Genomic DNA, 57,671 nt, shown 5'->3' with positions numbered 1-57,671 from the left:
ATGACTAGAAAAGAGCTGTATGAAAACAAACTACAGATGGATTATTTTTCAGATAGTTATATCCGCTTTGAAGAGGATTTCCAAAAATACTCTGCCATGAATGTTCCCTTGACTTTTTTGATCGATGATATCCTACGAACCATGGCAATGAATCAGAAGAACTACTTCGTCTTAAACAAGGAAAATGCCAAGGATGGGCGAGAGCATCGCTTTTATTTTAGGGTGGTGACGGAAAAAGAGTCTCCTAGAAATCGAACCTATGCCTATATGGGACTGCAAGCATAGAGCCTGTCCAAGTCTCTGAAAAATGTCTAAATATGCTATAATAAAGTAAATTTCAAAAGGATTTAATGGACTCTATTTTCATAAGAGTAGAGAATATTGCAGGAGGTAAATCATGCTAGGAGCGGTTATTGGAGATATTGTTGGTTCTCGATTCGAGGCGGATAATCATAAAAGCAAAGAGTTTGATTTGTTCACCCAGAATTCTTGTCCGACCGATGATAGTATTATGACTTTGGCGGTAGCTAAAGCCTTATTGGCCAGTAAGGAAGACTGGAGTCAACTGTCAAAAAATGCTGTCAAGTATATGCAGAAAGTCGGCCGTCATTATCCCGATTGTGGTTATGGAGGTCACTTTTTCCATTGGATTTTTTCTGAGGATCCTCAATCCTATGGTAGTTATGGTAATGGCGCCGCTATGCGCATCAGCGCTGTCGGTTTTGCGGCAGAAAGTATAGAGCAAGCCAAGTCTTTGTCACAAGCGGTGACAGTAGTGACTCATAATCATCCTGAGGGCATAAAGGGAGCTGAAGCGACGGCTGTAGCAATTTTCTTGGCACGAAATGGTGCTAGTATGGATGAAATCAGGGACCATATTGATAAGAATTACTATCCTATGGACTTTACTCTGGACGACATCAGAGAGGATTACACTTTTGATGTGACTTGTCAGGGCTCTGTTCCCCAGGCCTTAGAGGCCTTCTTGGAGTCTGAAAATTTCGAGGATGCTATCCGAAATGCGATTTCTATCGGAGGAGATAGCGATACTATCGCTGCTATCTGTGGAGGGATCGCTGAAGCTTACTATGGCATCCCTGAAGACATTAGACAAGAAGCTTTGCCTTTTTTAGATGACCGTTTGCTTGAAATCGTAGTTGACTTTGAAAATACCTATCCTCAATGATAACTTTATTTTAGAATTTTATACTAAAACATCCATATAAATTTATGGATGTTTTTTATTTTCTAGAGATAGAAAAAGAGAAGACCAGATGGTCTTCTCTACGGGGGAACTGAAATAATGGAAAAGAATCAATCAAAGATTTTTATTAGTCTTTGAAATTCTTTTGGAAGATAAGGAGAGACAAGATAGAAGTAATAGCTGCTAAGAAGAGGAAGGCATTCGCTTCTTGTTCCCCAGTTGCTGGGAGTTGTTTTTCCTTTTCTTGTTTGACTGTAGTTGCAACAGGAGCTTTTTCATCTTTTGCTGGTGAATTGTCTGTTACGACTGGAGCAGGTTTTTCGGTCTCTCTTGGGAAAACATACTCAGGAAGGGTCACAACAGGTGGCGCCTCTGTTCCTACTGAGCTTTGTTTAGTACCCACCTCAATCACTCGATCCTGAGCCGGAGTTGTTTCGGTTTGAACAACCTTGCGATTGTCACCGTCTACTTCAACATATTCGACTAGGCTACCGTCCTTACCTTCTGATAGAACTTGCTCTTTTCCTTTGTCTAATTGGGCATTTTCACGACGGATAGTCTTGAACGGTACTGGTTTATTGACAATTTCCAAACTTGGAAGTGTAAAGACAAGATCCTTGACTCCTTCTTCAGGACTTGAAGAAGTAATTGGTTTTTCTGGTTGAGCTGGTAGAGGGTGCTCAGGAAGGGTCACAACAGGAGGTACCTCTGTTCCTACTGAACTTTGTTTAGTGCCTACCTCAATCACTCGATCTTGAGCTGGAGTTGTTTCCGTTTGAACAACCTTGCGATTGTCACCGTCTACTTCAACATACTCGACTAGGATACCGTCCTTACCTTCTGATAGAATTTGCTCTTTTCCTTTGTCTAATTGGGCATTTTCACGACGGATAGTCTTGAACGGCACTGGTTTATTGACAATTTCCAAACTTGGAAGTGTAAAGACAAGGTTCTTAACTCCTTCCTCAGGAGATGAAGAAGTAATCGGTTTTTCCGGTTGAGCTGGTTGTTCAGGCTGAGCTGGAGTTTCCGGTTGCGCTGGTTTTTCCGGTTGAGCAGGAGTTTTCGGACGAGCAGGTTTTTCAGGCTGAGCTGCTTCGAGCTTGCTGATTTGTTCGAGAGCAGTTTCTAGTGCTTTGTTGACTGCTTCCTGAGTCTTAGCTTCTTGGATCGCAGCAATGGCTTGATCTGCAATTTCAACTAATTTCTTCTTAGCTTCGTTGTTAGAACCAAGCTCACCGACTTTTTTCTCGATAGCTTCAGTCAAGCTAGCCATGGCTTTATCATACTCAATTTCCGGTTGTTTTGGTTCAGCTGGTTGTTCAGGTTGTTCAGGTTGTTCAGGTTTAGAAGGTTCTTCAGGCTGCTCAGGTTGCTCTGGACTAGGTTCCTCTTGGCCTCTTTGATAGTTCTCGTCCTTGGATAGAATATCTTGTAAGGCGCTGACAGTCAACATGACTTCTTGAACATCCACAGCTTCGGTACTGAGTTGGTTTCTCAATTTTTCTAGATTTGCTTGGAAAGCTTGGCGTGCAGTAGCCGTATTTTTCAAACCTGCTGGATCAAAGTTTGACAGATCATCTTTCCATTTAGAGATAGACTGGATGATATCTGACTTGCTGTAGAGTTCACTACCTTCGCCACGAGTGATGAATTGGTCTACCTGGATACCGATATTTCGAGACAAATCGTTTCGATCAGGATCGAGTTGAAGGGTGACTGCGTGCAAGTTTTCGTCCAGACCTTTTAGGCTAACCAGAGTTTGATTGCCTTGGCGTTGGGCAGCGTGACCGCTAAAGTATTTCTTACCATCAATAGTTGAAGCATTTCCCATGCCCTCTTGGTAAGGAACTTCTTTGCCGTCGAGGAATACCTTGTAGATACCATGATTTGGATCAACATAGCCCTTGATATCAAGTCCAGTACCGTAGAAGTAAGCTGTTACGGTTGTCTTTTTCTTTTGTTCATCAGTTAAGCGACCAAAGGAAGCCCAAGACTCCGTCTTTTGGTATTTATCTGCGGAATTGGTTTCATGGTTCCAGCCAGGACTGTAATCCAACTGACTAGCTTGGTCATCATAGCTTGTTTGATCCTTGATCAGCAATTCGGCTTTCATCACTTGGATGGTTGCATCGGTAGCAAAACCGAGCAAGGCACCATCAGAAACAGAAGTGAGCTTGGCTTTAAAGTCAAAGATAGAGTCGGCTTGTTCTGTAAAGTCAATCGTTGGGATGGTCACAGTCTTTTCTGTTTCTCCATCTTCAAAAGTCACATCTTGAGTTGTATCTTGGTAAACTTTACCGTGAACCCCAGTTCCAGGTTCTGTGATGAAGCGAACAGTAGCAGCCCCCTTGCTTCCACCAACACGTTTAATCTTAACAGTGACTGGTTTTCCTTTTTCGACTTCGTAGTTGGTAGATTCGAGTTCAAACATTCCCTTGCTATCATTGTTTAGGGTGTAGATCCCTTCTGTAGCAATTGGTTCGCCTGTTTTATTTACAAGAGTAATAGTGTGTTGGCCTGGTGCTAAATCACCTGTCTCAAAGACTTTTTGGCTGCGTTTACGGCTAGCATTCTTAGTTTGCACATCCGCAACTTTTTGGCCATCAACGTAGACGGACATTTCTCCATGACCTGGGTCGACTGTAGAGACGACATAAGCCTTGGTTCCTGTGAAGGTATAGCTGACTTTGGCATCTTTTTGATTGGTCCACATAGAAGTGCCACGAACACCTTCAGATTCATTGTACCAAGTTGTACCGGCTGTATCTGCTGTTGTATTTGAGTGGTATTCAAGTCCAAGAGGGTAGCCGTCTGTCTTTTCGATACTACTTGGCGTTTTGTAGACAGAGAAGTTGTTCAAGATTGGTGTAGCTTGTGCTCCTGTGATGGTCACACGAATTTTTTGTGCCTCTACAGGTTTCCCTTGAATCAAGCGACGGTAACCAACAGTTGAACCTTCCCCGTAAGTCACCCAACGTCCGTTGATTTCAACTTCAATCTTGAAACCAGAGATACGTTGACCTTTGGCAATGTCTTCCTTAAGTTCGACAACGTCAAAGCGTCTCTTTTGTCCTAAATCGACTGTGAAACTACCAGTTGTGGCATCATTTGAGAGCGCCCAACTAGTATCATCTTTACCGTCAGTCAGGTGACTTTCCTTGTAGAGGTGGTTCTGACGAGTAGAACTTGCTGTTACAGTGGCACCTTTGGCAAAGTCAGTCGCATACATTTGGTCTAGGGTTGCCTTGAATTCCTTCAAGCGAGCTACATCCGCATCTGCGAATTTTCCTTCTTTGTTTGGTGGAATGTTGAGAAGGAGAGGGGTTCCACGACCAACAGACTTGAAGTAGATATCCATCAACTCTTTGAGTGATTTCGGCTGTTGATTGTCATGGTAGAACCAGCCAGAACGAATCGAAACATCGGCTTCCCCTACAGAGTACATATCACCGTCAGGGTCGCCGTGGTTGAGGTATTCATTTTTTACATCATCTGTGATCTTGGCTCTCTTGACTTTATGCCAGACAGGGTCACCAGCGATTCCCCGTTCATTTCCGATCCAGCGAACGCTTGTCGGTTGAGCAGAGAAGATGGCGATATCTCCTTCAGCTTCTTTGATATATTTGAACCACTCATCAAAAGTATAGGTTACTTTTTGGGCACCGCTACCACGCGCACCGTCCATCCAAACTTCGATGAATTTCCCTTTATTTCCGTATTTTGGGTTTCCAAGGATTTCTTTCAGCTGGTTGAGATAGTATTGGTTGTATTCCTTTTCGGTTGCGACATGGTATTTAGGATGGTTGGCATCCCATGGTGATAGGTAAACACCCATATTCATGTCGTACTTGCTAGCAGACTTGGAAACTTCTTCGAGAAGGTCACCCTTTCCATCTTTCCATGGGCTGGCAGCTACAGTATGATCCGTATACTTAGAAGGGTAAGCAACGAAACCGTCGTGGTGTTTAACAACCATAATGGTTCGTTTGAAGCCAGTTTCCTTCAGGGTGCGAATCCATTGGTCTGTATCCAAGTTGGTTGGATTGAAGTATCGAGGGTCTTCTTTCCCATTTCCCCATTCAGAATTGGTATAAGTGTTCATTCCGTAGTGGATGAAGGCCGCCAATTCTTCCTTGTGGTAGTCGAGTTGGGCCTTGCTTGGAAGAGGTCCGTGGTTGCCAATCTCAGTTTCCTTATCTTCTGGATGAGTGACTGGAGGAGTCGGTGCCGTTGGATTGGATGTGTCAGCGACTGGCTCGTATTCAAAGACGACTTCATTCACCCCTTTTTGCTGGATTCTTGCTTCCAAGCTAGCCTTAACCGGACGGTAGCCAGCAATGTCTTTTGCATGGAAGGTGTTGACAAAGGAAACCTCATACTCTTGGCCGTCATTGTTATCAACTGTCGCCTCAGCTAGTTCAGTACTTGTTCCTTTTTGACGGTAGTAAACTTTGAAAGAGCCTTTGTTGACTTTATAGACCACTTTGATGACACGGGTACCGGCAGGCGCTTTGCTGACAACATTGTGATCTTCAGCCCAAGTGTCTTTTAGTTGTTTATTGACCGCTACGCCATCAATGGATACAATTTCGTATTTATCTTTATTCTTCTGATAGAAGTCCGTTTTCTCGATTTCTTTTTTGAAATTATAGTCAAATGGAGAATCAACAGCTGTCTGTTCGATGAAGGTATCATTATCTTTGACAGGATTTCCTTCTTCGTCTTCGTGTTGGATAACCACACGACCGTATTCAACTCCCTTAGTCAAGGTAGCAATCCCATCTTGGTTGAAGGAATATTCGTTGCTTCCGATAACAGCTGTTTCGTTCCGAAGCATACGCCCCTCATCAGTAAAGTAGTAACGATTTCCGTTGTCTCCTTGGTACCAGCCTTTGACACCATATTTGGCAATCATGTCCTTAACCCATTTCAGTTGTTCAGGTGAAAGGACGAGTCCGCCACCAAAGCGATCCTTTTCAGGAACACCATTGTCAACGGTTCCGTGTTGGTGAACACCGAGAACTTTTCCTTGGCTATCGACAATCCCACCACCAGACAAACCAGATACAGAAGTGGTTTGGTAGGTGATACCGGTCGTTCCCTTATCATCATAGGACTCAACAGATCGAATAGTCCCATCTGCCTTGTAAAGTTGGCCAGCTAGGATAGGCTGTTTTAACTCTTTTGAGCTCGAGTCTGTTGGGTAGCCAATCGTACTAATGGCTTCTCCTGGCTGATGCGTCTTGTGATCCGCTAAAGGCGCAAAGGTTGCTGCTTTGTTTGGACTAGCAATCGGAAGAGGAATAGGAGCTTCTACAAGAGCAAGGTCGTTCTTATAGCCTTTTCCAAACTCTTTCTTGTTCCAGAAATGGATGTCCTTTTCTCTGAATAAAACCGTAGTTCCGGAAGATGGCAGTGAGTTTTTCTTTTCGCTGTTTGAACCAACGTTATAGTAGAACTGGGCAGATTTTCCACCACGAATGTGACCCTCGCCAGTTTCTTTATTGGCTTCTAGGAAGTTATGTGCAACGGTAAGAATCAAATTAGGTGCAACAAAGATACCAGATCCTGAAACGAGGTAGCGTTGCTCTCCTGCATTGTAAGTGCTGTAAACCATAGTTGCAGCAGTAGCAGGTTGTCCCTCGTAGTTGATGTGTTTGAGGTCTTGTCCACCGTTAATGATGGCACGGTTTCCGTTCTCAGCTTCTTTTGGAGCTTCTTCCTTGTTCTTTAGAATGCTCTTAGTTTCTACCTTTGGACTAGCTTTCTGGTCAACGATAGTAGTCGTATCGAGTTCTTTGACAGGTGTGTCGGGATAGGCGCGGTCCTGAATGTCTTCAGGGAGCAAGTCAGCACTGTTGGTATCGGCAGCAGGTCTTTCTTGTTTTTCAGCTTCTACACGGCCTTCTTCTTTGACTGGTTCAGCCTTGGTCTCTTCTATATCTGCTACTTGTTTCATTTGCTGATCTAAATTGGATGGCGTGGCAGGAGACGTTTCGTCTGCACGAACGGTTCCAGAAGCAAAAAATGCCAGTCCCACGATAACAGAGGCCACACCTACAGTCAACTTCCGAATGCTAAATGTTTGCCCTTTTTCAAAAAGGTATCGATTCATAATATACTCCTAGTTTTTAGAAAGGCAGTCAGCTACTGCCCAAGCCCAAGTCTGACTTGGTTACAACTTGATTTAATGAAAAACTCTCTGATAATTTGTAAGCCACCTTACCTCCTGTTTATAAAGCGCTTTCATTTTAAGATAAAAAAATTTAAAAGGTCATTTCTCCCTTAAAATGACTGAAAACTTTTAATATAACAAATATACTAAATTAATGAAAGAATTGCAATAGCAAAAAGCAAAAAAATAAATATAAATTAAAGAAAATCAGTTACTTTTTAAAGAAAAAATGCATCCTTTCATGGCTCAAACTAAATGAAAGGATACGTTTTAAAAAGAAATTAGAATATTTTTTGGAGAGAATCTTGGATGGTTTGGGGGTCTGTTTTGGAAGAGAAGCGCTCAAGGACTTGCCCATCTCGACCAATGAGAAACTTAGCAAAATTCCATTCGATTCGTTTTCCTAGCGGGCCAGCTTTCTGGTCTTTTAGCCAAACATAAAGAGGATCTGCCTCCTTGCCGTTGACCTTGACCTTGGCAAAACGAGGGAAAGTTGTCTGATAGTGTAGGTTGCAGAAGCTATTGATTTCTTCTGCGCTGCCAGGTGCTTGTCCCATGAACTGATTGCAAGGGAAATCTAAGATTTCAAAGCCCTGATCTTGATAGCGTTCATAGAGGTCTTGGAGCCCTTGGTACTGGGGCGTTAAACCACATCCAGTAGCAGTGTTGACAATCAAGAGAACTTTGCCACGATAGCTATCCAGGGGAGTTGCTTGATTATTTTGGTTCAAAACAGAAAAATCATATATACTGGTCATTTTTCTATATTCTCCTTATGCATTCCTGATTCAGAGTGTTTCATCTCGTGTTCCGATAAAAAGGCATAGGTCATGGTTCCAAAGATGGCACCAATTCCCAAACCTAAGACTAGTAAAGGGAGCGTTTTATCGAACTGGGAGAGATTGTCCCAAAATGTGTCGAGAGGAAGATGCTGAACAAAGAGTTTGTGAAAGGCTGATAAGATAAACAAGCCAATTGGAATACTGATGAATACACCCCAACTACGAAGGTTGATCTGGCTTTTGCTATAGCTTTTGTGATGGATTTCGGACGGGTCATCCTTGTCTAAATGTAAGTTGCGAACTGCTAGTCTCGCCCTAGATGCGAGGACGAAGATAAGTCCAAAATAGAGGTAGGGCATGGCATCTCGAACCAACTCTATGAAGCGTCCAAATAGGAGATAGAACAGGAAGAGTAGGAGAGAGGAGTAAACGATTTGGATCAAGGCACGGGCACCTGCCTTGTAGATTATCTCTTGGCGGCATTCATCAAAGGGGCCTTGTATGTGAAAGAATAATTTGAGTAAGCGAGTGGTGAAATCTTCTTTTTTCATGGGAGTAACCTCCTAAATGAGCGATTTTTGATTGACTTCTTTAAAGAGTTGATAGAGAGTATAGAAGTAAACCAAACTAAAAATGATACAGATTATTAGAAATACCAGGTATCTCCAATCCATAGGATTTGTTAAAAGTTGTGGAAAGGATACGAGGATAAAACAGAGAGATGCGTTTAGAAGACGTATTTTTTTTGATTGGATTTTCTGGAATCTCTGTCCCTTGTTCAATACAGGAAGAAATAAAAGAAAGATAATCAAGAAAGGATGCTCAATATGTCCAGAAAGTAGGAAAAAGGTAACAAAGATACTGATAAAAACATGACTGATCAGTAGTCTAGCTAGTGATTTCATAAGGCACCCCCTAGTCGTCTTCTTGGTCTTTCTTGGCTTTTTGAATGCGAAGAGAGACGATAATTTGTATGGTCAATCCGAAGAAGAAGGTAGCTAGGATAGTTGATACAAAATGTCCTACATTTAAAAGAGAACCAAGATAATCCTTGCTATCATCGGTTAGGACATTCAGAAGTGGTATTCCAAAGAACATGCCCATGCCATAGATCAGACCGGCTTTTAGACCAGGAAAACGTAGCTGTTTACTTTCTTTCTGACTCAGCATCTCGGGATCAATAGCTGTGATGCCTGTTTTCTTGGTTTGGGAGACCACATAGAGAGCAGAAATCATCGAAATGACGAATACCACGAGAGGATAGCCGATAGCGACAATTTTCGGATATTTATAAGCAAGGACAAAGGGAATGAGATTGCCAAATGTCATCAGATAAAAGAGAACGATAAAGACCTGATTCCCGATACGATCGGCTTCGCGCCGTTTGTGTTCGTCAAGGGGACCAGAAATACCGTATATGCGTTTGATAAGTTTGTCAGTGAGAGTTTCTTTTTTCATTTGTTTGCTCCTTTTTTAAAAATCGTCTTCCCAAAAGAGACTATTAAGGTCAGTTTGGAGGCTGCGGGCGAGATTGAGACAGAGTTCCAGGGTTGGATTGTACTTGTCGTTTTCAATCATGTTGATGGTCTGTCTCGAGACACCGATATCTTTGGCGAGATCGAGCTGAGAAATGCCCAGTTCCTTGCGGAATTCTTTTACACGATTCATAGGGTCTCCTTTTTGATATGTCGCATATATTTGACTATATTATATTCTTTTGGAGATGGAGTGTCAAGTATATATGACATATTTTTGAGAATTTTTTTCGAAGAAACTTAGTCTTGTCTGACAAGTGCAAGCTGGTCAGATTTGTGGTAAAATAGATAAGATATGACAAAAGAATTTCATCATGTAACGGTCTTGCTTCATGAAACGATTGATATGCTTGACGTAAAACCTGACGGTATCTACGTTGATGCGACTTTGGGTGGAGCAGGCCATAGCGAATATTTATTAAGTAAATTGAGCGAAAAAGGGCATCTCTATGCCTTTGACCAGGACCAAAATGCCATTGACAATGCGCAAAAACGGTTGGCACCCTATATCGAAAAGGGGATGGTAACCTTTATCAAGGATAACTTCCGTCATTTGCAGGCACGTTTGCTCGAAGCTGGTGTTCAGGAAATTGATGGAATTTGTTATGACTTGGGAGTGTCCAGTCCTCAGTTGGATCAGCGTGAGCGTGGTTTTTCTTATAAAAAAGATGCCCCACTGGACATGAGGATGAATCAGGATGCTAGTCTGACAGCCTATGAAGTGGTCAATCATTATGACTATCATGACTTGGTTCGGATCTTTTTCAAGTATGGTGAGGATAAATTCTCTAAACAGATTGCCCGCAAGATTGAGCAGGCGCGTGAGGTGAAACCAATTGAGACAACGACGGAGTTGGCAGAGATTATCAAGTCGGCCAAACCTGCCAAGGAACTCAAGAAAAAGGGGCACCCTGCCAAGCAGATTTTCCAGGCTATCCGAATCGAAGTCAATGACGAGCTTGGGGCGGCTGATGAGTCTATCCAGCAGGCCATGGATATGCTGGCTCTGGATGGTAGAATCTCAGTCATTACTTTCCATTCGCTGGAAGACCGCTTGACCAAACAGTTGTTTAAGGAAGCGTCAACAGTGGAAGTTCCGAAAGGCTTGCCCTTCATTCCAGACGATCTTAAGCCTAAGATGGAATTGGTATCCCGTAAGCCAATCTTGCCAAGTGCCGAAGAGCTAGAAGCCAACAACCGTTCGCATTCAGCCAAGTTGCGCGTGGCCAGAAAAATTCACAAGTAAGAGGAAAAACATGGCAGAAAGAATCGAAAAAACAAGCCAGTTATTGCAAACGAAGTTTAAAGGTTTTTCACGTGTGGAAAAGGCCTTCTATGTTTCGATTGCTGCAACAATGATTATCCTGGCAATTAGCGTTGTGTTTATGCAAACCAAGCTATTACAAGTTCAGAATGAATTGACCAAGGTCAATGCTCAAATCGAAGAAAAGAAAACCGAGCTCGACGATGCCAAGCAAGAGGTCAATGAATTGATTCGTTCAGAGCGTTTGAAAGAAATTGCAAACTCTAAGGATTTGCAGCTGAATAACGAAAATATCCGAGCGGCGGAGTAAGATATGAAACAGTGGAAAGAAAAAATCATCCGTTATGCCGTTCGTAATCGCAAATCTCCAGAAGAAAACCGCCGAAGAGTAGGAAAAAGCCTGAGTTTATTGGCTGTCGTACTCTTCGCTGTCTTTTTGGTCAACTTTGCGGTCATTATCGGAACGGGTAGTAAATTTGGTAAGGATTTGGTTCAAGAGGCCAAAAAGGTTCACCAAACAACCAAGACCATCCCAGCCAAACGGGGAACCATTTATGATCGAAATGGAACGCCTATTGCAGAGGATGCGACTTCTTATAATATCTATGCCGTTATTGACAAGAACTACAAGTCAGCAACTGGTAAAATCCTCTATGTAGAGGATTCTCAATTTAATAAGGTGGCTGAAATTTTCCATAAATACCTAGATATGGAGGAGTCTTATGTCAAAGAACAGCTTTCTCAACCAGATCTGAAACAGGTATCTTTTGGAGCCAAGGGAAATGGAATCACCTATGCCAATATGATGGCCATTAAAAATGACCTCAAAACAGCTGGGGTTGAGGGGGTTGACTTTACAACTAGCCCTAACCGCAGTTATCCCAATGGACAGTTTGCTTCTTCCTTTATCGGTTTAGCGCAACTCCATGAAAATGAGGATGGAACCAAGCGTTTGATTGGGTCATCTGGTTTGGAGAGTTCTTTAAATAGCATTCTTGCAGGTACAGATGGGATTATCACCTATGAGAAGGATCGTCTGGGAAATATTGTTCCGGGTACGGAGCAGGCTTCCCAACACATGGTAGACGGAAAGGATGTGTACACAACCCTTTCTAGTCCTTTGCAATCCTTTTTGGAAACCCAGATGGATGCCTTTCAGGAAAAGGTAAAAGGCAAGTATATGACGGCTACCTTGGTCAGCGCTAAAACAGGGGAAATCCTCGCTACGACCCAACGTCCGACCTTCAATGCCGATACCAAGGATGGTATTACGAAAGACTTTGTCTGGCGAGATATTCTTTATCAAAGTAACTACGAGCCAGGGTCCACCATGAAAGTGATGATGTTGGCTTCAGCCATTGATAACAATACCTTCCCTGGTGGTGAATACTTTAACAGTAGTGAATTGAAAATAGCAGATGCAACCATTCGAGACTGGGACGTCAATGAAGGGTTGACTAGTGGTGGCACCATGACCTTCTCTCAAGGGTTTGCCCACTCAAGTAATATTGGAATGACCTTGCTTGAGCAAAAGATGGGAGACGCAACCTGGCTGGACTACCTCAACCGTTTCAAGTTTGGGGTACCGACCCGTTTTGGTTTGACAGATGAGTACACAGGTCAATTACCTGCTGATAACATTGTCAATATTGCCATGAGCTCATTTGGTCAAGGGATATCTGTCACCCAGACCCAGATGCTTCGTGCCTTTACAGCCATCGCCAATGATGGGGTTATGTTGGAGCCTAAATTTATCAGCGCCCTCTATGACCCGAATGACCAGTCTGTTCGTAAGTCTCAAAAGGAAATCGTCGGAAATCCTGTATCAAAAGCGGCAGCTTCCTCTACTCGGGATCACATGGTCATGGTCGGAACAGATCCTGTCTATGGTACCATGTACAACCACAGTACAGGAAAGCCTAATGTCAATGTTCCGGGACAGAATGTTGCCCTGAAATCCGGGACTGCTCAGATTGCCGATGAGAAGAATGGGGGCTACCTGACAGGTGAAACCAACTATATCTTCTCTGTTGTGTCGATGCATCCTGCAGAAAATCCTGATTTTATCCTCTATGTGACGGTGCAACAGCCAGAGCATTATTCAGGCGTTCAGCTGGGAGAGTTTGCCAACCCAATCCTTGAGCGAGCTTCTGCTATGAAAGAATCCCTCAATCTTCAGTCAACTGCCAAGAACTTGGATCAGGTCAGCAAGACGACAAGCTATGCTATGCCTGTCACCAAGGACTTTACCCCAGGTGACCTCGCAGAAGAATTGCGCCGAAACCTGGTCCAACCAATTGTTATCGGAACAGGAACCAAGATTAAGGATCTCTCGGTTTCTGAAGGAGATAATTTGGAAGCCAATCAGCAGATCTTGATTTTGTCTGATAAGGTCGAAGAAATGCCTGATATGTATGGCTGGACAGATGAAAATGTGCAAACATTGGCCAAATGGCTGAATATAGAAGTCGAGTGGGAAGGTAGCGGTAAGACAGTCAAGAAACAAAGTGTCCGTGCCAATACAGCCCTCAAAGACCTTAAAAAAATGAAAGTAACATTAGGAGATTAAGATGATTAGTTCCATTAGTGCTGGAATTCTAGCCTTTCTATTGACCTTGATTGGCATTCCAGCCTTTATCCGATTTTATCGAAAAGCGCAGATTACAGGTCAGCAGATGCACGAGGATGTCAAGCAACACCAAGCTAAAGCTGGGACTCCAACCATGGGAGGTCTTGTTTTCCTTATCGTTGCAGTAGTCGTGAGCTTTCTGGTTGCTCTCTTTACCCAACAATTGACCAACAATGTCGGCATGATTTTGTTTATCTTGGTTTTGTATGGTTTGGTAGGTTTTCTGGATGACTTCCTCAAGGTCTTTCGTAAAATCAACGAAGGCTTAAATCCCAAGCAAAAACTTGCTCTCCAGCTGCTTGGAGGAGTGATTTTCTACCTCTTTTATGAGCGCGGTGGCGATATGCTTTCAGTTTTTGGCTACCAAGTTCATCTGGGAATTTTCTATATCTTCTTTGCCCTTTTCTGGCTAGTTGGCTTTTCAAATGCGGTGAATCTGACTGACGGGATCGACGGCTTAGCAAGTATTTCCGTAGTGATTAGCCTGTCTGCCTACGGTGTGATTGCTTATATGCAAAATCAACTGGATATTCTTCTTGTGATTCTTACCATGATTGGTGGTTTGCTAGGCTTCTTCGTCTTTAACCACAAACCTGCCAAGGTCTTTATGGGAGATGTGGGAAGTTTGGCTCTTGGTGGGATGCTGGCAGCTATTTCTATGGCTCTTCATCAAGAATGGACCCTTTTGCTGATTGGGATTATCTATGTCTTTGAGACAAGCTCTGTTATGATGCAGGTCACCTACTTCAAACTTAGTGGTGGGAAGCGTATTTTCCGTATGACGCCTGTCCATCACCATTTTGAACTTGGAGGATTCTCAGGCAAGGGCAATCCTTGGAGTGAGTGGAAGGTTGACTTCTTCTTTTGGGGAGTTGGGCTTCTAGCAAGTCTCTTGACCCTAGCTGTTTTATACCTGCTGTAAAACTAACTTTTGATTACAAAATAAAACAGGATGAAGGTGATCTTCATCCTGTTTTTGTGTGCTTAAAGGTTAGTTGGAGTCATCCTTTCTCCCTTTTAACATAAAAGTGGCTGTGAGGGCTAGGCTGAGGCCTGCTAAGAAGAGGAGTGGGTTAGATGCTTCTCCTGTTGCTGGAAGTTCTTCTTTAGGAGAACTTCCAGCTTTAGCAAGACTCGGACTAGCTGAAAGTTGTTCAGCCTCGTGTGCCAAGGTTTCTGCATTTGAAGCACTTGGTTTTTCATCTGTACTAGGGGTTGTTCCAGCAGCTTGATAGACGACAGCATAGGTACTGAAATGACTAGTGATGAATTCTGCCTTTCCTTCTCGAACATCGAAATCAAGGGCTTGTAACTCCTTGGTCGGAGTAATATAGTAGACCTTTTCTACGCTAGCTGAAATAGGCAAGCGAACCAATACAGAGCCTTTTGGCTGCAAGTTATGATCTGTTGGATTTTTAAGTTGTAGGTCGTAAGCATCATAGGTCTTGCCAAAGAGTTCCTGAGCTAGGACACGTCGGCTTGAGATGTGAGAAATTCCTTCTAGGTCACTGACTCCACCAATAATTTCCACTCCAGTTTCCTTGTCTTTCAAGACTCGAACTGGATAATCAGGAAGGGTAAGGGTTGGAGCAGCCTGATCCCCACTAGTTCCGATAGGGTCAGTGTATTCAGGAATTGTCACTGTAGGCGGTTCCTCTTGCCCTGCAGTCCCGATAGGGTTGGTGTATTCCGGAATTTCTACTGTTGGAGCTTCTTGTTCTCCCGGAGTTCCGATAGGATCAGTATATTCAGGCTTTTCAACTGTAGGTGGCTCTTCTTGTCCTGCAGTTCCGATAGGGTTAGTATATTCCGGAATGTCAACAGTAGGAGCTGGTTCGTCCCCCTTGCTTGTAGTTGGCTGGTTCTCGTCAATCTTTTTCTCATCTTTTTTAGTAAAGACAGCTACGACAGGACTACTTGTGGTAGTTCCTTGAATGGCATAAGCTTCGATCGCTTTTCCAGTTTGTCGATCAGTAGCCTCAGGGATTGGGATTTGAACTTGATTGTCTTGGATTGATAGCACGGTCTGATCCCCACTTGTAACCAGATGCGTTTCGTCCACTTTGCGCAATACTAGAGGATCTTTGACACCTGGGAAGGTTACAGCGATGGCTTCCCAGTCTCCAGACGGTAGGGTTAAGGAAATTTCTTTGTCGTTTTCCTTAAGAGGAGCGATACTTGGACTATCTATACCAATAGCAGGGGCTTTGATGATATCAAAGGAATCTAGAGAAATTTTCTTGCGACCTTCGGGTGAATCTGGATCAACACGTAATGTCAGGGTGTGCGGACCGTCAGTGAGATTTGTAAATTCGCCAATAAAGGCTCTCTTTTCAGTTGCGCCTGACGTATAGAAATCCAAAGCAGGCATTTCTTTGCCATCTAATGTAACACGTGCTCGTCCAAGGGCAAGGCTCTTCAAACCATAGATACGAATACCTGTTCCTGTAAAGGAAATGGTTGCCTGAGCTTCTGAAGCTGCACTAGAGTCGCTGTTGTTGATATCAGCGTATTTTTCCGTACCTCCGTAGAGTTCCGGGTCAGACCAGTCCTTAAACTGGGAATCATACTGGATGCGCGAATCACGGTCATCCATTTTTTCAATCGTACTTCCTTTTCCAGATAGGACCTTAAAGTAGTCTAAGGAAATTTTCGAGCGTTCACTTCCACGTCCCTTGTGCTCACGTTTAACGCTAAGAGTCAATGTATGAGGTCCTTCTGACAATCCTGTAAAGCGACCAATGAGGCTACCTTTTTCAGTTGCCCCAGCAGTGTGGAAATCAAGTTCGCCGACCTCTTTGCCATCAATTTTAGCAGTAGCAAGACCTAGTTCAGACGATTTTAGTCCATAGATTTCGATACCAACACCATTGAAAGGAATGGTTGCAGTGATATCTTCGTCTGAATAGTCATAGTATGAAAGATCCGCATACTTCTCAGTTCCTCCAAATAATTCTGAGTCTGCCCAGTTTCCAAAGGCAGCTCCGTACTGGATACGACTATCCCGATCGTCCATCAACTCACTAGGAGTTTCTACAGTAGCCTGTTCAGATACTTGGGTAGGAACTTCTCCCAGCATGGCCTTGACGGTATAGGTATAGGCGAGTTGAGGATTTAGTGAGCGGTCGATAAAGTGGGTTTGATTGGTTACAAATTCTCTAGTTGCAGAGGTTTGTCCAGATTCATCTTTTACTTGTCTTTGGATGACATAGTGGGTAGCGCCTTCTACTTGGTTGAAGGTGATTTCGGCAGTGACTCCATTTTGTCGAACTGCTGTCAGACTGGTTACACGACCAGGGAAATGTTCAAAGGTAATGACATCACCTTTTTGTGTTGCCAGTTGGATGCGACCATCTTTGAGGATAGTTGCTTTGACTGCTTTGCCATTGACCTTAACCTGACTGGCTTCGATATTCGGATAGTCTACAACCAGGTCTCCGCCGACATTTGACAGGAAGGACAAGCTTTGAAGGTTTTTATCTTTCCACTTCATGCTGACTTCAAAGTTACCACGGGCAATCAAGCCAGAAACTTGACCGTCTTTCCAAGCATCTGGAAGGGCTGGCAATGGCGCAATATAGCCAGTATGAGATTGGAGGAGCATTTCTGCCATCCCACTAGTTGCTCCAAAGTTTCCGTCGATTTGGAAAGGCGCGTGCGTATCCCAAAGGTTTTCTAGGGTTGAGTATTTTAGCTGTTCAGCGAGTAAGCGATGGGCACGGTTACCGTCCAAGAGACGAGCCCAGAGGTTGATTTTATTGGCCTTAGACCAACCAGTACCACCATCTCCACGGTGGTTGAGAGTAGCACGCGCAGCTTCTAGGTATTCAGCTTGATCTTTGCTAAAGAGCGTACCTGGGAAGAGACCTACCAGATGGGAAACGTGGCGGTGGTTGTTTTCAATCCCTTCGTTGGTGAATTGTGGGCTGTCTTCTTCGTACCATTCCTTGATACGTCCCTCATTGTTGATATGAAGTGGTTTGAGTTTGTCAAATTTAGCCTTGACCTCTGTGACTAAGTCTTGGTCGACTTTCAGATGATTGGCAACTTCCATGTAGTCATGGAATAGCTGCCAAACTAGCGACTGGTCAAAGGTGTTTCCGATGGTGATGGTACCGTGTTCTGGTGAGTAGGATGGAGAAGACACCCAACGGTCACTTTCTTTGTCGTAGTGCAAGAAGGAGTTCCAGAATTTAGCAGTCTCTTTCAACATAGGATAAATCTTTTCTTTGAGATAAGTCTCATCCTTGGTGAATTTATAGTAGTCATAGACATTCTGCATCATCCAGGCATTAGCAGCTGGAGACCAACCCCAGTAATAATTCCAACCTGGAGTAGTCCAGCCAAATGGTGTTGCTTGAGTGTGGACCAGCCAACCATTTTCTTGTCCGTCTTTGGATTCGATACCAGCGTATTCTTTGGCAGCGATACGACCATAATAGCGCATGTCATCAATGTAATTGATCATTGGCTTGGCAGTTTCAGCAAGGTTGCTCATGTAGGCTGGCCAATAATTCATTTGCAAATTGACATTGAGGTGGTAATCAGCGTTCCAAGGTGGATTGTCTACGGCATTCCAGACTCCCTGCAGGTTGGCAGGAAGGGCATCTGTCCGATCACGAGACGAGCTAATCAATAAATAACGTCCGTATTGGAAGAAGAGTTCTTCCAGTTTTTGTCCTTTGCTAGGGTTATAGCTTTGAAGGGCCTCTTTTGTCGTTTGAGTAGTCTTGTTTCCACCTAGATTTAGTTTAACGCGGTTAAAGAGACTTTGATAATCCTTGATATGGTCCTTTTTAAGTGTCTCGTAGTCTTTGGCCTTAGCTGCTTCTACAATCCCTTTAACCGTTTTTTCGAGGTCAATGTCTTTTCGATAGTTGGTTTTAGGATTTTGAGCAAAGTTTGTCTTGGCGCTGAGATAGAGGGTCGCATAGCTTGCGCCTGTGACGGTTAGAGTCTCATTCTGAACAGTGACTGTTCCGTCTGTTTTAATTCCTAGATAGGATGCAAATTTGAGACCGTTATCTTTGACAGTTCCCTTTAGAAGGATTCCATGTTCATCTGTAGTAACATGTCCGTTCTTATAGTTGGAATATTCCCAAGAGTAGTCACCATTAGCAAGCAAGTCCTCTGTCAAGCTGTTCCAAAGGGTAAAGTCAAGCGTCTTATTTCCTTTTTTAGTCAAGTGGGTCACAGTGACATCATCAGGATAGCTGGAGAAGGTTTCGCGTTTGAAGGTCGTCCCATCTTGGGTGTAAGAAGTGGTTGTAGTAGCCTCTGTGATATCCAAACCACGGTGATAATCTGTTACGGTATCTAGACCCTTTTTCTGGTTATTGAAGACCATGAAAATATCACCAAAGGCTAGGTAGCGACCATACTGGGCGTTGTTTGGTCCGACTAGATTTTGTTCAGCCAGTTGTTTGGCTTTTTGGCGATCTCCATCTTCGAGAGCTTTACGAATCTCCGCCAAGACCTTGTAGCGATCCTTGTAGTTCCCTCCATTATAGTCGGTGCTATCGGGTTGTGGTCCTCCTGACCAGAGGGTCTTTTCGTTGTACTGGATTCTCTCTTCCCCAATGAGTCCGAAAACCTTGGCTCCCATTTCTCCATTTCCGACAGGAAGGGCTTGTTTTTCCCATCCATCATAGGAGGGAGCTGTTGGTTGATCGTAGTTGAGTTGATAGTTTTCTTGCTTTGTCACTGGCAGTTCTGTCTTCTCGCTCTCCTTGTTTTCTTTTGAGTCTATAACAGCTTCACTACTAGCTTGACTACTTGTAGGCTGAGTCTCTTCGGCTGGTTTGCTTTCGGTACTTGGAGTCTCAACTAGAGCTGGTTTAGCGGTCTCGGTCGGTTCAATCTGCTCTGATCCACTATCAGGTTTAGTTGTAGTCTCGACAATACTTGGGTCATTTTGCTGCACTTCAATACCATCAGCAGAGACTGTATGACTAGATAGAAAAACAGCCCCCAGCAAAACAGAAGCAGTCCCAACCGTCAGTTTACGGATGCTATAGCGACAGGATTTCTCCCAAAATCTTTTATCCATAGAAATCTCCTTTAGTATTTGGAACCGTTTACATTTTGTAAGACAAATCCCTATATTTTTGTTTCTATTTACCTCCCATTCTACTGGTCATCTAGCATTTGTCAAGAGGTTTTTGGTGAAAAACATATTTGATATTGCTTTTTCTTAAAATAGTAGAAGAAAGAGAGGAAAGGGTGGAATTATTCGTAATTTCATAGTTCAATCTGATTGTAAGACTAGCTTAGAATTGGCTTAACCCTCTCTTGAAAGCGTAAAACAAACTAGTCAGGAAAGTCACTTTATGGTATAATATAGAAGACTCAAAAAGAAACAGGAGAAAAAGAATGGATTTACTTTTAGCAATTGTCTTGATTGTGCTAGCTTTTCTAGGAGGAGCTCTTGGAGGTATGTACTTGGTGCGTAAGCAAATCGAAAAAGAATTTGCGGACAACCCACGTTTGAACGCTGAGGCAGTTCGTGCTCTCTTGAGTGCAAATGGTCAAAAACCAAGCGAAGCCAAGGTACAACAAGTTTACCACCAAATCATCCGCCAACAAAAAGCAGCCCTTACTAACAATAAAAAGAAATAAATAGGAAAAGTCTGGGATGAAAGTTCCAGACTTCTCACTATGTTCAATAGTTCTCAAGGATAAGACTTTTTCCTTGCATTCTATTGATATTTGATTATGATTAAGAGAGAGGCAGTTTCCATTCTATCAAGCTGTCTATCCGTTCATTTAGGACGAGTAATTATGATGAACTATCAATCAGAAAAAAGACTAGAAAGAAGACTGTATGGATAATCGACCGATTGGTTTTTTGGATTCGGGTGTCGGTGGCTTAACCGTTGTTCGTGAGCTCATGCGCCAGCTTCCCCATGAAGAAATCGTCTATATTGGAGATTCGGCACGGGCGCCCTATGGTCCCCGTCCTGCTGAGCAAATTCGTGAATATACTTGGCAGTTGGTCAACTTTCTCTTGACCAAGGATGTCAAAATGATTGTCATTGCTTGTAATACTGCGACTGCGGTCGTCTGGGAAGAAATCAAGGCGAAACTAGACATTCCTGTTCTAGGTGTGATTTTGCCTGGAGCTTCGGCAGCCATCAAGTCCAGTCAAGGTGGGAAAATCGGGGTGATTGGAACTCCCATGACGGTACAATCAGACATCTACCGTCAGAAAATCCATGATTTGGATCCAGACTTACAGGTGGAAAGTTTGGCCTGTCCCAAGTTTGCCCCCTTGGTTGAATCTGGTGCCTTATCAACTAGTGTAACTAAGAAAGTGGTTTATGAAACCCTGCGTCCCTTGGTCGGCAAGGTGGATAGCTTGATTTTGGGGTGTACTCATTATCCGCTCCTTCGCCCTATCATCCAAAATGTCATGGGACCAGATGTAAAACTCATCGATAGTGGGGCAGAGTGTGTACGGGATATCTCGGTTTTGCTTAACTATTTTGAAATCAATCGTAGCCGAGATGCGGGACCGCTTCAGCACCGATTTTACACAACAGCTAGTAGCCAGAGTTTTGCTCAGATTGGAGCAGAATGGCTGGAAAAAGAGATTCATGTGGAGCATGTAACTTTATGACAAACAAAATTTATGAATACAAGGACGACCAGGACTGGTATGTCGGTGTCTGGGACGTCTATGGAGGCATCTACAGTCTCATCAAAGATCCGCTTGATCTTGATTTTATGGATTTGGCGCGGATTTTTCGTGATAAGGAAAATGGCTTTCCAATTACGATAACGGTGATGCGCTGGTCTTCTAACTTCCGTTTACTCTCTTTTATCGTTGAGATTTTAAATGCGGAAGCAGGACGTAACTTGGAAGTCATCCAACGTCAGGGAGCCCTACTCTTGGTAGAAAATGGGCAACTCCTGCATATAGAATTGCCTAAAGAAGGGGTCAATGTTCAAGACTTCTTTGAAACTAGTAAGGTTAGAGAAACCTTGTTGATTGCGACTCGTAACGAGGGCAAGACCAAGGAATTCCGAGCTATCTTTGACAAGTTAGGCTACGATGTGGAAAATCTCAATGACTATCCAGATCTGCCTGAAGTAGCTGAAACAGGCATGACCTTCGAAGAAAATGCCCGCCTCAAGGCAGAAACCATTTCTCAATTAACAGGCAAGATGGTGCTAGCAGATGACTCTGGTCTCAAAGTCGATGTCCTCGGTGGTTTGCCAGGAGTCTGGTCAGCCCGTTTTGCAGGTGTGGGAGCAACTGACCGTGAAAATAACGCCAAACTCTTGCACGAATTGGCCATGGTCTTTGACCTTAAGGACCGTTCGGCACAATTCCACACAACCCTAGTCGTAGCTAGCCCAAACAAGGAAAGCTTGGTGGTTGAAGCTGACTGGCCAGGTTATATCAATTTTGAACCCAAGGGTGAAAATGGTTTTGGCTATGATCCCCTTTTCCTTGTGGGAGAGACAGGCAAGTCAGCAGCTGAATTAACCCTTGAAGAAAAAAATAGCCAATCCCACCGTGCCTTAGCCGTTAAGAAACTTTTGGAGGTATTTCCATCATGGCAAAGCAAACCATCATTGTAATGAGTGATTCCCACGGAGATAGCTTGATTGTGGAAGAAATTCGTGACCGCTATCTGGGTAAAGTAGATGCCATTTTTCACGATGGCGACTCAGAACTCCGTCCAGATTCTCCGCTTTGGGAAGGCATCCATGTCGTCAAAGGCAACATGGACTTTTATGCTGGCTACCCAGAACGTTTGGTAACTCAACTTGGTCCAACCAAGATCATCCAGACTCATGGACACTTGTTTGATATCAATTTCAACTTTCAAAAGTTGGACTACTGGGCTCAGGAAGAAGATGCCGATATTTGTCTCTATGGTCACTTGCATGTGCCAAATGCTTGGATGGAAGGAAAAACACTCTTTCTAAATCCAGGCTCCATCAGCCAACCACGAGGAACTATCAGAGAATGTCTCTATGCCCGTGTGGAGATTGATGACAGCTATTTCAAAGTAGACTTTTTGACACGTGATCATGAGGTTTATCCAGGTCTGTCCAAGGAGTTTGCTCGATGATTGCCAAGGAATTTGAAGCATTTTTACTGGAGCAGGAAGAGACTTTCCTTACCCCTGCCGAGAATCTAGCAGCCTTGATTGATACCCATAATGCTGACCATGCGATTTTAGTGCTGAGCCAAATCACCTATACCCGTATCCCTGTTGTGACCTTTGACAAACGCTTTGTCGGAACCATTGGTCTGAGAGATATTTTGGCTTATCAAATGGAGCAGGGTTTGACGGATGAGCATATGGCAACGACAGATATCGTCAATATGACCAAGACAGATGTGGCAGTCGTCGCTCCAGACTATAACATCACAGAGGTCCTCCATAAACTGGTAGATGAACCTTTCTTGCCAGTGGTAGATGATGAAGGAATTTTCCAAGGAATTATCACGCGCAAGTCTATCCTCAAGGCTGTCAATGCCCTCTTGCATGACTTCAGTAAGGAATATGAGATTCGATGCAAATGAGAGATAGGATTTCAGCCTTTTTAGAGGAAAAACAGGACTTGTCTGCCAATTCCAAGCAGTCCTATAAGTATGATCTGGAGCAATTTTTAGACATTGTGGGTGAGCGGATTTCTGAAACCAGTCTCAAGATTTACCAAGGCCAGCTAGCCAATCTAAAAATCAGCGCCCAAAAGCGAAAACTTTCTGCCTGTAACCAATTTCTCTACTTTCTCTATCGAAAAGGAGAAGTGGACAGCTTTTATCGTTTGGAATTAGCCAAACAAGCTGAAAAGAAGACCGAAAAGTCAGAACGGTTAGACCTAGAGTCTTTTTGGCAGGAAAGTGACTATCCAGAGGGACGCTTGCTAGCGCTCTTAATCCTAGAAATGGGACTCTTGCCAAGCGAGATTTTAGCCCTTAAGGTTGCAGATATCAATCTGGATTTTCAGGTGTTGCGAATTAACAAGGCTTCCCAACAGAGGATTGTAGCCATTCCTAGGACCTTGCTTTCAGAATTGGAACCCTTGATGGGGCAGACCTATCTCTTTGAAAGGGGAGGGAAAGCCTATTCTCGTCAGTGGGCCTTTCGTCAGCTGGAGTCCTTTGTCAAGGAGAAAGGTTTCCCAACCTTATCAGCCCAAGCCTTGCGGGAACAGTTCATTCTAAGACAGATAGAAGAGAAGGTCGATTTGTACGAAATTGCAAAAAAATTAGGATTAAAAACAGTCCTGACCTTAGAAAAATATAGATAATGGATATTAAATTAAAAGATTTTGAAGGGCCCCTGGACTTGCTCTTGCACTTGGTTTCTAAGTACCAGATGGATATCTACGATGTGCCTATCACAGAAGTCATCGAACAGTACCTAGCCTATGTCTCAACCCTGCAGGCTATGCGTCTGGAAGTGACGGGTGAGTATATGGTTATGGCCAGTCAGCTCATGCTGATAAAGAGCCGCAAACTTCTTCCAAAGGTGGCAGAAGTGGCTGATTTGGAGGATGACCTGGAGCAGGATCTCCTCTCCCAAATCGAAGAATACCGCAAGTTCAAGCTCTTGGGTGAGCACTTGGAGGCTAAGCACCAAGATCGGGCCCAGTACTATTCCAAAGCGCCGACAGAGTTGATCTACGAAGATGCGGAACTTGTGCATGATAGGACGACCATTGACCTCTTTTTGGCTTTTTCAAATATCCTAGCCAAGAAAAAAGAGGAGTTCGCTCAGAATCACACGACTATCTTGCGGGATGAGTATAAGATTGAGGACATGATGGGCATTGTAAAAGAGTCCTTGACTGGACGAGACCAGTTGCGTTTGCAGGATTTGTTCAAGGAAGCCCAGAATGTCCAAGAGGTCATTACCCTCTTTTTGGCAACCCTAGAGTTAATCAAAACCCAGGAACTGATCCTCGTGCAAGAGGAGAGTTTCGGAGATATCTATCTCATGGAAAAGAAGGAAGAAAGTCAAGAGGCACAAAGCTAGACTTGATAGAGAGGAAAGATGAGTACTTTAGCAGAAATAGAAGCGCTCTTGTTTGTAGCAGGTGAAGATGGGATTCGAGTCCGTCAGTTGGCTGAACTCCTGTCGCTTCCCCCGACAGGCATCCAGCAGAGTTTAGAAAAATTAGCCCAAAAGTATGAGAAAGACCAGGATTCGAGCTTGTCCCTGATTGAGACAGCGGGAGCATACAGATTGGTGACCAAGCCTCAATTTGCAACGATTTTGAAGGAATACTCCAAAGCTCCCATCAATCAGAGTTTATCTCGGGCTGCCCTTGAGACCTTGTCCATCATTGCCTACAAGCAGCCGATTACGCGGATAGAAATCGATGCTATCCGTGGGGTCAATTCGAGTGGGGCTTTGGCAAAGTTGCAGGCCTTTGATTTGATACGAGAAGATGGGAAAAAAGAAGTGTTGGGTCGTCCCAACCTCTATGTGACGACGGATTATTTTCTAGATTACATGGGGATTAACCATTTGGAAGAACTGCCAGTGATTGATGAGCTTGAGATTCAAGCGCAAGAAAGCCAATTATTTGGTGAAAGGATAGAAGAAGATGAGAATCAATAAATATATTGCCCACGCAGGTGTGGCCAGTAGGAGAAAAGCAGAAGAGTTGATCAAGCAAGGCTTGGTGACTGTCAACGGCCAAGTGGTACGTGAACTCGCAACGACCATCAAGGCTGGCGACAAGGTTGAAGTTGAAGGCCAACCTATCTACAATGAAGAAAAGGTCTACTATCTGCTCAATAAACCACGTGGAGTGATTTCCAGTGTGACAGATGACAAGGGCCGCAAGACGGTTGTGGACCTCTTGTCCAATGTCAAAGAACGTATTTACCCTGTGGGACGTTTGGACTGGGATACATCAGGTGTTTTGATTTTGACCAATGATGGTGATTTTACGGATGAAATGATTCACCCCCGTAATGAGATTGACAAGGTCTACGTCGCGCGTGTCAAAGGTGTGGCCAATAAGGAAAATCTTCGCCCCTTTACTCGTGGAGTGGAGATTGAGGGCAAGAAAACCAAGCCAGCTGTCTATGAGATTCTCAAAGTGGATCCAGTAAAAAATCGCTCTGTAGTACAGTTGACAATCCATGAGGGCCGCAACCATCAGGTTAAAAAGATGTTTGAAGCCGTCGGTCTTCAAGTGGATAAGTTGTCTCGGACACGTTTCGGTCACCTAGACTTGACAGGTCTTCGTCCAGGTGAAGCCCGTCGCCTCAATAAAAAAGAAATCAGCCAACTACACACCATGGCGGTAACCAAGAAATAATGAAACGAATTTTAATAGCGCCAGTACGCTTTTACCAACGTTTTATCTCACCAGCCTTTCCGCCCTCATGTCGCTTTGAACCTACTTGTTCCAACTACATGATTCAGGCTATTGAAAAACATGGTTTCAAGGGTGTTTTGATGGGCTTGGCTCGGATTTTACGTTGCCACCCCTGGTCGAAAATAGGCAAGGATCCCGTCCCAGACCACTTTTCACTCAAACGAAATCATAAACAAAAAGAATCAGCCTGATTCTTTTTTGTATACTCTAGAAAGGAAGTTGGAAGATTAAGATTTCCACTATCCTTCTCCTATAAAAAGTGGTAAAATGGAGGACAGAAAGAAGGAACTGATATGACAACATTATTTTCAAAAATCAAAGAAGTAACAGAAATCCCTGCAATCTCAGGTCATGAGGCACCTGTCCGTGCTTATCTTCGTGAAAAGTTGACACCGCATGTGGACGAAGTGGTGACAGATGGATTGGGTGGTATTTTTGGTATCAAACATTCAGAAGCTGCCGATGCACCCCGTGTTTTGGTCGCTTCTCACATGGACGAAGTTGGTTTTATGGTCAGCGAAATTAAGCCAGATGGGACCTTCCGTGTCGTTGAAATCGGTGGTTGGAATCCAATGGTAGTCAGCAGCCAACGTTTCAAACTCTTTACTCGTGACGGTCGTGAAATTCCTGTGATTTCAGGTTCTGTCCCTCCACATTTGACACGTGGAACAGGTGGACCAACCATGCCAGCTATTGCTGATATTATCTTTGATGGTGGTTTCGCGGATAAGGTTGAAGCAGAAAGTTTTGGAATCCGTCCAGGTGACACCATTGTCCCTGATAGTTCTGCTATCTTGACAGCCAATGAAAAAAATATCATCTCTAAAGCTTGGGACAATCGCTACGGTGTTCTCATGGTAAGCGAGCTTGCAGAAGCCTTTTCAGGTCAAAAACTCGGAAATGAACTCTATCTTGGCTCCAATGTCCAAGAAGAGGTTGGTCTTCGTGGCGCTCATACTTCCACAACTAAGTTTGATCCAGAAGTCTTTCTGGCAGTTGACTGTTCACCTGCTGGTGATGTCTACGGTGGCCAAGGCAAGATTGGGGATGGCACCTTGATTCGCTTCTACGATCCAGGTCACTTGCTTCTCCCAGGTATGAAGGATTTTCTTTTGACAACGGCTGAAGAAGCTGGCATCAAGTACCAATACTACTGTGGAAAAGGCGGAACGGACGCTGGAGCAGCTCATCTGAAAAATGGTGGTGTCCCATCTACAACTATCGGTGTCTGTGCACGTTATATCCACTCTCACCAAACCCTCTACGCGATGGATGACTTCCTAGAAGCCCAAGCTTTCTTGCAAGCCTTGGTGAAAAAATTGGATCGTTCAACGGTTGATTTGATTAAAAATTATTAAACATAAGGGAGGTTGATCGGGATGGAAGAAGCAAATCTAGAAAGCCTTATAAAAGACCTCTACAATCATGCCCGTCAGGGCTTGAGTGACGATTTAGTTGCTGCTCTCCTAGAGACTGCTAAGAGGCTGCCTACTACAAATGAGCAGTTACTAGCAGTCCGTCTCTCAGGACTGGTCACCCGTGAATTGCTCACCAATCCCAAACATCCGGCACCTGAGTTGCTCAACTTGGCTCGCTTTATCAAAAGAGAAGAAGCCAAGTACAGAGGAACCGCGGTTTCTGCTATTATGTTTGGAGAGCTATTTAAAATGCTTTGATTCCATTGTGAATCAAAGCATTTTTTTTACGTTAGAAAAAATATTCTTGATGAGGGGATGAAAAAGCCATCCCATTCAGGATAGCTTCTTGGTACTTATACTCAATGAAAATCAAAGAGCAAACTAGGAAACTAACCGCAGGCTGTACTTGAGTACGGCAAGGCGACGTTGACGTGGTTTGAATTTGATTTTCGAAGAGTATTAGATTTGTTCAGCGATGACCTTTTCAGCAAGGTTCATAGCATGGTCAGACACACGAGTGTAGTGGGAAATGATGTCGATGAAGTTGACCCCAGCTTGTGTAGAACACTCACCCTTGTTAAGGCGTTTGATATGGGTCTTTCTGAGAATGCGTTCCATATTGTTGATTTCTTTATGGCGTTCAATTAGACTTTGAGCTTTCTCAGTATCGTTGTTTTCCACACTATCAAGGGCATCTTTGATGAACTCAGTGGTAGCGTGATAAATCTCAGCTAGCTCTTTCAAAGCGGCCTCAGAGAACTGAACATTCTTGCGTTGGAGATAGTCTGTTAGGTTGATTAACCCTTCTGCGTGGTCTCCAATCCGTTCCAAATCACGAGACGAGTCGAGGATGTTGGTTAGGATTTCACTTTCCTTTTGACTCAAGGATTCGCTTGAAAGGCTAATCAGGTAACGAGTGAGTTTTTCGTCAATTGTGTTAATAGCTTCTTCAGTCTTGTGCCCTTTCTCCGCTAGTTTTTCATCTAGATTGACGATGTAGTCGTAGGAAAGGTCAAAAGCTTTTGCAGCATAGTTCCCCAAGTGAAGAAGTTCTTTTTTGGCATTTCCTAGAGCGATAGAAGGCGCCTGTTTGATGAGTTGTTCATCCAAGTAGAGAGCCTCGTATTTAACAACTTCATCTTCACCAGGAATGAGCTTGGTTACAAGGTAAGCCAAGGCACCGATGAATGGGAACTGGATAATGGTATTTGTAATATTAAAGGTTCCGTGAGCAAAGGCAATGGTCATTTCTGGAGCTAGATTGAGCGCCGATTCAAACCATTGAATCAAGCCCGTGAAAGGAACAAGGAAGACAATACAGATAACCGTACCAATTACGTTAAAGGCGACATGGGCACCGGCAACACGTTTGGCAGCGATATTGGCTCCAAGAGAAGCAATGATGGCTGTAATGGTCGTTCCGATATTATCACCAAACAAGACCGGTAGGGCACCTTGTAGGTCAATCAAACCACTTGCGTACAGATTCTGTAAGATACCGATAGTTGCGGATGAAGCCTGAATGAGTAGGGTCAGCCCAGTTCCGACAAAGACACCTAGAATAGGACTCTTACTTAGTTCAACCATGTAGTCTCTAAAGACTTGCAGGTCTTTTAGGGGCTCCATTGCACCGCTCATAAGATTGAGGGCGAAGAAGATACCACCAACACCAAAGATAATTCGTCCGATGTTATTGATGGAGCGATTCTTGGTGAAGAAGAGACAAACCGCTCCGATAAAGAGCATAGGTAAGGCGTAATCTCCTAGCTTAAAACCGATGATAAAGGATGTAACGGTGGTTCCAATATTGGCACCCATGACAATACCGATAGCCTGACGCAAGGTCAAAAGTCCTGCACTGACAAGCCCCACTGTAATGACAGTAACACCAGAACTTGATTGAATCAGCGCCGTCATACCGATACCAACCAGCACACCGAAGAAGGGATTGCTGGTATATTTGTCAATGTAAAAACGAAGGCGATCTCCAGCAGCTTGTTGCAAACCGTCTCCCATGGTCTTGATACTATATAAAAATAGTCCCAGACCACCTAAAAAGTGAAATAAAATTTCCTGCCAATTAATGGACATTTCTTTTTCCTCCGAAAAATAATCGCGGAATTTCTCCTATTCTATTTTAAAGGATAATAGGAAATCTAACAAGTGTTTAATGGAAATTTTCATAAGAAAAAGGTAACTTTCTCTAAAAATAGAGGATAAATTTACTGTAAGATAGTCGAATGATAGGATTGTGTCCAAATTTTACTGATTATTATCCTAGTTATAGTTTTTGTGTCAAATAGATTGACATCGCTTTCATATAAGATAAAATGAAAATGATCCTGTTCGGGTGGTGTCCACTAAGAACAGTTGCTTTTTATCTAAAAAGTAAAGCGCTTACTTTTTATTATATTAGGAGGAAAAGATGAAAGATCTATTTTTTGAAAAACGTTGCCGTTACAGTATTCGAAAGCTGTCAATCGGAGCTTGTTCCTTGATGATTGGTTCAGCTCTATTTGCGAGCCCAGCTCTTGCCGAACAGGTTGCTGTCCCTGAGGCAGTTGCAAATACGAGCGCCCAAGCTACAAGCGCGAGTGAAACAGCTAATCCAGATACTGCAGCCCTCGAAAAACAATTAGAGGAAACTGAAAACAAAGTAGCTGAGCAACCAATTTCAGAAAACACTCCAGCAATAGCTGATTTGGTTAATGAAAAAGAAGAAGCAAAGCCAGCTCCGACAGATAAAACTGAAAAACCTGCTCAACCAACTGACAAAGAAGGAGTCAAGCCTGAGGAAACTCCTCAAGTGGCTGACAATAAAGCTGACAAACCAAGTCTAGCAGACGTTCCTAAAAATGAAGAGAAGAGTCTCCGACCGAAAGAAATCAAATTTGATACTTGGGATGATTTGTTGAAATGGGAACCAGGTGCGCGTGAGGATGATCCCATCAATCGATCCTCAGTTGAACTCGCCAAGCGCCATAGAGGTCAGTTGGTTAACGAAAAAGCAAGCAGAAGAGCCAAAGTTCAGGCGCTAGCAAATACCAACTCAAAGGCTAAAGACCACGCTTCTGTTGGTGGAGAAGAATTCAAGGCCTACGCCTTCGATTACTGGCAATACTTGGATTCAATGGTCTTCTGGGAAGGCCTAGTCCCTACTCCAGATGTCATTGATGCAGGCCACCGTAATGGTGTGCCTGTTTATGGAACCCTCTTTTTCAACTGGTCAAACAGCATTGCTGACCAAGAGAAATTTGCCGCCGCCTTGAAACAAGATGAGGATGGCACTTTCCCAATTGCACGCAAACTCGTTGATCTCGCTAAATACTATGGCTTTGATGGCTATTTCATCAACCAAGAAACAACGGGGGAATTGGTAGCACCTCTTGGTGAAAAAATGCGCCAATTCATGCTCTATACAAAAGAATACGCGGCTAAGGTCAACCACCCAATCAAGTATGCTTGGTACGATGCCATGACCTACAAATACGGTCGTTATCACGAAGATGGCTTGGGAGACTACAACTACCAATTCATGCAAAAGGAAGGTGATAAGGTCCCTGCAGATCAATTCTTTGCTAACTTCAACTGGAACAAGGAAAAGAATGACCACTCTGTAGAGATGGCAAAATGGCTAGAACGTAGCCAATATGATGTCTTTGCAGGCTTGGAATTGCAACAAGGTGGATCATATAAGACCAAGGTTAACTGGGATGCCCTCTTAGATGAAAATGGCAAGTTGCGTTTGTCGTTAGGACTTTTTGCACCAGATACAATTACTAGTCTAGGAAAAACAGGGGAAGATTACCACAAGAACGAAGACATCTTCTTCACAGGTTACCAAGGAGATCCAACGGCTCAAAAACCAGGTGATAAAGAGTGGTATGGAATTGCCAATTTAGTTGCGGACCGCACACCAGCAGTAGGCCGTACCTTCACCACCTCTTTTAATACAGGTCATGGTAGAAAGTGGTTTGTAGATGGCAAAGTTTCTAAGGATTCTGAATGGAACTACCGTTCTGTTTCGGGTATCTTGCCAACATGGCGCTGGTGGCAGACTTCAACGGGGGAAAAACTTCGTGCAGAATATGACTTTACAGATGCCTACAATGGCGGAAATTCTCTTAAATTCTCAGGTGATGTAGCTGGTAAGACGGACCAAGATGTGAATTTGTATTCTACTAAACTAGAAGTAACGGAGAAAACCAAACTTCGGGTTGCCCACAAGGGAGGAAAAGGCTCCAAAGTTTATATGGCCTTCTCTACGACTCCAGACTACAAATTTGAGGATGCAGATGCATGGAAAGAACTGACTCTTTCTGACAACTGGACAAATGAAGAAATTGATCTTAGCTCACTAGCAGGTAAAACCATCTATGCAGTCAAACTCTTCTTCGAACATGAAGGTGCTGTAAAAGATTATCAGTTCAACCTAGGACAATTAACTATCACGGATAATCATCAAGCGCCACAAGCACCTACAGGTCTCTCTGTGGTGAAGCAATCTCTTAAGAATGCCCAAGAAGCTGAAGCAGTGGTTCAATTTTCGGGTAACCAAGATGCAGATTTCTATGAAGTCTACGAAAAAGACGGGGACAACTGGCGTTTGTTGACAGGTTCATCTGCTTCAACCATCTACTTGCCAAAAGTTAGCCGTTCTGCTAATGCGACTGGTACGACTCAAGAATTGAAAGTCGTTGCAGTTGGTAAAAATGGCCTCCGTTCAGAAGCTGCAACAGCGTCATTCAACTGGGGGATGACTGTTCAGGATACAACTCTCCCAAGACCTTTGGCTGAAAATATTGTTCCAGGTGCAACAGTTATCGGTAGCACTTTCCCCAATACTGAAGGTGGGGAAGGTATCGAAGGCATGTTGAACGGTACGATTACAAGTCTGTCAGACAAGTGGTCTTCAGGACAATTGAGCGGTAGTGTCGATATTCGTTTGACTCAACCACGTCGTGTTGTCAGATGGGTAATGGATCATGCGGGAGCTGGTGGTGAGTCTGTTAACGATGGTCTGATGAATACCAAGGACTTTGATCTTTATTACAAGGATACAGATGGCGAGTGGAAATTAGCTAAGGAAGTCCGTGGCAATAAAGAGCACGTGACAGATATCACTCTTGACAAACCAATCACCGCGCAAGACTGGCGTTTGCATGTCATTACATCTGATAACGGAACACCTTGGAAAGCCATTCGTATCTACAACTGGAAGATGTACGAAACCTTGGACACAGAAAGTCAAAATATTCCAATGGCTAAGGTAGCTACTCGTTCACTTGGAAACCACCAAGTTCAACTAGGCTTCTCTGATGTTCCAGCAGGCGCAACCATCACCGTTTACGACAAGGCGGATTCGCAAACACCAATTGCAACCTTGAAGACTGAAACTGGTGGCGACCTGGCAACAGCACCATTGGCCTTTGACAAGCAACCAACTCTCCTCTACTATCGTACCCAATTACCTGGCAAAGAAATCAGTAACACCTTGGCTGTAGCGATTCCACAGGATGAGAGAAAAATTGTTGCAGTTAGTCTCGAAAAAGGACCTAAGAAGACGGTTTATAAAGAAGGAGAAAAACTGGACCTCAGAGGCGGAACTCTCCGTGTTCAATACGAAGGGGGGCAAGCCGACGAGCTGATTAACCTTACTCACTCAGGTGTGACGGTATCTGGATACGACTCTCATCAAAAAGGGGAACAAAACCTAACACTTCAATACCTTGGTTTACCGGTGTCAGGTGATCTGAAAGTCCAAGTGACAGGACAGGATGAAGGAAAACCAAAAGAAGTAGCGGGCTTGTATATTACTAAGAAACCAAAAACAGACTATCTAGTAGGAGATCAACTGGATCTCTCTGAAGGTCGCTTTGGTGTTCTCTATGATGATGAGACAGAAGAAAGTCATGCCTTTACGGATCAAGGTGTTGAAATCACGGGCTATGATGCTCAGAAGACTGGACGACAAACCTTGACCTTGCATTACAAGGGACACACTGCTGAGTTCGATGTCTTGGTTTCTCCAAAAGCAGCTGTCAACGATGAGTACCTCAAACAAGAAATCACTGCTGCCCAAGGTCGCCAGTCAACCCTTGCCTATACCTTCTCAAGTGAGGACAAACAAGCTGTACTAGTAGAGAAACTCAATGCAGCGAAAGCTGTTGCAGAAAACCATGATGCCAGTCAAGAAGAAGTCAACAAAGCCTTGAATGAATTGAAACAAGCTGGAGCGGACTTGGATGGAAATCAACGTTATCAAACTGCTAGAGAAGAATTGGAAGGCTTGCTCGAATCCGTCCGTGAAAAAGATTCTCAAGATGAGTTGATTGCCCAAGCTGAAGCTTTGTTGTCTTCACAAACACCAACTCCACAAGCTTTTGCGGACATGAAAGAAAAGTTGAATAAGAAACTAGCACCTGCAGAAGAAAGCAATCATGTTGGAAGCATGGATCCAAATGAAGTAGCCCCAACAGTTGAAGCCCTTCCTGAACTAGTTATTGAAACTGAAACAACAGCCTTTGAACGTCAGGAGCGACCAAATGCCGAGCTTCTCAAAGGTCAACGTCAACTTGTCCAAAAAGGAGAAGAAGGTCAAATTCGTCGTCTAGTAGAAGTAGATGCCCAAGGCAAACACATCCTTCGTTCAACTGAAGTTCTCAAGGAAGCCCTCCCAGAAATCACAGAAGTTGGAACAAAAGTTCTGTCAAGTAACCAACCGGCTGAGGGAGTAAAAGACCTAGTTTTAGAAATTTCGAAACTAGAAATTGAAGAGGATACAGTGGCCTTTGAACGTCAGGAGCGACCAAACTCCGAGCTTCTCAAAGGACAACGCCAGCTAGTTCAAGCAGGTGTGGAAGGTCAAGTTCGTCACTTTGTAGAGGTGGATACTCAAGGCAAACGCACTCTTCTTTCAACTGAAGTACTCAAGGAAGCCCTCCCAGAAATTACCGAAGTTGGTACAAAGGTTCTGTCAAGTAACCAACCAGCTGAAGGTGTGAAAGATTTAGTTCTAGCAACTCCGAAACTGGAAGTTGAAGAGGCTACAATGGCCTTCGAACGTCAAGAGCGACCAAATGCAAGCCTTCTAAAAGGTCAACGTCAGCTAGTTCAAGCAGGTGTGGAAGGTCAAGTTCGTCACTTTGTAGAGGTGGATGCCCAAGGCAAACGCACTCTTCTTTCAACTGAAGTACTCAAGGAAGCTGTCCCAGAAATCACAGAAGTTGGAACAAAAGAAGAGCTAGACTCACAAACAACAGACCAAGCGCTTTTAGCTACACCAGCAAAAGTTGAAGAAGTAAGTAAAGAGCTGCCAAATACGGGAGCGACAAGAGATGCTAGTCTAGTAGCGCTGGGACTTCTCGGAGTAATGAGTGGCTACGGCTTGCTTGCTAGAAAGAAAAAAGAAGACTAATCGGATTTACGAATCTTGGATTTTCTCATAAAAATAAAAAAACAAGGTTTGACTGTAGATTAGTCAGACCTTGTTTTTAGTTTTGAAATTGAAGAGTAAATTTGAAGCTAGATTTTTGTTATTCAATTCCTTGGATAAATTTTTGGAAACGATAGGTGTCGAAATAAATATTGGATGCAACTAATTTATCAAACTCATCGAATTTCAGAAATTCTGCGACATCCAGTTCTAGTTCTTTTCCTTGAGGAGAATGTAGACGGTAGCGATTTAAAGCTGAGACTGTTCGACCATCAACAAGTAATTGCTTCACTTCAAGATGCTGGCTCAAAGCATAGAATTGACCTGCGCCTTGTAAATAAATATCACGTCCTTGTCGAATTTCTATACTATCGCACATGCCATAATCAAAGTTTTCAGCTACGAAATCTTCCCAGCCTCCCTCATTTACTGCCGTAAAATAGCTTTCTGCAAGTGTTTTTGTATCCATTTGGAACCTCCTGTAAAATAATTGGGCTATGATGAACATCACGAAATATTTTGCCCACTTAAGAGTATACAAAAGGAAATATGACTACAGGTTGTCATATTGCTGAAGATTTTTTTTGAGAGTACTGACCAGTAGATTTTGTAAGTGACTTGGGGATACGACCTTTACTTGATAACCAAAACTTAATAGTAAATCAAAAAACGAAGGAGTTAAAGCTCTAAATGTCTGAACTTTTATTATTTCGTCCTCGACTATGATTTCTTCTTCCGTGAAGTGATCGTAGATTTTTGGAAGTGCAAATCTTGTAAAAACTAGTTCGATTTCTTCTCTTTGCCCCTCCACTTTATTTTTGGGGGGATTTAAAAAAAGCTCTAACTTTTCTTGAGATAAACGTGGATAATCGAATGATTTATCTTTTATCTCCACTGGTTCTAGTTCTCGAATTCGAGTTAATTTAAAAATACGAAAATCTAATTTCTCTAAGCAGTAACCGATAACATACCAAGCATTCAGTTTATAGATCAATCTGTATGGAATAACTGTTCGCTGACTTTTCTCTTGTTTTTTCGAATAGTAAGAAAAAGAAATCATCTGTTCAGTTTGTATCGCTTCCTCAATGTCTAGTAAATAATTTGTATTAAGAGTCCAGGAACTGAGATCAAAGTAAAAAGGACTGTTTGCTCTTGTAATTTCTTGAGAAGACAGCTTGTGCTCGATACTGTCAAGACTTGAATGACCAACGATTTTACTAACATTTTGGCTCATATTAATGATAAACTGTCTCTCTTCCTCAGTGAAAAAGTTTCTGTCTATCTTATAGTCGCTTGGTATATAGAAATCTCCCTTATCTCCACGTTCCGAATAGATTGGGATCCCCGCTAAACTGAGTGTATCCATGTCTCTATATACAGTTCGAGTAGATATTTCAAACCTCTCTGCGATCTCTTTAGCTGTTATTCTCTTCTTATTTAAAAGAGACAGTAAAATATAGATTAGTCTTTCTAATTTCATGGTAGCAATTCTCCTTCTTTTAATCTCAAATAGCACAAACTAAAGAAACTATTTTAGTTATATTGTATAATAAGAAATCTAGCAATTCAAAAAGAAGGACTGCAGAGTTTAGAATATTAAGGATTAAAATGTTAGAAAAAGAATAGTATAGAAGTAATTAGGCAGATCAATCAAGAAATTTGCCTAAATTATTCCAACCGAATTATGTGAAAATTGCTATTTCCCGAACTGCAATCCTAGATTTTTAGGTTAATAAATAGAAGAAAGAACAAGAAAAGTTTAGGGTTTTTCTATCTCTTTTGCTGATTTTGTGATATAATTAACACGTATAAAAAAAGAAGGAGTCATATCTAATGGCAAAATTGACTGTTAAAGACGTTGACTTGAAAGGGAAAAAAGTTCTCGTTCGTGTTGACTTCAACGTACCTGTAAAAGATGGCGTGATTACCAACGACAACCGTATCACTGCTGCTCTTCCAACTATCAAGTACATCCTTGAACAAGGTGGACGTGCGATCCTCTTCTCTCACCTTGGCCGTGTAAAAGAAGAAGCAGACAAGGCTGGTAAATCACTTGCTCCTGTAGCTGCTGACTTGGCAGCTAAATTGGGTCAAGACGTTGCTTTCCTTCCAGGAGTTACACGTGGTGCTGAATTGGAAGCCGCTGTTAACGCTCTTGAAGATGGACAAGTTCTCTTGGTTGAAAACACTCGTTTCGAAGATGTTGACGGCAAGAAAGAATCTAAAAATGATCCTGAACTTGGTAAATACTGGGCATCTCTTGGAGATGGTATCTTCGTAAACGATGCATTCGGTACAGCTCACCGTGCACACGCATCTAACGTTGGTATCTCAGCAAACGTTGAAAAAGCAGTTGCTGGTTTCCTTCTTGAAAACGAGATTGCCTACATCCAAGAAGCAGTTGAAGCTCCAGAACGTCCATTCGTGGCTATCCTTGGTGGTTCAAAAGTTTCAGACAAGATCGGTGTTATCGAAAACTTGCTTGAAAAAGCTGATAAAGTTCTTATCGGTGGTGGGATGACTTACACATTCTACAAAGCTCAAGGTATCGAAATCGGTAACTCACTTGTAGAAGAAGACAAATTGGATGTTGCGAAAGCTCTTCTTGAAAAAGCAAACGGCAAATTGATCTTGCCAGTTGACTCAAAAGAAGCTAACGCATTTGCTGACTACACTGAAGTGAAAGACACTGAAGGTGAAGCAGTAGATCCAGGTTTCCTTGGTTTGGATATCGGTCCAAAATCTATCGCTAAATTTGACGAAGCTTTGACTGGTGCCAAAACAGTTGTATGGAACGGACCTATGGGTGTCTTTGAAAACCCAGACTTCCAAGCTGGTACAATCGGTGTGATGGACGCTATCGTGAAACAACCAGGTGTGAAATCAATCATCGGTGGTGGTGACTCAGCTGCTGCAGCCATCAACCTTGGACGTGCAGACAAGTTCTCATGGATCTCTACTGGTGGTGGAGCATCAATGGAGCTTCTTGAAGGTAAAGTATTGCCTGGATTGGCAGCTTTGACTGAAAAATAAATAGTTTAACTAAAAGAAGATGGTGTGACCATCTTCTTTTTAATTTAATTTATAAATATGTGGAATTTTTCTATAAATAAAAAGAAAAAAGAGTAAATATTTGCATCTTGCCTTGTAAAGTGCTACTATAAGGAGTAATGACTAAATTTAGATAAGGAAATAGTTTATAATGAAAAATAAAAAAGAAGTCTATGGATTTCGTAAAAGCAAAGTTGCGAAAACGTTGTGTGGTGCTGTTTTAGGAACTGCTTTGATTGCTTTTGCAGACAAAGCAGTATTTGCTGATGAAGTTACAGAGACAACTAGTACAAGTACAGTTGAGGTAGCTACTACAGGAAATCCGGCTACAAATCTACCTGAAGCTCAGGGTGAAATGAGTCAAGTTGCCAAAGAAAGCCAAGCTAAGGCTGGTTCTAAAGACTCAGCTTTGCCAGTAGAAGTATCATCAGCTGATTTGGATAAAGCAGTTGCTGATGCAAAAGCTGCAGGAGTTAAGGTAGTTCAAGATGAAACAAAAGACAAAGGAACAGCCACAACTGCTACAGAGAATGCTCAAAAACAAGATGAAATTAAAAGCGACTATGCTAAACAGGCTGAAGAAGTAAAGAAAACAACTGAAGCATATAAAAAAGAAGTTGCAGCTCATCAGGCTGAAACAGATAAAATCAATGCTGAAAACAAAGCAGCGGATGACAAGTACCAAAAAGATCTAAAAAGCCATCAAGAAGAAGTTGAAAAAATCAACACTGCCAATGCTACAGCTAAAGCAGAGTATGAGGCTAAGCTAGCACAATATCAAAAAGATTTAGCAACTGTCAAAAAAGCAAACGAAGATAGTCAACAGGATTATCAAAATAAACTTTCAGCTTACCAGACAGAATTAGCTCGAGTACAAAAAGCTAATGCTGAAGCTAAAGAGGCTTATGATAAAGCAGTAAAAGAAAACACTGCGAAAAACGAAGCGCTTAAAGCTGAAAATGAAGCTATTAAACAGCGTAATGAAACTGCAAAAGCGAATTATGAAGCAGCAATGAAGCAGTATGAAGCAGACCTTGCAGCTATTAAGAAAGCTAAAGAGGATAATGATGCTGATTATCAAGCTAAATTAGCAGCTTATCAAACAGAGTTAGCTCGAGTACAAAAGGCTAATTCTGACGCAAAAGTAGCCTATGAAAAGGCTGTTGAAGAAAACACAGCTAAAAACAATGCTATCCAAGCTGAAAATGAAGCTATTAAACAACGAAATGAAACAGCCAAGGCAACTTATGAGGCTAAATTAGCACAATACGAAAAAGACTTGGCAGCAGTCAAACAAGCGAATGCAGCTAACGAAACAGACTACCAAACTAAGTTAGCGGCTTATCAGACAGAACTAGCTCGCGTTCAAAAAGCAAATGCTGATGCAAAAGCAGCTTATGAGAAGGCTGTTGAAGAAAACACAGCTAAAAATGCAGCGCTCCAAGCTGAAAACGAAGAAATCAAGCAACGGAATGCCGCGGCTAAAACTGACTATGAAGCAAAATTAGCTAAATATGAAGCTGATCTTGCCAAATATAAGAAAGAGTTGGCTGAGTATCCGGCTAAGTTGCAGGCTTATAAAGATGAGCAGGCTAAAATTAAGGCTGCCCTTGTAGAACTTGAAAACAATAAAGATCAAGATGGTTACTTGTCTAAGCCATCAGCTCAGAGTCTGGTTTATGACTTAGAATCGAATGCTCAACTGGACCTCAAAACGGAAGGAAAACTTCTTACAGCAGCAGCAGTTGATGAAGCTTTTAAGAAAGACACTGACCAATATGGTAAGAAAAATCTCCAGTTAGACAATCTTAATGTCAAGAACTTGGAGAACGGTGCAACCACTTCTTCAGTAGAATTGTATGGTAATATTGGAGACAAATCAGACTGGACGACCAATGTAGGAAATAAAACAGAGGTTAAATGGGGCTCTGTGCTTCTAGAACGTGGGCAAAGCGTAACTGCAACTTATACTAACCTTCAAAATTCATACTACAACGGTAAAAAGATTTCCAAGATTGTTTACAAATATACTGTAGATCCTTCTTCGCAATTTAAAAATCCTACTGGAAAAGTTTGGTTGGGAATCTTTAGTGACCCAACTTTGGGAGTCTTTGCTTCTGCTTACACTGGTGATGTTGAAAAAGGTACTTCAATTTTCATTAAAAATGAATTTACCTTCTATGATGAAAATGACCAACCAATTAATTTTGACAATGCTCTTCTTTCAGTAGCCTCACTTAACCGTGAGCATAACTCTATTGAGATGGCTAAGGATTATAGTGGTACTTTTATCAAAATCTCAGGTTCATCCATCGGTGAAAAAAATGGCATGATTTATGCTACCAAAACCCTCAATTTTAGAAAAGATCAGGGTGGATCTCGTTGGACTATGTATCCTAGAGCAAATGAACCTGGTTCAGGTTGGGATTCATCAGATGCACCAAACTCTTGGTACGGTGCAGGTGCTATTAGTATGTCTGGATCTACGAATCATGTTACAGTTGGTGCAACATCTGCTACCAATGTGATGTCTGTAGCAGAAATGCCTCAAGTACCTGGAAGAGACAATACCGAAGGTAAAAGACCAAACATCTGGTACTCGCTCAATGGTAAGATTCGTGCCGTTAACGTTCCGAAAATTACAAAAGAAAAACCAACTCCACCGGTAGCACCAACTGAACCGCAAGCTCCTACTTATGAAGTGGAAAAACCATTGGAACCAGCTCCAGTAGCACCAAACTATGAAAATGAGCCAACTCCACCGGTTAAGACTCCAGATCAGCCAGACCCATCAAAACCGGAAGAGCCAACATATGAGACAGAGAAACCGTTGGAACCAGCTCCAGTAGCACCAAACTACGAAAATGAGCCAACACCACCGGTAAAAACTCCAGATCAACCAGAGCCATCAAAACCGGAAGAGCCAAACTATGAGACAGAAAAACCATTGGAACCAGCTCCAGTAGCACCAAGCTATGAAAATGAGCCAACTCCACCAGTTAAGACTCCAGATCAACCAGAGCCATCAAAACCAGAAGAGCCAAATTATGATCCATTGCCAACTCCGCCTGTAGCACCAACTCCTAAACAGTTACCAACTCCTCCAGCGGTGCCGACAGTACACTTCCATTATAGTAGCCTGATGGCGCAACCTCAAATTAATAAAGAAATTAAGAATGAGGATGGAGTAGATATCGATCGTACTCTAGTTGCTAAGCAGTCTGTAGTGAAGTTTGAGTTAAAAACAGAAGCTTTAACTGCAGGACGTCCAAAAACAACTTCGTTTGTGTTGGTAGATCCACTTCCAACTGGCTATCAGTTTGATTTGGAAGCAACCAAGGCTGCAAGCAAAGGTTTTGAAACAAGCTATGATAAAGCTAGTCACACTGTAACCTTTAAGGCTACTGAGGAGACCTTGGCTGCTTTCAATGCAGATTTGACAAAATCCTTTGAGACTCTATATCCAACTGTTGTTGGTCGTGTCTTGAATGATGGGGCAACTTATACAAATAACTTTACATTGACAGTCAACGACGCCTACGGTGTTAAGTCAAACATTGTTCGTGTAACGACTCCAGGTAAACCAAATGATCCTGACAATCCAAATAACAACTACATCAAGCCTTTGAAAGTTAACAAGAACAAGCAAGGTGTAAATATTGATGGTAAAGAGGTTCTAGCTGGTTCAACGAACTACTATGAACTTACATGGGATTTGGACCAATACAAGGGAGATAAATCTTCTAAAGAAGCGATTCAAAATGGTTTCTACTATGTGGATGATTATCCAGAAGAAGCCTTAACCCTTCAACCAGAATTGGTTAAGATCCGTGATCTAGAGGGCAACCTTGTATCAGGTATCAGTGTTCAACAATTTGATAGTTTAGAAGCTGCGCCTAAGAAGGTCCAAGAGCTGTTGAAGAAAGCCAACATCAATGTTAAAGGTGCTTTCCAACTCTTCTCAGCTGATAATCCAGCCGAATTCTACAAGAACTATGTAGCAGCAGGAAAATCATTGCTAATCACAGATCCGATGACAGTTAAACCTGAATTTGGTCAAACGGGTGGTAAGTATGAAAACAAAGCCTACCAAATTGATTTTGGAAATGGCTATGCTACAGAAGTAGTTGTCAACAACGTACCGAAAATCACACCGAAAAAAGATGTGACAATCAGTATGGATCCAAGTAGTGACAACATTGATGGCCAAACCATTCCGTTGAACCAGTACTTCAATTATCGTTTAATTGGTGGTTTGATTCCACAAAATCATTCTGAGGACTTAAATGACTATAGTTTTGTAGATGATTATGACCAAAAAGGTGATCAATACACTGGAAACTATAAAGTTCTTGCCAAGGTTGATATCCGATTGAAAGACGGTCGTGTTATCAAGGCAGGTACAGACTTAACAGCTGAAACACAGGTTGAACATGATCAAGATAAGGGAATGATTACAATTCGCTTCAAGGAAGAATTCCTTCAAGAGATTCAGTTGGATTCTCCATTCCAGGCTGAGACTTATATTCAAATGAAACGAATTGCTGTTGGAACTTTTGAAAATACCTATGTAAATACTGTAAACAAAGTTGCTTACGCTTCAAACACAGTTCGTACGACAACGCCAGAACCTAAGAAACCAGAGGAGCCAACAACTCCTACTCCAAATCCGAAAGGGAATCCTACTCTACCTCAAACAGGTACAAATGATTCAAGCTACATGCCGTATCTTGGTCTTGCAGCTTTAGTAGGAGTTTTAGGACTTGGTCAGTTGAAACGAAAAGAAGACGAAAGCAAGTAAGCTCTAAAAGTTAAATAGAAAAGAGGAACTTTGTTTCCTCTTTTTCTTGTTGTTTGAATTAAAAACGTTTCCTATCGATTTTGGCTCATAAAATCAACTAATTTATGATAAAATGGAAATAGAAAGTTGAGATTATGGGTTATTTTAAAAAATATAAATTTGATAAGTCACAGTTCAAGCTTGGTCTACGAACCTTTAAAACCGGAATTGCTGTTTTTTTAGTTCTCTTGATTTTTGGATTTTTTGGTTGGAAGGGACTTCAAATTGGGGCTTTGACAGCAGTCTTTAGTTTGAGAGAAAGCTTTGACAAGAGTGTCCATTTTGGGACATCACGCATTCTAGGAAACAGTATCGGAGGTTTCTACGCCCTTGTTTTCTTCCTTTTAAACACTCTATTTCAAGAAGCCTTTTGGGTGACCTTGCTGGTCGTTCCAATCTGCACCATGTTAACCATTATGACAAATGTCGCCATGAATAATAAGGCGGGAGTTATCGGCGGAGTTTCGGCAATGTTGATTATTACCCTATCGATACCGAGCGGGGAGACGATTTTGTACGTGTTTGCTCGTGTATTTGAAACTTTTATGGGTGTTTTTGTAGCAATACTCGTAAATTATGATATTGATCGTTTCAGAAATCTTTTAGAGAAAAAAAGAAAATAATGTTACATTTTGTGACATTATTAATTGACGTATGGATTTTTTTAGACTATAATAGACAGAAAGAAGGAAATTGTAAATGAAGGAAAAAGAATTTCGTCGAAATATGGCTGTTTTTCCTATCGGTAGTGTGATGAAGTTGACCGATCTATCGGCGCGTCAGATTCGTTATTATGAAGATCAAGAGTTGATAAAGCCTGATCGAAACGAAGGGAACCGTCGTATGTATTCTTTGAATGACATGGATCGGTTGCTTGAGATCAAAGATTATATCTCTGAAGGTTTCAATATCGCTGCCATTAAGAAGAAATATGCTGAGCGTGAGGCGAAATCCAAGAAAGCAGTGAGCCCAACGGAAGTGCGTCGTGCGCTTCATAATGAGCTCCTCCAGCAGGGACGCTTTGCTTCAGCGCAGTCGCCTTTTGGTCGCGGTTAGGCAATCGCAAGTAGTCAAAAATTAAGGAGTAAACACATGCCAATCACAGCTGCAGATATTCGTCGTGAAGTCAAGGAAAAAAATGTTACCTTTATCCGTCTCATGTTTTCAGATATTCTGGGAACCATGAAAAACGTCGAAATTCCTGCTACAGATGAACAGTTAGATAAGGTCTTGTCAAACAAAGCCATGTTTGATGGCTCTTCTATTGAAGGTTTTGTACGTATCAATGAGTCAGATATGTACTTGTACCCAGACTTGGATACATGGACAGTCTTCCCTTGGGGAGATGAAAATGGAAGTGTTGCAGGTTTAATCTGTGATGTTTATACAACAGAAGGTGAGCCATTTGCAGGTGACCCTCGTGGCAACCTCAAACGTGCTCTTCATCACATGGAGGAAGTAGGATTCAAATCCTTCAACCTTGGACCAGAGCCAGAATTCTTCCTATTTAAGTTGGATGAAAATGGGGACCCGACACTTGAAGTGAATGACAAGGGTGGCTACTTTGATTTGGCGCCTACTGACCTTGCGGACAATACGCGTCGTGAGATTGTGAATGTCTTGACTAAAATGGGATTTGAAGTGGAAGCGAGTCACCACGAGGTTGCGGTTGGACAACATGAAATTGACTTCAAGTATGATGAAGTCCTCCGTGCCTGTGACAAGATTCAAATCTTTAAACTTGTTGTTAAAACCATCGCCCGCAAACATGGTCTTTACGCAACCTTTATGGCGAAACCAAAATTTGGTATTGCTGGATCAGGTATGCACTGTAATATGTCCTTGTTTGATGAGAATGGGAATAACGCCTTCTTTGATCCAAACGATCCAAAGGGAATGCAGTTGTCTGAAACAGCCTACCATTTCCTTGGTGGTTTGATCAAGCATGCTTATAACTATACTGCCATCATGAACCCAACGGTTAACTCCTACAAACGTTTGGTTCCTGGTTATGAAGCGCCAGTTTACATTGCTTGGGCTGGTCGTAACCGCTCGCCACTAGTTCGTGTACCAGCTTCACGTGGTATGGGAACTCGTCTTGAGTTGCGTTCAGTGGATCCAATGGCAAACCCATATATCGCTATGGCTGTTCTTTTGGAGGTTGGTTTGCATGGTATTGAAAACAAAATCGAAGCACCAGCTCCTATCGAAGAAAATATCTACATCATGACAGCAGAAGAGCGCAAGGAAGCTGGTATTACAGACCTTCCATCAACGCTTCACAACGCTTTGAAAGCTTTGACAGAAGATGAAGTTGTCAGAGCGGCTCTTGGAGAACATATCTATACGAGCTTCCTTGAAGCCAAACGAATCGAATGGGCAAGTTATGCAACCTTCGTTTCACAATGGGAAATTGATAATTATCTTGATTTGTATTAATAGCAGAAAAGAGGTTGTCCGAATGGGCAATCTTTTTTATTTTTTGCAATGTTATAAAAGTATTTTGATGCAAATATTAGTATAGGTAATATAGGCAATTCATATTTCTTGGCTTGCTTACAATTATGCATAGTAAATGGGAATATTCTGACAAATCTCAGAAAACGAAATTAAGTTTATGATTAGAAAAACTTTACAATGATGGTATTTAATGGGATTTTCTACTTTTTTAAAAAATTTACTATCTGACAACTTATTACTTGTATAAATGAATAGTAAATGTTAAAATATCATTTGAAATGAATGAGTCGCAGTTTTTGTTTGATAGTATTAATATGTTATTTGCTAAAGACTTATTCGTTGTATTTTACTATTATAGGAAAGGAGATGTTATGCAAAAAGACAAGTGGTGGCTACCATTTTTAGCGGTGGGTGTCATCATAGGTTTAGCGGTGGGTTTGCTTTATTACACCAGACCCACTAAGGATGGAGTTATAGGTTCATCGTCAGTTTCGCAATCAACTTCTAGTGATAAGAACAATACGGCTTTGAGTTTAAAAGGTCAACAACTTCCAGAATTTAAAATGACCTCTCAAGATGGAAAATTGATTGCTATCTCGGAACTGTATGATAAACCTATGTTAGTTGTCGAATGGGCTAGTTGGTGTCCGCATTGCCAGAAACAACTACCCATTGTTCAGCAGATGTATGAAAAGTATGGAGATCAAATTCATTTTGTTCTTCTGAATATGAACGAACCAGGAAAAGAAACAAAGGAAACTGCTGATCAGTATATCAAAGAAAAAGGATATACTTTCCCCTATTATTATGACGAAGATCAGTCCGCAGCCGATCTTTTACAGGTTCAAACCATACCAAGTATGTATCTTGTGACAAAACAGCAACAGGTAAAGAATGTATTAGTAAATCATACCACTGCTGAAAATTTCTCGACAGAGTTACAAGAATTGCTAAACTAACATACATTCATTTCGGGAAAAAGGAGGAAGAAGAAATCACAATAGGATTTCAGAGAAAATTATGAGAGATTTCATTAAAAAGGTCTCCATTCTGTTTACGATTCTGTTTCTCTCTGTGCCATTAGGATTAGCTAGTTTACGTTTCGGTCGTGGTGCGGCTGATGAAACTGAGGTAATTCGAGTAGGAGATAATACGGAAATTATCCAGAATGGATGTTATCGTAAGATAAAGAAATCGGAGAAGACGCAATGGACAGTTCCACGTAAACCAATTGACTTGGTTATCCTGCAGGATGCCAGTGGATCATTTAGAAAAACGATTCCTAGTGTTAAGAATGCTTTGAAGCGTTTGACAACATATGTGAGTCCAGAACAATACAATGAGAACGATCCTCATCTAGTTAAGACTGGCGACTCTCGGACAACTGACCGCGTTTTCGTAGCTTCTTACCAAGGTTTGGATCAGGTGCGTTACTTTAATAATAACGATTTCAGTGGCAATCCTACAGATACATTTACCGATCCGAATACAACTGGTAAACACTATACCTATGGGAATAGCGGTTTAACAAGCGATCAAAATGAAATTCATAAATTCATTGATAATATTGCAGTTGATGGTGGAACTCCAACTGTTCCAGCCATTCAAGATACGATCGCTCAGTACAACAGTGTCAAAGGGAATATGGAAAACGGTCGTAAGACAGTCTTCCTCCTGGTAACGGATGGAGTAGCCAATGGTTACCGTCTGCCAGGGTCTAACACAGTTGTAATGGATAAGAGCTATACAAGAACGTGGGATATCCATAGTGCTTGGGGAGTAGATAGCTATCCAGAAGCAGCTCAAGATATTACTGGTCGTGCCAATGAGTTGAGAGATGCAGGTAACCAGCTGAAAGCAGCGGTTGGTTCAGAAGGTTCTGTGGTTGTAGGTTTCTGGGAACGTGTTGATAATTTCACTGAACCATATTATCAATATGGTCCAGCTTATCTAAATGGTTTCGGTAACACTATTAATATTGGGGACAACCGTTCAGTGCAAGCCATCTTCCACGACGCACTTCAATCGATGGCTTCACCAGATAAGGTTGTGAACGGAAAGAACGTTTCCTTCTATGTTAATGAACAGAATAACATTGATGTGTTCTCACAAAAGATTTTAGAATCTGTAGCTGCAGCGTTGATCAAGGAAGACATCAAGGGTGAGTTCACTGTTACACCTGGGTATAAGGTGGATGCTGTTCGAATCAATGGCAAGACTGTTGTTGAAAAAGTCACAGATCCATCAAAACAAATTCGTGGTCGAATCACCCAAGAAGGTGACAAGGTTACAATCTATGTACCTGATAGTGTCTTCAATCCAGGTAATAACAGTTTCGACTATGATTTGAGTAAGGAAGCTCGTGCTCCTGAAACGAATGAAGAGGATGAAGTTGATCCGCCGGCTGATTATAAACCTGTAAACGAACAAGTTACAGTTCCTGAGTTGACTGGTGTCTTCAAGACGGGTGAGTATACAACTCAACAAATAGGTGGACGTAATGAAACAGTTGAAGTTCAAAAACTCGAGTACTGTTACCCAAGTGTCACTAAGAAAATTACCGACGCAGATAAGAGTAATGACTTGGGAGAAATTGATGACCCGCTTGGTTTAACAAAGAAAAAAGCCTATTCTGCACAATTGTCAGACAAGGCAGAGGAGTTCACCTATACTCTTGATTACAACTTCAATAACGTAGCCTACGAATTTGAAAAGAACGTCATGTTGACAGACCCACTTGACTACCGTTTGGAAGTAGTTGAAAGTTCAGCTACTGGACCAAATGGAGAAAAATGGGCCACTCGTGTCGTGAAACAAAATGACGATCTTGGAAACGAACGTGATGTTGTTGTTGCTGATGTTCCTGCTAAAGGATCCAACTATAATTACTTGGTATTGAAGAAAGCTCAAATGACCATCAAGGTTCGTTTGAAAGAACAATACCGTAAGAATCAAGCAAGCAAAGAATTCATGGCCCTTCTTCAGGATAATGATGGATTCGGTTTGCTGAACCAGGGTAATATCATGTGGAATGGTGATGACAATCAACCAAACCAAGATGCGCATGCCAAGACAGATTCTAAACCAAGTACAATTCGACGCTCAAACCCAGTCTATGTCAAACCACCAGTTGTAACAGAAATTACGAAGAAGGTTAATGACAAAGAACATGAAGATTTGAAGGCGGAAGAGGAACTCTTTGAGTACAAAGTGACTGTTCCATGGCCAGGCATTGCAGATACATTCAGCCTTACAGATACAGTTGTTTCAGAGTTGGAAGTTCAGGCAGATAGCTTGAATGTAAAACTTGGTGAAAAAGATAATGATGAGTTGAAAGCTGCTACAAAAGTTGAAGGCCAAACTGTTTCACTGACACTTGATAAAACTCAACTCGAAAAAATCTCACGTAAGGTAACGCGTCGTAAGACTAAAGATGTTCAAAACCTTGAATTGACCTTCAAGGCTAAGATTCGTCCGGGTGCTGACCTTTCTAAATATAAGGAAGATGGTCAAATTAAAGTACCTAACACGGCAGATGTTGCCTTGAATGATATCAAGAAAACATCGAATAAAGTAACGGTTACACCACCAAAACCAAAAGAACCTTCTATTGATAAGAAGATTAATGAAAACTTGGATACATTCCAAACATTTGATGGGCAACCATACAACTACAACATTACAACGGCAGTACCAAGTGATGTTGCTAATTACAAGAAATTTGTGATTCGTGATACACTAGATGCTAATTTGGAACTTGCAGGCGACGTAAGTATTAAAGGTTCTGCAGCGACCCTCTTTGATATCCACACCAATGGCCAAGAGATTACGGCAAGGGTGAAGGATGGTCAGTTTGGTGAACTTGCAAAATACTCAACTGTTGAACTAGTAATTCCTGCAAAAGTTAAAAATGGTGTGACAGGTACAACCATTGAAAACAAGGCTTCTATTTCCTTTACAAATGAGAATAATGTAGAGAAAGAAGTTAAATCGAAACCTGTCACCGTAACGCCACCTCCTGTAACGAAGAAGATAAATGAAACCCTTGAACACTTAGATATCGCAACAGGTCAAGCGTATAACTACAACATTAAGACAAAACTTCCAACAGATATTACAGATTACAAGAAATTTGTGATTACAGATACACTTGAAGGAGATTTGTCAGTTATCAATGAAACTTCAAGCAAACCAGTTATCAAAGGAGGAGCAGCAGCCTTCTTCGATGTAACAGTTGAGGGTCAAACCGTGACTGCAACGATGAAGGACTTTGCGAACGCTTCAGCTCTGGCTGGTCAAGAAGTGGAATTGATTATTCCGGCTAAGATCAATGATGGAGTGACTCGTATCAACATTCCAAATACTGCGAAGTTCAGCTTCACAGATAAGAACGATCATAGCGGAGAAAAAGAAACGAAACCGGTAACCGTAACGCCTCCATCAGAACCAGGTGTTGATAAGAAAATCAACGAAACACTGACAGAGGCAACCATCGGGGCAGAAACCGACTTTACTTATAATATCAAAGCGAAATTGCCAAATGATATTATAACATACAAGTCCTTCGTTGTAACAGATACCTTGGATGAGAACTTGACTCCAGGTCAAGCTGAAATCAAGGGAGCGGCCGCGAAATTCTTCGATGTAACAGTTCAAGGTCAAACCGTGACTGCAACTATGAAAGATTTTGCGAATGCGGGTGACTTTGGTAACCAAGAAGTAGAACTCGTGATTCATGCCAAAGTGAAGAAAGACTCAAAAGTTCCATCTATTGAGAACAAAGCTAAGATTACTTATACCAACAAGAATGACCAACAAGGTGAGAAAGAAACCAAGCCGGTCACTGTTACTCCACCACCAATCACTAAGAAGGTGAATGGTCAGGAACATGCAGATCTTGGTAAGTTATCAGAAGTCTTCACTTATACGATTGAGTCAACAGTTCCACATGTGGCAGATACCTTCACCATTTCAGATGATATCGTCAAAGAATTGGCATTTGAAGGGGAAGCAACTGTCACTGTTGATGGACAAGCTGTTCAAGACCTCACTGTGAAAACAGAAGGTCAAACATTGACAGTCACATTTGGTAAAGAGCAAGTGAAACAATATGCTGGTAAAGCTGTACAAGTTTCATTCAATGCCAAGATTAAAGACGGCATCACTTTCGATTCTCTCTTGACTGCTTATCCAAATGAAGCAAAAGACAAGCCAGTAGTACCAAATACTGCTAGCTACATCATTAATGACAATCCAGATTCTAAGAAAGAATCAAAACCAGTCACTGTCACTCCACCGCCAACAACAACTCCAGAGCTTAAGAAGGAAGTAAACGGAGCAGGACGTTACGATCTTGCAAAACGTAATGAAGAATTTACTTATACTTTGAAAACAACAATGCCTGCCAATGCAACTGTGTTTGAGATGACAGACGAGTTGAAAGAAGTTCTAGAATTTGTTGGTGAGAATGCTTCAGCTACTGTTAAACTTGATGGTGAGGATGCAGGATCTAAGGCGACAGTTACACTTTCTGGTCAGGTAATCAAAGTTGCCTTTACAGAAGCTTCTGTAAAAGCAGATGCTGGTAAGTCTATTGAAGTGAATTTCAAGGCTAAGATTAGAGATAATGCCAACTTGTCAGCTTATGTGACTAAAGATGGTAAGACTGAGATTCCAAACAAGGCTTCTTACGACATCGATCACAATCCGAAATATCACAAGGATTCAAATGAAGTCCCAGTAACGCCACCAACACCAGAAGAGCCAGAAATCAAGAAAGATGTGAACGGCAAAGAAGCTGAAACTCTCGCAAAACGCGACCAAGTCTTCACTTACAACGTGAAAACAAGTGTAGCGCAAGATGCGACAGCCTTCTCAGTCACAGATACACTAGTAGACGTTCTTGAATTCGCAGGAACTTCAAGTGCTAAATTGAATGGTCAGGCCCTTGATGCAAGTCAAATCAAGGTAGAAGGTCAAACCATTACCTTGACCCTTACAGAAGAGCAAGTGAAAGCCAATGGCGGTCAAGCAGTTGAATTAACATTCGACGCTAAGATCAAAGCCGGCGCGAACTTGTCTGCGTATGTGAAGGAAGACGGCCGTACACAGATTCCGAATAAGGCTTCTTATGACGCAAGCTTCCCACACAAACCAGGAGTGCACAAGGACTCTAACGAAGTCCCAGTAACGCCACCAACACCAGAAGAGCCAGAAATCAAGAAAGATGTGAACGGCAAAGAAGCTGAAACTCTCGCAAAACGCGATGAAGTCTTCACATATAATGTGAAAACAAGTGTAGCGCAAGATGCGACAGCCTTCAGCGTAACCGATAAGATCGAAGATGTTCTTGAATTCGCCGGAACTTCAAGTGCTAAATTGAATGGTCAAGCCCTTGATGCAAGTCAAATCAAGGTAGAAGGTCAAACCATTACCTTGACTCTTACAGAAGAACAAGTGAAAGCCAATGGCGGTCAAGCAGTTGAATTAACATTCGACGCGAAGATCAAAGCCGGCGCGAACTTGTCTGCGTATGTGAAGGAAGACGGCCGTACACAGATTCCGAATAAGGCTTCTTATGACGCAAGCTTCCCACACAAACCAGGTGTGCACAAGGACTCTAACGAAGTCCCAGTAACGCCTCCAACACCAGAAGAGCCAGAAATCAAGAAAGATGTTAATGGTAAGGCAGAAGAAACTCTCGCAAAACGTGATGAAGTCTTCACATATAATGTGAAAACAACAGTAGCGCAAGATGCGACAGCCTTCAGCGTAACCGATAAAATCGAAGATGTTCTTGAATTCGCAGGAACTTCAAGTGCTAAATTGAATGGTCAAGCGCTTGATGCAAGTCAAATCAAGGTAGAGGGTCAAACCATTACCTTGACGCTTAAAGAAGAACAAGTGAAAGCCAATGGCGGTCAAGCAGTTGAATTAACATTCGACGCGAAGATCAAAGCCGGCGCGAACTTGTCTGCTTATGTAACAGAAGATAAGTCAATCAAGGTTCCGAATAAGGCTTCTTATGACGCAAGCTTCCCACATAAACCAGGAGTGCATAAGGATTCTAACGAAGTCCCAGTAACGCCACCGACACCAGAAGAGCCAGAAATCAAGAAAGATGTGAATGGCAAAGAAGCTGAAACTCTTGGCAAACGCGATCAAGTCTTCACATATAATGTGAAAACAAGTGTAGCGCAAGATGCGACAGCTTTCTCAGTCACAGATACCCTAGTGGACGTTCTTGAATTCGCAGGAACTTCAAGTGCTAAATTGAATGGTCAAGCCCTTGATGCAAGTCAAATCAAGGTAGAGGGTCAAACCATTACCTTGACACTTACAGAAGAACAAGTGAAAGCCAATGGCGGTCAAGCAGTTGAATTAACATTCGACGCGAAGATCAAAGCCGGCGCGAACTTGTCTGCTTACCTATCAGAAGATAAGACTGTGAAAGTTCCTAACAAGGCAGCTTACAAGGCAGATCTTCCAAACAAACCAGGCTTTACGAAAGACTCTAACGAAGTCCCAGTAACGCCACCAACACCAGAAGAGCCAGCAATCAAGAAAGATGTTAACGGTAAGGTAGAAGAAACTCTCGCAAAACGTGATGAAGTCTTCACATATAATGTGAAAACAAGTGTAGCGCAAGATGCGACAGCCTTCTCAGTCACAGATACCCTAGTAGACGTTCTTGAATTCGCAGGAACTTCAAGTGCTAAATTGAATGGTCAAGCCCTTGAGGCTAGCCAAATCAAGGTAGAGGGTCAAACCATTACCTTGACGCTTACAGAGGAACAAGTGAAAGCCAATGGCGGTCAAGCAGTTGAATTAACATTCGACGCGAAGATCAAAGCCGGCGCGAACTTGTCTGCTTATGTAACAGAAGATAAGTCAATCAAGGTTCCGAACAAGGCAGCTTACAAGGCAGATCTTCCAAACAAACCAGGCTTCATCAAGGATTCAAATGAAGTCCCAGTAACGCCACCAACACCAGAAGAGCCAGCAATCAAGAAAGATGTGAATGGCAAAGAAGCTGAAACTCTTGGCAAACGCGACCAAGTCTTCACTTACAACGTGAAAACAAGTGTAGCGCAAGATGCGACAGCCTTCTCAGTCACAGATACCCTAGTGGACGTTCTTGAATTCGTAGGAACTTCAAGTGCTAAATTGAATGGTCAAGCGCTTGAGGCTAGCCAAATCAAGGTAGAAGGTCAAACCATTACCTTGACTCTTACTGAAGAACAAGTCAAAGCCAATGGTGGTCAAGCAGTTGAATTAACTTTCGACGCTAAGATCAAAGCGGGTGCTAACTTGTCTGCTTATGAGAAGGAAGATGGAAGCACACAGATTCCAAACAAGGCAGCTTACAAGGTGGATCTTCCAAACAAACCAGGCTTCACTAAGGATTCAAATGAAGTTCCAGTAACGCCACCGACTCCAGAAGAGCCAGAAATCAAGAAAGATGTCAACACGAAAGCTGAAGAAACACTTGCTGATCGTGATCAAGTCTTCACCTACAACGTGAAAACAAGTGTTCCAACAGATGCGACAGTCTTCAGTGTAAGTGATACACTTGAATCTGTTCTTGATTATGCAGGTTCAGCAAACGCGAGCTTGAATGGTCAAGCGCTTGACGCTGGCCAAATCAAGGTAGAGGGTCAAACCATTACCTTGACTCTTACAGAAGAACAAGTCAAAGCCAATGGCGGTCAAGCAGTTGAATTGAGCTTCACTGCGAAGATTAAAGCGGGAGCTGATTTGACTCCATATCTAACAGATCGTGGATTCACTGTTCCAAATACAGCTTCTTATGACGCGAAGTTCCCACACAAACCAGGGCTACACAAAGATTCGAATAAAGTTCCGGTAATCGTTCCAAAAGAACCAGAACCAGAAATTTCTAAGAAGATTAATCGTACCTTGGACCACTTGGATGTGGAATACGACGCACCATACATGTATAATGTCAATACCACTTTGCCAAAAGATATTGATAAGTACAAAGAGTTCACAGTAACAGATACACTCGAACCGGTCTTGGCAATCGCTGATACACCAGTAGCTTATGTAGATGGACGTGATGCAAATGGTGCCCTTGAAACAAGTGTTGAAGGAAATACAGTCACTGTGAAAGTGAAAGATTTCGCTCGATTGAAAGGTTTCAAAGAAATCCAATTGTATATTCCAGCTAAACTCAAAGCGAATAGCGATTTGAAAGCTTATAAGGACCAATTGGTACCAAACAAAGCAACTGTCAACTTCAAGGATGCCAATGGTCAATCTGGTAACAAGGAAACAAAACCAGTAACGGTGAAACCGCGTGACCCAGAAAAACCAACAGATCCAACACCAGGTGAACCAGCTAAGTCTGTTGGACCAGAAGATGGATCTAAACCTGATAAAGACTACCACTTGCCAAACGCTTTAGATACCTTCCGCTTCGATATCACTACACCGGTTCCAACAGATCCAGTAGATGAAAACGGAAATGCTAAGAAGGATCAATACGGTCGTCTTATCAAGACAGACTTGACCAGCTTTACGATCACTGATGAAATCAATTCAGTCTTGAAAGTCAACAAAGACCGTATCGCTCTTAAAGTTGAAAATACTCAGTTTGACAAGATCAAAGCAGCTCTTCAAGCTCAACTTGATCAAGCAGAGAAAGAACTCAAAGCTTTGACAGGCAAGTCAACAGAAGAGACTTCAACAGAGACTGGTAAGAAGGAAGAACTCAAGGCAGCGGAAGCTAAAGTAGCTGAATTGAAAGCGAAGTTGGAAGCAGCTAAAGCAACACAACCAGCTAAACCAGCTAAAACTACAACACCAGCTACTCCAGCAACAGCTGCTGAAGAAACAACTCCAGCTACATCTGATTCTTCTGCAACAGAAGATAAGAAACCTGCAACTAGTGAGTCAAGTCAAGATCTTGCAAGCTTGGAAGCAGAGTTGAAAGCAGCTGAAGAAAACTTGGCTAAGCTTCAAGCGCCAGCTGAGAAAGAAGCAGAATTGGCACCAGCTGATAAAAAACAACAACAAGAGAAACTTGAAAATGAAATCAAGAAACTAAAAGAAGCTCAAACTAAGCTTCAAGCAGCTATTGATAAATTGAGTAAGGCTTCAAATGATCGTGGTGAATTAGTAGGTAAAGATTTAGAAGCAATTGCTACTGTTACTTACGATGAAACTAGCAATGTTGTGACTTTTGAAATCAGCGACAAGAATGTTCTTGAAGCCTTGAAGGGAAGTACCGTACGTCTTGTACTTTACACTAACTTCAAAGAAGGAACAGATTTAACACAATTCGCTACTGGTGTTCCTAATACAGCTACAGTAAGCTTTAATCATAATCCAAAACCAAAGACTACCAACAAAGTTGTGGTGTTCCCACCAACGCCACCAACACCAGAAAAACCACAAACTCCGCCACCAGGTGGAACCGTTCCTCCTGCAGAACCTAAGAAAACATTGCCAAATACAGGTTCTGAAGCTTCTTCAATCTTTGGAGTACTTGCAGCCCTTACTCTAGGACTTGCTGGACTTCTAGTTTGGAAGCGTAAAGCTGAACGTTAGTATCATATAGTAAGAGGAGAGTAGAAAATTTTACTCTTCTCCTTACTGTATATTGAAAGTGTTAAGGAAAGAATAATGAGTAGAAAAAAATTATTAAAGTTAGGAATTTCTATACTTGCTTTAAATGCACTTGGAGTAGCCACTTATCATGTAGCTCCCGACTTGTATCAAATTCCAACAGTGCATGCGGAAGAGACACCAGCGGAAGATGAAGAAATTCCAGATGGCCAAGAGCGAAGTATTGCAAATACTTTCAAAAGAATGCTTGATAGTATAGAATCTTCAATTAAGGATTTTACAGATAGTCCAAATGAGGATAATAAAGAACTCCTAGAGGGTGATGTAGAAGAAGCAAAGAATTTTTTTGAGACTGCAAAGAAGGCAATGAAGAGTCCAGAAGGTCAAAAAAGTTTTGCAGCGCTTGAAGCTCGCTACAATTCTTTAAAAGCTAAGGCTGAGGCGCTTCTCACTGGGGGAGAATTAAAAGAAGAACATCAAGAAGTCACAACTACTGAGGAGATTCCTTACCCATCTCGGACAGAAAACAATGCAGATCTCGCTGAAGGTACTCGAAAGGTAAAACAAGCGGGAGAAAAAGGTCAGAAGAAAGTTGTTTGGGATGTTACTTTGGTAAATGGCGTTGAGAAAAAACGTGATAGAAAGAGCCAAACAGTAATTAAAGAACCAGTAGAAGAAATCATCGAAGTTGGAACTAAGAAAACAGGTGTTGAAACCAAAGAAACAGTGACTATAGAGGAAAAAGTTGCTTTCAAAGAAGAAACGAAAGTAGACCCAGCACTGGATAAAGGTCAAACGCGTGTTGAAGAAGGTGAAGAAGGTATCGATGAAGTCACTTATGAAGTGACAAAAGTGGATGGTGTTGAAAAATCTCGTAAAGAAGTTTCACGCAAGACTAAGAAAGCTGCAAAAAACAAGGTTACCTATACAGGTGCGAAAGCAGTTGTAACTACTAAGGAAGTAACTAAAACTGAAGAAGTTGCCTTCCAGACTCGTGAGGTTGAAAATGCACTCTTAGCTGAAGGTGTTCGCCGAGTGAAAACAGCTGGCCAAAAAGGTGTTCGTATGATTGTTGAAACTGTCACTTACACTGACGGAGTAGAAACAGGTCGTGTTGAGAAATCAAACACAATCACTACTCCAGCAGTAGACGAAGTTGTCGAAGTTGGAACTAAGAAAGTAGTAGCTCCAGTTGTAACGACGAAGGAAGAAACAAAGACAGAAGAAGTTGCCTTCCAAACTAAGGAAGTCACAAATTCTGAACTTCCAGAAGGAACTCGTGTAGTGAAAACAGCTGGTAAGAAGGGTGTTCGCACCATCGTTTACACAGTTACCTACACAGACGGAGTAGAAACAGGTCGTGAGGTGAAATCAAACACAATCACTACTCCAGCAGTAGACGAAGTTGTCGAAGTTGGAACTAAGAAATTAGTAGCTCCAGTAGTTACAACGAAGGAAGAAACAAAGACAGAAGAAGTTGCCTTCCAAACTAAGGAAGTCACAAATTCTGAACTTCCAGAAGGAACTCGTGTAGTGAAAACAGCTGGTAAGAAGGGTGTTCGCACCATCGTTTACACAGTTACCTACACAGACGGCGTTGAAACAGGTCGTGAGGTGAAATCAAACACAATCACTACTCCAGCAGTAGACGAGATCGTTGAAGTAGGAACTAAGAAAGTAGTAGCTCCAGTAGTTACAACGAAGGAAGAAACAAAGACAGAAGAAGTTGCCTTCCAAACTAAGGAAGTCACAAATTCTGAACTTCCAGAAGGAACTCGTGTAGTAAAAGCTGCTGGTAAGAAGGGTGTTCGCACCATCGTTTACACAGTTACCTACACAGACGGAGTAGAAACAGGTCGTGTTGAGAAATCAAACACAATCACCACTCCAGCAGTAGATGAGATCGTTGAAGTAGGAACTAAGAAATT

Annotated in this window: 38 protein-coding genes and 1 pseudogene (1 of these 39 running past the window's edge); 29 read left to right on the top strand and 10 right to left on the bottom strand. The window is 42.3% G+C overall.

The window, feature by feature from the left end; genetic code table 11:
- Positions 1 to 8 carry the 3' end of a hypothetical protein gene (locus HMPREF8571_RS10255; protein WP_000567209.1) on the top strand. It extends 355 nt beyond the left edge of the window, so only the last 8 of its 363 coding nucleotides appear in the window; the start codon falls outside the window, past its left edge; its stop codon occupies positions 6 to 8.
- A complete protein-coding gene (locus HMPREF8571_RS10250; RefSeq protein WP_000197002.1) occupies positions 1 to 285 on the top strand; it encodes a DUF5960 family protein in 285 nt (94 codons plus the stop codon). The genes HMPREF8571_RS10255 and HMPREF8571_RS10250 overlap by 8 nt, the downstream gene beginning before the upstream one ends.
- 112 nt (positions 286 to 397) lie before the next feature.
- The gene (locus tag HMPREF8571_RS10245; RefSeq protein WP_000900120.1) at positions 398 to 1,186 is read left to right on the top strand and encodes an ADP-ribosylglycohydrolase family protein; all 789 of its coding nucleotides are present in this window, start codon (positions 398 to 400) and stop codon (positions 1,184 to 1,186) included.
- A gap of 145 nt (positions 1,187 to 1,331) precedes the next feature.
- On the opposite strand, the gene HMPREF8571_RS10240 is transcribed toward HMPREF8571_RS10245, so the two are convergent.
- The 6 genes from HMPREF8571_RS10240 to HMPREF8571_RS10215 all read right to left on the bottom strand — a co-directional run bounded on the left by HMPREF8571_RS10240 (position 1,332) and on the right by HMPREF8571_RS10215 (position 9,832).
- Positions 1,332 to 7,322, bottom strand: a complete 5,991-nt coding sequence (locus tag HMPREF8571_RS10240; RefSeq protein WP_001083111.1) for an alpha-L-fucosidase — start codon at positions 7,320 to 7,322, stop codon at positions 1,332 to 1,334.
- Between the two features lie 341 nt (positions 7,323 to 7,663).
- On the bottom strand, positions 7,664 to 8,140 hold the full coding sequence (locus HMPREF8571_RS10235) for a glutathione peroxidase (protein ID WP_000200908.1): 477 nt from the start codon (positions 8,138 to 8,140) through the stop codon (positions 7,664 to 7,666).
- Positions 8,137 to 8,715 (bottom strand): DUF3278 domain-containing protein, encoded by a 579-nt coding sequence (locus HMPREF8571_RS10230; protein WP_000711210.1) that lies wholly within the window; start codon positions 8,713 to 8,715, stop codon positions 8,137 to 8,139. The genes HMPREF8571_RS10235 and HMPREF8571_RS10230 overlap by 4 nt, the downstream gene beginning before the upstream one ends.
- Positions 8,716 to 8,727: 12 nt before the next feature.
- Complete coding sequence (locus HMPREF8571_RS10225) at positions 8,728 to 9,069, bottom strand: hypothetical protein (RefSeq protein WP_000838131.1); 342 nt, start codon at positions 9,067 to 9,069, stop codon at positions 8,728 to 8,730.
- 10 nt (positions 9,070 to 9,079) lie between these two features.
- Positions 9,080 to 9,622 (bottom strand): DUF3278 domain-containing protein, encoded by a 543-nt coding sequence (locus HMPREF8571_RS10220; RefSeq protein ID WP_000712405.1) that lies wholly within the window; start codon positions 9,620 to 9,622, stop codon positions 9,080 to 9,082.
- 15 nt (positions 9,623 to 9,637) lie between these two features.
- The gene (locus HMPREF8571_RS10215; RefSeq protein WP_001082467.1) at positions 9,638 to 9,832 is read right to left on the bottom strand and encodes a helix-turn-helix transcriptional regulator; all 195 of its coding nucleotides are present in this window, start codon (positions 9,830 to 9,832) and stop codon (positions 9,638 to 9,640) included.
- A 162-nt stretch (positions 9,833 to 9,994) separates the two neighbouring features.
- Between HMPREF8571_RS10215 and rsmH the strand changes: the two genes are divergently transcribed.
- The 4 genes from rsmH to mraY are packed head-to-tail and all read left to right on the top strand — an operon-like array spanning position 9,995 to position 14,514.
- On the top strand, positions 9,995 to 10,945 hold the full coding sequence (rsmH, locus tag HMPREF8571_RS10210) for a 16S rRNA (cytosine(1402)-N(4))-methyltransferase RsmH (protein WP_000159383.1): 951 nt from the start codon (positions 9,995 to 9,997) through the stop codon (positions 10,943 to 10,945).
- Positions 10,946 to 10,955: 10 nt separating this feature from the next.
- A complete protein-coding gene (gene ftsL, locus HMPREF8571_RS10205) occupies positions 10,956 to 11,273 on the top strand; it encodes a cell division protein FtsL (RefSeq protein ID WP_000840795.1) in 318 nt (105 codons plus the stop codon).
- A 3-nt stretch (positions 11,274 to 11,276) separates the two neighbouring features.
- On the top strand, positions 11,277 to 13,532 hold the full coding sequence (pbp2X, locus tag HMPREF8571_RS10200; protein ID WP_000816047.1) for a penicillin-binding protein PBP2X: 2,256 nt from the start codon (positions 11,277 to 11,279) through the stop codon (positions 13,530 to 13,532).
- 1 nt (position 13,533) lies between these two features.
- Positions 13,534 to 14,514, top strand: a complete 981-nt coding sequence (gene mraY / locus HMPREF8571_RS10195; protein WP_000625785.1) for a phospho-N-acetylmuramoyl-pentapeptide-transferase — start codon at positions 13,534 to 13,536, stop codon at positions 14,512 to 14,514.
- Positions 14,515 to 14,583: 69 nt separating this feature from the next.
- On the opposite strand, the gene HMPREF8571_RS11005 is transcribed toward mraY, so the two are convergent.
- Positions 14,584 to 19,641, bottom strand: a complete 5,058-nt coding sequence (locus HMPREF8571_RS11005) for an SIALI-17 repeat-containing surface protein (protein ID WP_000361156.1) — start codon at positions 19,639 to 19,641, stop codon at positions 14,584 to 14,586.
- 323 nt (positions 19,642 to 19,964) lie between these two features.
- Here HMPREF8571_RS11005 and HMPREF8571_RS10190 point away from each other — a divergent pair, with 323 nt between their 5' ends.
- The 12 genes from HMPREF8571_RS10190 to HMPREF8571_RS10140 all read left to right on the top strand — a co-directional run bounded on the left by HMPREF8571_RS10190 (position 19,965) and on the right by HMPREF8571_RS10140 (position 27,625).
- Entirely contained in the window at positions 19,965 to 20,210 is a 246-nt protein-coding gene (locus HMPREF8571_RS10190) for a YneF family protein (RefSeq protein WP_000364988.1), read from the top strand.
- Between the two features lie 205 nt (positions 20,211 to 20,415).
- Positions 20,416 to 21,210 (top strand): glutamate racemase, encoded by a 795-nt coding sequence (gene racE / locus HMPREF8571_RS10185; protein ID WP_000370362.1) that lies wholly within the window; start codon positions 20,416 to 20,418, stop codon positions 21,208 to 21,210.
- The gene (locus HMPREF8571_RS10180; protein WP_419991867.1) at positions 21,168 to 22,178 is read left to right on the top strand and encodes a nucleoside-triphosphate diphosphatase; all 1,011 of its coding nucleotides are present in this window, start codon (positions 21,168 to 21,170) and stop codon (positions 22,176 to 22,178) included. The genes racE and HMPREF8571_RS10180 overlap by 43 nt, the downstream gene beginning before the upstream one ends.
- A complete protein-coding gene (locus tag HMPREF8571_RS10175; protein ID WP_001118939.1) occupies positions 22,154 to 22,675 on the top strand; it encodes a metallophosphoesterase in 522 nt (173 codons plus the stop codon). Before HMPREF8571_RS10180 ends, HMPREF8571_RS10175 begins: the two co-directional genes overlap by 25 nt.
- The gene (gene cbpB / locus HMPREF8571_RS10170; protein ID WP_000560693.1) at positions 22,672 to 23,133 is read left to right on the top strand and encodes a cyclic-di-AMP-binding protein CbpB; all 462 of its coding nucleotides are present in this window, start codon (positions 22,672 to 22,674) and stop codon (positions 23,131 to 23,133) included. The genes HMPREF8571_RS10175 and cbpB overlap by 4 nt, the downstream gene beginning before the upstream one ends.
- On the top strand, positions 23,130 to 23,864 hold the full coding sequence (xerD, locus tag HMPREF8571_RS10165) for a site-specific tyrosine recombinase XerD (RefSeq protein WP_303742776.1): 735 nt from the start codon (positions 23,130 to 23,132) through the stop codon (positions 23,862 to 23,864). Before cbpB ends, xerD begins: the two co-directional genes overlap by 4 nt.
- A complete protein-coding gene (locus HMPREF8571_RS10160; protein ID WP_000351879.1) occupies positions 23,864 to 24,592 on the top strand; it encodes a segregation/condensation protein A in 729 nt (242 codons plus the stop codon). The genes xerD and HMPREF8571_RS10160 overlap by 1 nt, the downstream gene beginning before the upstream one ends.
- 18 nt (positions 24,593 to 24,610) lie before the next feature.
- Complete coding sequence (gene scpB / locus HMPREF8571_RS10155) at positions 24,611 to 25,180, top strand: SMC-Scp complex subunit ScpB (protein WP_000105283.1); 570 nt, start codon at positions 24,611 to 24,613, stop codon at positions 25,178 to 25,180.
- A complete protein-coding gene (locus HMPREF8571_RS10150) occupies positions 25,167 to 25,889 on the top strand; it encodes a pseudouridine synthase (protein WP_001222215.1) in 723 nt (240 codons plus the stop codon). Before scpB ends, HMPREF8571_RS10150 begins: the two co-directional genes overlap by 14 nt.
- Positions 25,889 to 26,140 carry a membrane protein insertion efficiency factor YidD gene (gene yidD, locus HMPREF8571_RS0102005; protein WP_000821620.1) on the top strand — a complete coding sequence of 84 codons (252 nt, stop codon included), beginning with the start codon at positions 25,889 to 25,891 and terminating at the stop codon, positions 26,138 to 26,140. Before HMPREF8571_RS10150 ends, yidD begins: the two co-directional genes overlap by 1 nt.
- A gap of 102 nt (positions 26,141 to 26,242) precedes the next feature.
- Complete coding sequence (gene pepA, locus HMPREF8571_RS10145; RefSeq protein ID WP_000209157.1) at positions 26,243 to 27,307, top strand: glutamyl aminopeptidase; 1,065 nt, start codon at positions 26,243 to 26,245, stop codon at positions 27,305 to 27,307.
- A 21-nt stretch (positions 27,308 to 27,328) separates the two neighbouring features.
- Positions 27,329 to 27,625 (top strand): bacteriocin immunity protein, encoded by a 297-nt coding sequence (locus tag HMPREF8571_RS10140; protein ID WP_000390584.1) that lies wholly within the window; start codon positions 27,329 to 27,331, stop codon positions 27,623 to 27,625.
- A gap of 201 nt (positions 27,626 to 27,826) precedes the next feature.
- On the opposite strand, the gene HMPREF8571_RS10135 is transcribed toward HMPREF8571_RS10140, so the two are convergent.
- Positions 27,827 to 29,458, bottom strand: coding sequence for a Na/Pi cotransporter family protein (locus HMPREF8571_RS10135; RefSeq protein WP_000026625.1), 1,632 nt, complete (start codon positions 29,456 to 29,458; stop codon positions 27,827 to 27,829).
- A gap of 334 nt (positions 29,459 to 29,792) precedes the next feature.
- On the opposite strand from HMPREF8571_RS10135, the pseudogene HMPREF8571_RS11580 reads away from it, so the two are divergent.
- Positions 29,793 to 29,921 (top strand): annotated as a pseudogene (locus HMPREF8571_RS11580) (YSIRK-type signal peptide-containing protein); the annotation flags it as partial.
- Positions 29,922 to 30,038: 117 nt separating this feature from the next.
- Complete coding sequence (locus HMPREF8571_RS10130) at positions 30,039 to 34,784, top strand: endo-beta-N-acetylglucosaminidase (RefSeq protein ID WP_419991869.1); 4,746 nt, start codon at positions 30,039 to 30,041, stop codon at positions 34,782 to 34,784.
- Between the two features lie 118 nt (positions 34,785 to 34,902).
- Here HMPREF8571_RS10130 and HMPREF8571_RS10125 read toward each other — a convergent pair whose 3' ends face one another.
- Complete coding sequence (locus tag HMPREF8571_RS10125) at positions 34,903 to 35,271, bottom strand: hypothetical protein (protein ID WP_025168475.1); 369 nt, start codon at positions 35,269 to 35,271, stop codon at positions 34,903 to 34,905.
- 84 nt (positions 35,272 to 35,355) lie between these two features.
- The gene (locus HMPREF8571_RS10120; protein WP_000764439.1) at positions 35,356 to 36,282 is read right to left on the bottom strand and encodes a helix-turn-helix transcriptional regulator; all 927 of its coding nucleotides are present in this window, start codon (positions 36,280 to 36,282) and stop codon (positions 35,356 to 35,358) included.
- 353 nt (positions 36,283 to 36,635) lie between these two features.
- Between HMPREF8571_RS10120 and HMPREF8571_RS10115 the strand changes: the two genes are divergently transcribed.
- The 8 genes from HMPREF8571_RS10115 to HMPREF8571_RS10080 all read left to right on the top strand — a co-directional run.
- Positions 36,636 to 37,835 (top strand): phosphoglycerate kinase, encoded by a 1,200-nt coding sequence (locus tag HMPREF8571_RS10115; RefSeq protein ID WP_001096765.1) that lies wholly within the window; start codon positions 36,636 to 36,638, stop codon positions 37,833 to 37,835.
- A gap of 169 nt (positions 37,836 to 38,004) precedes the next feature.
- The gene (locus tag HMPREF8571_RS10110) at positions 38,005 to 42,654 is read left to right on the top strand and encodes an antigen I/II family LPXTG-anchored adhesin (protein ID WP_000791186.1); all 4,650 of its coding nucleotides are present in this window, start codon (positions 38,005 to 38,007) and stop codon (positions 42,652 to 42,654) included.
- Between the two features lie 134 nt (positions 42,655 to 42,788).
- Positions 42,789 to 43,316, top strand: coding sequence for an FUSC family protein (locus HMPREF8571_RS10105; protein ID WP_000540314.1), 528 nt, complete (start codon positions 42,789 to 42,791; stop codon positions 43,314 to 43,316).
- A 76-nt stretch (positions 43,317 to 43,392) separates the two neighbouring features.
- On the top strand, positions 43,393 to 43,749 hold the full coding sequence (gene glnR / locus HMPREF8571_RS10100; RefSeq protein WP_000659541.1) for a transcriptional repressor GlnR: 357 nt from the start codon (positions 43,393 to 43,395) through the stop codon (positions 43,747 to 43,749).
- Between the two features lie 36 nt (positions 43,750 to 43,785).
- Positions 43,786 to 45,132 (top strand): type I glutamate--ammonia ligase, encoded by a 1,347-nt coding sequence (gene glnA, locus HMPREF8571_RS10095; protein ID WP_001122881.1) that lies wholly within the window; start codon positions 43,786 to 43,788, stop codon positions 45,130 to 45,132.
- Between the two features lie 392 nt (positions 45,133 to 45,524).
- Positions 45,525 to 46,112: a TlpA family protein disulfide reductase gene (locus HMPREF8571_RS10090; RefSeq protein WP_001168153.1), complete on the top strand. Its 588-nt coding sequence runs from the start codon at positions 45,525 to 45,527 to the stop codon at positions 46,110 to 46,112.
- Between the two features lie 61 nt (positions 46,113 to 46,173).
- Positions 46,174 to 55,725 (top strand): isopeptide-forming domain-containing fimbrial protein, encoded by a 9,552-nt coding sequence (locus HMPREF8571_RS10085; protein ID WP_001204254.1) that lies wholly within the window; start codon positions 46,174 to 46,176, stop codon positions 55,723 to 55,725.
- Between the two features lie 75 nt (positions 55,726 to 55,800).
- Positions 55,801 to 57,671 (top strand): G5 domain-containing protein (locus HMPREF8571_RS10080; RefSeq protein ID WP_000087618.1); only part of this gene is annotated, 1,871 nt, incomplete at its 3' end.

The sequence above is a fragment of the Streptococcus mitis ATCC 6249 genome, from assembly GCF_000146585.1.
Lineage (GTDB): Bacteria > Bacillota > Bacilli > Lactobacillales > Streptococcaceae > Streptococcus > Streptococcus mitis_AZ.
This window is presented reverse-complemented; position numbering and strand designations above follow the sequence as displayed.

Excerpts from the sequence above, each read along its gene's own strand:
- HMPREF8571_RS10240 (WP_001083111.1), bottom strand. The coding sequence starts at position 7,322 with ATGAATCGATACCTTTTTGAAAAAGGGCAAACATTTAGCATTCGGAAG.
- HMPREF8571_RS11005 (WP_000361156.1), bottom strand. The coding sequence starts at position 19,641 with ATGGATAAAAGATTTTGGGAGAAATCCTGTCGCTATAGCATCCGTAAA.
- mraY (WP_000625785.1), top strand. The coding sequence starts at position 13,534 with ATGATTAGTTCCATTAGTGCTGGAATTCTAGCCTTTCTATTGACCTTG.
- HMPREF8571_RS10090 (WP_001168153.1), top strand. The coding sequence starts at position 45,525 with ATGCAAAAAGACAAGTGGTGGCTACCATTTTTAGCGGTGGGTGTCATC.
- glnR (WP_000659541.1), top strand. The coding sequence starts at position 43,393 with ATGAAGGAAAAAGAATTTCGTCGAAATATGGCTGTTTTTCCTATCGGT.
- yidD (WP_000821620.1), top strand. The coding sequence starts at position 25,889 with ATGAAACGAATTTTAATAGCGCCAGTACGCTTTTACCAACGTTTTATC.
- HMPREF8571_RS10085 (WP_001204254.1), top strand. The coding sequence starts at position 46,174 with ATGAGAGATTTCATTAAAAAGGTCTCCATTCTGTTTACGATTCTGTTT.
- HMPREF8571_RS10125 (WP_025168475.1), bottom strand. The coding sequence starts at position 35,271 with ATGGATACAAAAACACTTGCAGAAAGCTATTTTACGGCAGTAAATGAG.
- HMPREF8571_RS10120 (WP_000764439.1), bottom strand. The coding sequence starts at position 36,282 with ATGAAATTAGAAAGACTAATCTATATTTTACTGTCTCTTTTAAATAAG.
- HMPREF8571_RS10250 (WP_000197002.1), top strand. The coding sequence starts at position 1 with ATGACTAGAAAAGAGCTGTATGAAAACAAACTACAGATGGATTATTTT.
- HMPREF8571_RS10180 (WP_419991867.1), top strand. The coding sequence starts at position 21,168 with ATGGCTGGAAAAAGAGATTCATGTGGAGCATGTAACTTTATGACAAAC.
- HMPREF8571_RS10150 (WP_001222215.1), top strand. The coding sequence starts at position 25,167 with ATGAGAATCAATAAATATATTGCCCACGCAGGTGTGGCCAGTAGGAGA.
- glnA (WP_001122881.1), top strand. The coding sequence starts at position 43,786 with ATGCCAATCACAGCTGCAGATATTCGTCGTGAAGTCAAGGAAAAAAAT.
- rsmH (WP_000159383.1), top strand. The coding sequence starts at position 9,995 with ATGACAAAAGAATTTCATCATGTAACGGTCTTGCTTCATGAAACGATT.
- HMPREF8571_RS10235 (WP_000200908.1), bottom strand. The coding sequence starts at position 8,140 with ATGACCAGTATATATGATTTTTCTGTTTTGAACCAAAATAATCAAGCA.
- HMPREF8571_RS10245 (WP_000900120.1), top strand. The coding sequence starts at position 398 with ATGCTAGGAGCGGTTATTGGAGATATTGTTGGTTCTCGATTCGAGGCG.
- HMPREF8571_RS10175 (WP_001118939.1), top strand. The coding sequence starts at position 22,154 with ATGGCAAAGCAAACCATCATTGTAATGAGTGATTCCCACGGAGATAGC.
- HMPREF8571_RS10230 (WP_000711210.1), bottom strand. The coding sequence starts at position 8,715 with ATGAAAAAAGAAGATTTCACCACTCGCTTACTCAAATTATTCTTTCAC.
- HMPREF8571_RS10160 (WP_000351879.1), top strand. The coding sequence starts at position 23,864 with ATGGATATTAAATTAAAAGATTTTGAAGGGCCCCTGGACTTGCTCTTG.
- HMPREF8571_RS10115 (WP_001096765.1), top strand. The coding sequence starts at position 36,636 with ATGGCAAAATTGACTGTTAAAGACGTTGACTTGAAAGGGAAAAAAGTT.
- HMPREF8571_RS10225 (WP_000838131.1), bottom strand. The coding sequence starts at position 9,069 with ATGAAATCACTAGCTAGACTACTGATCAGTCATGTTTTTATCAGTATC.
- pbp2X (WP_000816047.1), top strand. The coding sequence starts at position 11,277 with ATGAAACAGTGGAAAGAAAAAATCATCCGTTATGCCGTTCGTAATCGC.
- pepA (WP_000209157.1), top strand. The coding sequence starts at position 26,243 with ATGACAACATTATTTTCAAAAATCAAAGAAGTAACAGAAATCCCTGCA.
- ftsL (WP_000840795.1), top strand. The coding sequence starts at position 10,956 with ATGGCAGAAAGAATCGAAAAAACAAGCCAGTTATTGCAAACGAAGTTT.
- HMPREF8571_RS10135 (WP_000026625.1), bottom strand. The coding sequence starts at position 29,458 with ATGTCCATTAATTGGCAGGAAATTTTATTTCACTTTTTAGGTGGTCTG.
- cbpB (WP_000560693.1), top strand. The coding sequence starts at position 22,672 with ATGATTGCCAAGGAATTTGAAGCATTTTTACTGGAGCAGGAAGAGACT.
- HMPREF8571_RS10105 (WP_000540314.1), top strand. The coding sequence starts at position 42,789 with ATGGGTTATTTTAAAAAATATAAATTTGATAAGTCACAGTTCAAGCTT.
- HMPREF8571_RS10215 (WP_001082467.1), bottom strand. The coding sequence starts at position 9,832 with ATGAATCGTGTAAAAGAATTCCGCAAGGAACTGGGCATTTCTCAGCTC.
- xerD (WP_303742776.1), top strand. The coding sequence starts at position 23,130 with ATGAGAGATAGGATTTCAGCCTTTTTAGAGGAAAAACAGGACTTGTCT.
- scpB (WP_000105283.1), top strand. The coding sequence starts at position 24,611 with ATGAGTACTTTAGCAGAAATAGAAGCGCTCTTGTTTGTAGCAGGTGAA.
- HMPREF8571_RS10140 (WP_000390584.1), top strand. The coding sequence starts at position 27,329 with ATGGAAGAAGCAAATCTAGAAAGCCTTATAAAAGACCTCTACAATCAT.
- HMPREF8571_RS10190 (WP_000364988.1), top strand. The coding sequence starts at position 19,965 with ATGGATTTACTTTTAGCAATTGTCTTGATTGTGCTAGCTTTTCTAGGA.
- HMPREF8571_RS10220 (WP_000712405.1), bottom strand. The coding sequence starts at position 9,622 with ATGAAAAAAGAAACTCTCACTGACAAACTTATCAAACGCATATACGGT.
- HMPREF8571_RS10110 (WP_000791186.1), top strand. The coding sequence starts at position 38,005 with ATGAAAAATAAAAAAGAAGTCTATGGATTTCGTAAAAGCAAAGTTGCG.
- racE (WP_000370362.1), top strand. The coding sequence starts at position 20,416 with ATGGATAATCGACCGATTGGTTTTTTGGATTCGGGTGTCGGTGGCTTA.